Here is a 54449-nt window from a genome sequence, read left to right on the forward strand (position 1 = left end):
GATCATGATTAACATCATCCAAAGACGAATTCAGAAGACTCTTAGTAAATTAACACAAAAAGAACCTCAGGATAACGGAGACTTTGCTAAGAGGATTATATATAGACATAAAGTTTTCTGGAGTGATGCTGATGCAGAACTTGTTCGTAACTCACCCTTATATGAAGGTATAACTATTGAGCAGCTAAAATCAACAAAACACTGGCAGCGAAAACTCAGCAACAAGTATAATGCCCGGGTGTTTGCTCAAAAGTTCGGATGTCGGGTTCCTCAGCTTTATTGGAAAGGCAGAGACCTGAAAGAGTTAAGTTTTCGTAATCTTCCTGATCAGTATGTGATAAGGCCAACTATTGGGCATTCATGCAAAATGGTTTTTTTGATGGATAAGCACATGAACCACATGGATAGCTGCTTCTACTCTGACGAACAACTAAAAGATGTAATGCAGGAAACTTTAGATAAAAACTCACATCAAGAGTTTTTGATAGAGGAATTTTTAAGAAGTGAAAAAGGCGAATATAAAATACCTGTAGATTACAAGTTAAGTTTATTTAATGGAGAGTTAGCTGTAATTGATGTTATTAACAGAATGAGCCCAAAGACAGGTTTATCTAGCTGTTATGACGAAAATTGGAACATGATTGAATGTATTGGTAAACAATACCAACGGTCAGCTTACCAAGCCCCGCCTGCATGTCTTCCCGAGATTATCAACTGGGGAAAAAAATTAAGTAAAGCTTATGAAATTTTTGTAAGAATAGATTTTTACGCTACGGACAAAGGTGCTGTTTTTGGCGAATTTACTCCTACTCCTGGCAAAGGGAATGGCTTTACGCCAGAAGCAGATATAATGCTTCTAAATTATTGGGACAAGTTTTGCTGTGGGCAAATTTGAATTTGATCTAGCCATTATAGTAGTATGCACCCTCTGAAAGAAAACGCACAATACATAATAAAAAAAAGCTGTTCAGGCGTATCTTTCTTGCTGCCGCGATGCTTATGCTAGTATTGCTTTATTACCTTAGTTCGTAAACTTCCTCTGTTGTAGTTTGGCTCTAAATGCTTTATTGCAGTAATAGTTCACCTGTCGTTACTCAACCCAAATTTTTCCGTATAAAATTCAGTACATTCCGAAATTTTTCAAAAAGCTTAGTTCCTGAGAATAATAAATGGGGTAAATTTAAAGTGGTTCGTTATGAAAACTGTTCTAGCTTTATTGCTTTGCTGCATCGCTACTGTCCCCCTAAAGGCTCAGGCTACTTCGCCGGTAAAATCAGAGTATCTGCATTGGTTGTATCTGAAAGATAGTAGAAGAGCTCTAAAAGGAGTGATAATTGAAGCAAATGATTCCTCCATTCTCTTTTTGGATAACTTTACATTATCAAAAAACAAGAAAGCAACTTATACTCCCCAACTTATTCCTGTCTCATCTGTAGAAAAGATCAAGTACAGAAAAAGAAAGGACTTTAGAAAGGGACTGCTTTTAGGAGGTTTGGGTGGTGCTGCAACAGGTGCCGTTGCCGGATATGCCGACGGTGATGACGAATGTGGACCAGGCACCTGGTGCATTGTGTTCTTTACAGCTGAAGATAAAGCTGTTCTGGGAGCTGTACTTGGAGTTATACCCGGAATGGCCATAGGTGCCTTAGTTGGCAGCTCGAAAAAGACCATTTTCATAAACGGCAATCAGGATACATACAACCTAAGCAGGGAGGAGCTAAAACAATACACTCTAGCTAAAAATTAAGAAGATCACCTTCCCTCCAACACCCACCGCATCGCCTGTTCCTTTTCTGTTATACTAAAGTACCGCACACCTTTCTTTTTGACCGGACTGATAATTTTGGCAGCCAATTCCTGCCATAGTTTCTCTCCCACCATCGCCACCCGATCATACTCCCTCCCATGCACCAGGTCGAATAAAGCATTTTCCAATGCTACACCAGGCTTGACCCAACTCAGGTTTACCATCTCATAATATAATCTCGCAGAACCATACTTCTTCATTCTGTCCCGTATCAACTCACGATACAGGTCAAAATCCTGGTTTGTCAGTTCATCGCTTACCCGAACAGCCAGCATATCTTCCTGCGTCTCCGGTAGTACTTCTAACATGGCTTTATTATCTACATTCCTACTCTTTTATACTCATAAAACGTGAAGAGATTCATAGAATTAGCTTAAAAGTATTTTAAACCCACACCCTTGCTGCCAGAACTAAATTAGCTCCGACTTATCTACCCGTTCTCCTTTTAAATTTATACTTTGCAGTAGCTACACGTAATTTATACGTATACCTCGTGTTTATTCATCACCGGAACGCTACCTTAACTTGACTTAGACCTAACCTATGAAGGCATTCTTATTACTTTTTGGATTGCTTGCACTCCTAATCTTTAATAGCTGCACCTCCCCTGCCCAACAAAGCACCTACTCCATAGTAGGAAGTTGGAAACTGATAGATATGCAGTTCGATGGGAAAGGCGAGAAAAAGAATGTTAACACAACCCTTGGCCAAAGCGAGACACGCTTTGTTTATGAAGAATCCGGGCAGTTTAAGATGGTACTTAGCTCAGATGGCAGAGGCCTGCAAGGAGGATATTTTTATGATCCGGAAACAAGTATCCTGAGTATCATGTATGGCGCACACACCGATACTGCACTGGTAAGCTGGATAAACATCAATAAAATGATTCATACTACCAAAGACGGTAAAACAAAGACCACTTTGGAAAGAGTAAAGAAATAAACTACGGTACTACCAGGAAAGGAAATCAAAGGTTTAATCGAGCAACCTCTACTTTTCGTATAGATTTTTCTCTAAAGCCATTTAAACTGCTCAGAACTACGGCACTACTATTGTATATACAAGTTTAAAAAATTAATTTGCCACTTAGGATCATTATAAATTCACCCTGAGCTTTGTCTTCTGTCTTCTCAACGTATTTAAAGTTGGGCTTCCATCATATTTTTAATTTGGGAGCATATGACCACATGCTGTTTCTGCTGGCATTGTGTGCCATATATACCTTAAACGACTGGCGAAAGGTGGTAGCCCTTGTTACCTCTTTCACGATAGGCCACTCTATAACACTGGCGCTGTCTACGTTCAATGTTGTCCGCTTTGACACAGCCCTGATTGAATTCCTGATTCCTGTAACGATTCTGTTTACCTGCATCACAAATTTTTTTAAACTGAAGGGTGCAGCATCAAAGCAAGCAACCATTCTGTCGTTACACAATGCTATGGCTATTTTTTTCGGGTTGATTCATGGCATGGGCTTTTCCAACTACCTGAAATCTTTACTGGGCAAAAGCTCCGACACCTGGCTGCAACTGCTAGCCTTTAATGTTGGCATTGAACTTGGTCAACTACTGATTGTGTCTATTCTGTTAGCTGTTGCTTTCCTGGTGATGAACCTTTTAAATGCAAAGAAGCGGGACTGGATTATGGTGCTTTCAAGTGCAGCAGCAGGTGTGTCTTTGATCTTAATGATGGAAACAAGTATATTTTAACTCTTGACCAGATATAACTAAACTAAACTAACACTTTATTCAACCTATAATGAGAAACCTACTTACCGGCTTAGCTTTATTCGGTTTGTTTGCCGGGCCTGTGGTGGCACAGGCGCAGGACAACACCGATAAGTCTAAGTTTAAGCAGCTACAGCAGGAGCTGCCAACTCCTAATACCTACCGTACAGCCTCTGGTGCTCCGGGCCATGAATACTGGCAGCAACGTGCAGACTATAATATTAAAGTAGAGTTAGATGATAAGAACCAGTCAATCAAAGGTTCTGAAAACATCACCTATACCAACAATTCTCCTGATGTACTTTCGTACCTGTGGGTACAGCTGGATCAGAATATTTTTGAGCCAAACTCTGCCAGCAACCTGACTAAAACCGGGCAGTTAAACGATAAAATGTCTACACAGGCAGTGGAGTACATGACCCGCGAGAAATTCGACGGCGGTTTTAAAATCGATGCGGTAAAGGACCGTAGTGGCAAGCCATTAAAGCACACCATCAACAATACCATGATGCGTATTGACCTGCCAACGCCACTTAAGCCAAAGCAGAGCGTGTCTTTCAACATCGATTGGCACCACAACATCAATGATCAGAAAGCCCTTGGCGGCCGTTCTGGCTACGAGTATTTCCCGGAAGACGGGAATTACCTGTACGAGATGGCCCAGTGGTTCCCGCGTATGGCTGTTTACGATGATGTAAACGGATGGCAACACAAGCAATTCCTGGGAAGCGGTGAATTCGCACTGCCTTTCGGGGACTATAAAGTCAGCATCACTGTACCTGCCGACCATGTAGTTGGCGCAACAGGAGAGCTTCAGAATGCAAGTCAGGTGTTATCTTCTACTCACCAGAAACGCTGGGCTGACGCCGCAAAAAGCGACAAGCCTGTGGTAATCGTATCGCAGGAGGAAGCCACTAAAGCAGAGAAGAACCCAACATCTGCTAAAAAAACGTGGGTATTTGCAGCTAAGAATGTACGTGACTTTGCCTGGGCAAGCTCCCGCAAGTTTATCTGGGATGCTATGAACGTGAACGTTGGTGGCAAAAACGTGCTGGCTATGTCTTACTACCCGAAAGAGGCAAATCCGCTTTGGGGGCAGTATTCAACTGAGGCGGTTGCTCATACTTTAAAAGTTTACTCTAAGCATACTATCGACTACCCTTACCCTGTGGCTATCTCTGTGCATGGCCCTGTAGGTGGTATGGAATACCCGATGCTATCTTTTAACGGGTATCGCCCAGAGGCAGACGGCACTTACTCTGACCGCACCAAGTATGGTTTAATCTCGGTTATCATTCACGAGGTAGGGCACAACTTCTTCCCGATGATCATCAACTCTGATGAGCGCCAGTGGACGTGGATGGATGAGGGCCTGAACACCTTTATGCAGTACCTTGCTGAGCAGGAGTGGGAAAGAAATTACCCGTCGCGCCGTGGTGAGCCTGCTAACATTGTTGAGTACATGAAGAGCGCTAAGAACACACAGGTGCCGATCATGACCAACTCTGAGTCTGTGTTGCAATTCGGTAACAACGCCTATGGTAAGCCTGCCACTGCGCTTAATGTTTTACGTGAAACAGTAATGGGTCGCGAGCTTTTTGACTATGCCTTCAAGGAGTATTCCAATCGTTGGGCCTTTAAGCACCCGATGCCAGCCGACTTCTTCCGCACCATGGAAGATGCCTCTGGCGTAGACCTTGACTGGTTCTGGAGAGGCTGGTTCTATACCACAGACCATACCGATGTATCTATCGACGATGTGAAGTGGTATACGGTTGATTCTCAGAATCCGGAGTTCGTTAACGCACAGCTGCGTGAGCAGCAGAACAAGGCTCCAAAGACACTGTCAGAGCAGCGTAACCTGAAGGATATCCCTAAAACCAGATTAGACAACAGGCCAGAGCTAAAAGACTTCTATAACAGCTACGACCCGTTGGCTACTACAGCCGCCGATCAGCAGCGTTACCAGTCTTTCCTGAAGAGCCTAACACCGGCAGAGAAAAAAGCACTGGATTCCGGCTTAAATTTCTACGAAGTAAGCTTCAAGAATTTGGGTGGCTTAGTAATGCCATTGATCGTGCGCATGGAGTTTGAAGACGGTTCTGAAGAGGTAGTTAATATTCCGGCTGAGATCTGGCGCTACAACAACGAAGATATCACGAAGGTGTTTATCACAGAAAAGCCAGTTGCCAACTTCGAACTTGATCCATACCTGCAGACGGCGGATACAGAACTGTCTAACAACTTTTTCCCTCGTCGCCTGGCTCCATCCCGTTTCGATATTTACAAACAGCAACAGCGCGAGCAGCAAAATCCAATGCAGCGTGAGCGCTCTGCTAACCGCAACGGCAACAAAAATAACTCAGGGCAATAACAGCTTACACTCTCACCCAAAAAAAGCCCCTGCTTTCTCAGGGGCTTTTTTTTTACTATCTCTATAACTAATCTGTGTTATACTTATTGATGAAATCCTGTGAGACCCGGTCCCCTTTTCGAATAAAAGGCCGGATGATAAGACGCGTGCCATTCTCATAGGTAAAGAACTTATAAATCCAGTTGCTAAGTACAACCAATTTATTCCTGAATCCAATCAGGTACATGATGTGCACGAACAGCCATATCACCCAGGCAAAAAAGCCCCCGAGATGGATGTTGTTCGGCAGGTCTGCCACAGCACGGTTACGACCGATAATAGCCAAAGAACCTTTATCGAAATATTTAAACGGTTCCAGAGGCTGCTTTAAAACGAGTCTTTTTAGGTTTTTTGCTAACAGTTTACCCTGCTGTATAGCAGGCTGTGCTACACCCGGATGCCCTTTAGGAAACTCTGGTGTTTTCATCAGGGCCACATCCCCAATGGCAAAGATATTGTCATAGCCCTTCACCTGATTAAACTCATTTACCAGATACCGCCCACGCTCCACACATTCTTCCGGAAGCCCTCCAATAACGGCTCCGGATACACCCGCTGCCCAGATAAGGGTATTTGTTTTTATCTGCTCTCCACCCTTCAATATCACTATTTCTCCATCATAAGCTTCTACAAGGGTATTCAGCTTAATGATAATGCCTAATTCACTCAAATATTTATGAGTCTTCTCACTTGCCTCCACAGACATTGGGGGCAACACCCTGTCCATGCCCTCGATCAAGAAGATATTCATCTGAGTAAAGTCCATACCCGGATAATCTGTGGGCAGCACATGCTTTTTCATTTCAGCCAGTGCGCCGGCTAGTTCTACTCCTGTCGGGCCTCCTCCAACAATCACAAAGTTCATCAGGCTCTGCCTGATTTCAGGGTCACTTGTCATGTTTGCCTGTTCAAAAGCTTGCAGCATCTGGCTACGCAGGTTAAGTGCATGTGGTATCTGCTTCAACGGGAAGGCATACTTCTTTATCTGATCATTGCCGAAGTAGTTGATTTTAGTACCCGTAGCAACAACCAGGAAGTCATATGGCAGTTCTCCGATAAGGGTATCTACTGTTCTGGCATCAGGGTTAATGCCAGTTACTTTCACAAGCCGGAAGTAAAAATCACCATAGTCATCGCTGCCAAACATTTTACGGAGTGGCTCTGCGATGGAATCAGGCTCTAAGCCTGCAGTGGCCACCTGGTAAAGCAGAGGCCAGAAGCCATGGTAGTTCTGCCTGTCAAACATAACTACCTGGAAATGCTTTTCAGATAATTTCCGGGCAAGGTTGATTCCTCCGAATCCCCCTCCAATTATAACCACACGGGGCTTTGTAGTATCAGGTATATTAAGCGATAACTTATCAGGTTTAAGCATAGGAAGTTGCGTTTAGTAGCTTAGCATAGTAAATTAACCATACTCATAGTTGCACAAAAAAGAATGTATCTCTCTTTTGCAAAATAACGCAGAGGGCTGTGGTAAGTTACTTTGAAGCATTCGGAGCCTGCTAAATCAGCAAATCAGGCACAAACAAATGATATAAACCTACACTGGCTCAAAAACAGGTTTGCACAAAATCAGAAGGAAGGAGGAATTTATATTTGCAACTAATTACTTGCCGTCGCCTTTGAAAATAGAATTCAGGAGTGCCGGAATAGCAAAGGGGCTTATAGTAGGGTACATTATCCTGTTCTGCTGCTGCTGTATTTGTTGCTGATTCCAGAACCTGAAGTTAGCGCCACCATCCATGGGGGTGGTCTTAAAGAGTTCTTCCAAACGTTCAGGGTCCAGGTTACGGGTAGCCATGGCACGTCCTTCGTCAGGCAACTTCACATTGGCAACAGCTTCCTTAAAGTCCCGTTCAGTTGGCCACGGAAACACATCTACTATAGGAAGCTCGGTAGGATCTTCCTGCATTTGCATGATAATGGAATAGCTCTGGCTGCTGTACTTCTCCGGGATAATCAGGTACTGCTTTTTATAGCCCAGCGCATTAAAAATAACGCTGTCGCCTGTAAGCACCGGTACCGAAAAGAAACCATACTCATTTGTTTGTGTACCACGGCTCGTACCCGGCACATACACGCTTACTCCTGCCACCCCGTAGAGGCTATCTCCTGTGGCCACAAAGCCTGAAAGCTGCACTACACGTTGCTTTCCTTGTGCGGCAGCGTTGTTAGGAGCAGCCGTAAACAGAAGTAAAAGCAACAGAACAAGCGCCAGAGCTCCTTTCGAAGGCATGGAGAGAAGGGTATGTTTCTGTGAAATTAAATTCATTCAGTACAATTATAGGATTTATTATTTTATTATAGCAGCTTTTACCTAATTTTGTTTACGCTTTCGCGGCAACTATGAGGCTCAAACACTTTAGTATATCTTTCGGGGAGCAGATTCTGAAAGCACTCGCAGACGAATCCCGCATCCGTATCCTTAACCTGATCCTGCGCAACAAGGAAATGTGCACGTCAGACCTTGAGCAGGTGCTTGATTTTACACAAACAAAGACCTCACGGCACCTTGCATACCTCCGCAACGCAAGTCTGGTCACCTCCCGCAAGCTTGACCAGTGGGTATTCTACTCTATCAAAGATGAAGCCGCAGATTTCGTAAGCCAGATATTTAATTACCTGGAGCGTGACTCCCTGCTGCAAAAAGACCAGGAGACATACGATATACTCTTTTCAAACCGCGAATTGGCTATAAACAAACTTGAGGCACGCCGTTGGATAGCTCCGTAACTGTTATTCTCTTAGCTATTTACCAACAACTAAACCTTTCATCTATTGCTTTGTTCAGAAGGGGTTAGCTTATACTTTAATCTTGATCAGGAAACTTCCGATCCTTGCGCCCGTTTCACTTAAATCCAATACCTTCAGCCCACATGAAAACATACACGCACATCCTTTTTGACCTGGACCATACCCTTTGGGACTTCGAAAAGAATTCAGAAGAAACCCTTTACGCCTTATATGACCAATTTGAACTAGCCAGCTTCGGTAAGTTTGATAGTTCTACCTTCTATAAGAAGTACAAGTTTGTCAACATCCGTATGTGGGACCTGTACAATAAAGGGAAAATAAACCAGAAAGAGCTGCGTGAAAGGCGTTTTATAAAAACACTTTTAGGTTTAGGGCTGGAGGAGCATGAGGTACCTGCCGGATTATCTGAAGCATACACGACCCTGTGCCCTACAAAAAACGCTGTTTTCCCTTACACCCATGAAATATTGCAGTATTTGCAGCCAAAATACGGCCTGCACATCATTACGAATGGCTTTAAGGAAGTGCAACATGTTAAAATGAATTCTTCTCAATTGCATGGCTATTTCAGGGAAATCGTAACATCTGAGTGCTGTGGGTACAAAAAGCCAGACCGCCGTATGTTCGAACACCTCCTTGGCCGCATCAACATAAACCCTGAGGAATGCCTGATGATAGGGGATAATTATGAATGCGATATTCAAGGCGCTCGCGATGCAGGCATAGACCAGGTATACTTTAACCCAGAGGGGGTAAGAAGCAGCAAAAGGCCAAAACCTACCTTTGAAATCAGCTGCCTGAGTGAATTAAAGAGCTTCTTATAAATTCACTTTTTAGCTACACTCTTCTCGCGAAGCTTTTTAAACTCCGTCTGCACCACCTTTATGCGGGCTTTGTCGCTTACCCTTAGAATAGAGTAGATGGAAGTAAACCTGGCATTTAGTTGGTTCATGGTTTCTTGCGCCAACTCCCATTCACTGTTACCCCAACTGCTTTGCTTAGAGCGAACATTTTCCATGAATATCAAATAGGCGTGGCTAATATTATCAGTCGTCAGCAGGTTTGTTTCATGATATGACCCCAGCAGTTCTTTCTTCATGCGTCTTGCCTCCTGCTCCTCCTGCTTTGGAGCTGAGGTGCTAGCCCCATGATAACAAAAAGAGAAGCCTGTAGCCTCTGCTTCCAAAGCAGTACATTGAACTACAGCTACAATTAAAATCACAAAGCACCTGTACCTGTTCTTCATAACCTCCCTCCTCTTATTTAAGTACGATTAAGAACTGCTCTGGATGTACTATCCCTATCCTGGAAAGATCATGGGCTTTGTTTTCATACCAAAAAATCAAATAATAAGCCTTACCTTTGTTCAGGTGCCCCTGAAAAGGCGTATCTGACTATGAAAATTATTCTGAATCCTTAACTATAAAAAAATGGCAACCGGATTTTTTAGAGTACCTACTCCCGTTAATGAACCTGTAAAATCTTACGCTCCTGGCTCACCAGAGCGTGAAGAATTACTGCGCACCTATAAAGAACTTAAGTCAAAAGAGCTGGATGTACCGATGTACATTGGCGGCGACAGAGTTTTTACAGATAATAAGCAGCCAATGCTGCAGCCACACGACCACAAGCATATCCTTGGGCACTTCAGCGAAGGGGATGCAACCCACGTGGAACAGGCTATTAATGCAGCACTTGCTGCACGTGAAGAATGGGCGGCAATGAGTTGGGAACACCGCGCCAGCATTTTCATTAAAGCTGCTGAGTTGCTGGCTGGTCCCTGGAGAGCTCGTTTGAACGCTGCGACCATGCTGGGTCAGTCTAAAAACGCTTATCAAGCTGAGATAGACTCTGCCTGCGAGCTGATAGACTTCCTGCGCTTTAACGTACAGTTTGCAACTGACATTTACCGTATGCAGCCTGAGTCTGCACCAGGTGTTTGGAACCGCATGGAACACCGCCCGCTAGAGGGCTTTGTGTTTGCGCTTACGCCATTCAACTTTACCGCAATTGCCGGTAACCTGCCAACTGCTGTTGCCATGATGGGTAACGTAGTGGTATGGAAGCCTGCACATACGCAGATTTATGCAGCGCACATGATCATGGAGCTTCTGAAGGAAGCAGGTCTGCCAGATGGCGTTATTAACCTTGTTTATGTAGATGGTCCTACTACTGGTGACGTAGTATTCAATCACTCTGACTTTGCCGGTATTCACTTTACAGGTAGTACAGGCGTATTCCAGCACATCTGGAAAACTATCGGAACAAACATTCACAAGTACAAGTCATACCCACGCATTGTAGGCGAAACAGGAGGCAAAGACTTTATACTTGCTCATAAATCTGCTGATGCCAAAGCACTGGCTACGGCTATCTCACGTGGCGCCTTTGAGTTCCAGGGACAAAAATGTTCTGCTGCCTCCCGTGCTTACATTCCAAGCAACCTTTGGGAAGAGGTAAAAGGCTATGTAGTAGAAGACCTGAAGTCCTTCAAAATGGGCGCTCCGGAAGATTTTGGCAACTTCATTAATGCTGTTATTGATGAGAAATCGTTCGATAAGATTGCCCGTTACATTGATAATGCTAAGGACAGCAATGAAGTAGAGATCATTGCCGGTGGCAACTACGACAAATCTAAGGGTTACTTCATAGAGCCTACTGTGCTACTGTCGCACAACCCGACCTATATCACCATGTGTGAGGAGATCTTCGGACCGGTTATCACGATCTATGTTTACGACGAGAACAACTTCGAAGAAACTGTAGAACTGGTGAACGCTACCTCTCCGTACGCGTTAACAGGTGCTATTTTCAGCCAGGACCGTTACATTATAGAGTATGCAACGAAAAGACTGGATCAGGCAGCTGGAAACTTCTACATCAACGATAAGCCGACAGGTGCCGTGGTGGGTCAGCAGCCATTTGGTGGCTCCCGTGCCTCAGGTACTAACGATAAGGCTGGATCAATGCTAAACCTACTTCGCTGGGTTTCTGCACGATCTATCAAAGAAACGTTTGTGCCGCCGGTAGATTACCGTTACCCTTTCCTGGGCGAAAGCAAGTAAGCTGCCTCAGCGTTCAAACATTAACAAAGGCCGCTCCTGACCGGGGGCGGCCTTTGTATTTTTATACTTAAATATTGCGCTATCACCTTTTACGCTCTTCACTGCTACGCTCACACCTCTTTCAGAACAATTTACATTGGATTTATACTTTTGATTAATGCCTATTTATACCTAATTTTGCTCCCAAATTTGTAGAAACGATTACAGAGTTATGGAATCAACTGTAGAGCAGTATGTACCATCGGATTACCTACCGATAATTATTCAGTTTGCAGCGGCACTAGGCTTCGTAATTTTTGCGCTTGTGGCTACTCACCTGTTGGGTCCTAAACGCAAGAGTGAGGTAAAAGGCGCAGCCTGGGAAAGTGGAATTGAGTCTGTGGGCGATGCTCGTACTCCAATCTCATATAAATACTTCATGACCGCTATTCTGTTCGTTCTGTTCGATGTGGAAATCATCTTCATGTACCCTTGGGCAGTTAACTTCAGAGAATTTGGTGTAGATGGCTTCTTGCAGATGTTTGTATTCATGGGCATGCTTCTTGCAGGATTCTTTTATGTGATCAAAAAAGGAATTCTCAAATGGGAATAGCCGGATAAACTTTTCACAAGGCCTTTGTGTTCTTCTTATCGGTGTAATTGCACCAAAGTAATACACAAATAACCATATTGAAATGAGCGAAAATACAGATATAAAACTAGTAGATGCACCGGATGGTGTTTCAGGTGCAGGTTTCTTTGCCACCTCCTTCGAGAAAGTAATTGGATTGGCTCGTAAGCACTCGCTTTGGCCTTTGCCATTTGCTACCTCCTGCTGTGGTATTGAGTACATGGCTACCATGGGTTCAAATTATGATATTTCCCGCTTTGGTTCAGAGCGTCCAAGCTTCTCTCCCCGCCAGGCAGACATCCTGCTGGTGATGGGTACAATTGCCAAGAAAATGGGGCCGGTTGTGAAGCAGGTATATGAGCAGATGGCAGAGCCGCGCTGGGTAGTTGCTGTTGGAGCCTGCGCTACATCAGGTGGTATATTTGATTCTTACTCTGTATTACAAGGAATTGACCGGATAGTACCAGTAGATGTATATGTACCTGGTTGTCCTCCACGCCCTGAGCAGATCCTGGACGGGTTAATGCGTGTACAGGACCTGGCAGAAAATGAATCACTTCGCCGCCGTAATTCTCCGGAATACCAGGAGCTTTTAGCCTCTTATAACATTAAATAAGCAGATGGAGCTTACGAACGAAAACGTACTCGGCAAAATCATAAGTAAGTTTGGGGAAGATAACATCTGGGATGCTTTGAATCCGGATGGAATTATGACCATAACAACTAACCGCGAATCAATTCACGAACTGATAAAATACCTGCGCGACGATGAGGAGCTGCAGATCAGCTTCCTGACCACGATGTGCGGGATCCACTTCCCGGATCACAAAGACAAGGAGATGTGCATGATGTATCAGTTGCACAGCCTGCGTCACAATTACCGCATCCGCATCAAAGTATTTATGCCGGCTTCGGACCCGGTAATGCCAACTATGACAGATCTTTACGCTACCGCCAACTGGATGGAGCGTGAGGCATTTGACTTTTATGGCTTCATCTTTACCGGACATCCGAACCTGACACGCATCCTCAACATTGAAGAGATGGAATACCACCCGATGCTGAAGCAGTACCCGCTGGAAGACCAGACAAGGGAAGATAAAATTGATACATATTTTGGACGATAAGCCAAAAGATAAAATAATGGCTACTGAAAATAAGACAGCAGAGCTTACTGACCTGGAGCAGTTCCGTTTAGACAATGGACTTGCCCTGAAAGAAGAGCCGCAACTAACCACGCTGAACCTGGGTCCAACGCACCCGGCTACGCATGGCATTTTCCAGAACATCCTGCAAATGGATGGTGAGAAGATCGTGGACGCTGTACCAACGATTGGTTATATTCACCGTGCCTTTGAGAAAATAGCTGAACACAAACCATTTTATCAGATCACACCGCTGACTGATAGAATGAACTACTGTTCCTCCCCTATCAATAACATGGGGTACCACATGACAGTAGAGAAGCTGCTGGGAATAGAGGTGCCTAAGCGCGCGCAGTATATCCGTGTGATCATGATGGAGTTGGCTCGTATTTCAGACCACCTGATCTGTAACTCCATTCTGGGCGTGGACTCTGGTGCTTTTACAGGTTTCCTTTATGTGATGCAGGAGCGTGAGCACATCTACGATATATACGAAGAAGTATGCGGTGCCCGTCTGACGACAAATATGGGCCGTATTGGGGGTATGGAGCGTGATCTTACGCCTAAAGCGCTGCACCTTATAGATGAGTTCCTGAAGCGCTTCCCTAAAGTGTGGGCAGAGTTTGAGAAAATGCTTACCCGTAACCGTATCTTCATCGACAGAACCACAGATGTTGGTGCTATCTCTGCAGAGCGTGCACTTAGCTACGGCTTTACCGGCCCTAACTTACGTGCAGCCGGCGTTGATTATGACGTGCGCGTGATGAACCCATACTCTTCGTATGAGGATTTTGAGTTTGAGATTCCAGTAGGCTCTAAAGGCGACACGTATGACCGCTTTCTGGTGCGTAACGAGGAGGTTTGGCAAAGCTTGAAGATTATTGAGCAGGCTTACAAAAACCTGCCTGAAGGCTCGTATCATGCTGATGCGCCGCATTACTATTTGCCTCCGAAGCAGGAAGTATACCGCAACATGGAAGCCCTTATCTACCACTTTAAAATTGTGATGGGTGAGATTGATGCTCCGGTTGGTGAAGTATACCATAGCGTAGAGGGCGGTAATGGCGAGTTAGGTTTCTACCTAATCAGTGATGGTGGCCGCACACCTTACAGGCTGCACTTCCGCAGACCATGTTTTATTTACTATCAGGCTTATACAGAAATGATCAAAGGTGGTCAGTTAGCAGATGCTATCCTGACGCTTAGTAGCCTGAACGTAATTGCTGGCGAGCTTGACGCTTAACTAGAACAATCAATTACCATTTAACATTGATCCCTGATCAGTGCCACTAAAAAAATGGCAGAAACTATAAACGAAGTAAAGTTTTCTGATGCGGCCATGGCCGAAATTCAGCGCTACATAAGCCACTACCCGGAAGGACGGCAAAAATCAGCCCTGTTGCCTATCCTGCACATTGCGCAGGCGGAGTTCGGTGGTTGGGTTAGTCCTGAGGTAATGGACAAAGTTGCGGACATCCTGAACATCAAGCCGATCGAAGTATACGAGGTGGCCACTTTCTATACTATGTTCAACCTGAAGCCGGTTGGAAAGCACGTGTTGGAAGTATGCCGCACGGGGCCTTGCTGCCTGCGTGGAGCCGATCAGATGATCGACATGATCAAGCAAAAGCTTAACATAGAAGAAGGCGAGACAACAGCGGATGGTATGTTTACTTTGAAGCCGGTAGAGTGTCTTGCTTCATGTGGTTCAGGCCCGATGCTGCAGGTGCGCGAATTATACTACGAGAACATCGACAGCGAAGAAAAGCTTGACGCGTTTTTGGAGATGATGCGCAACAAGGAGCACGAAACACCAACCTGGAAAAAATAAACCTTATTTTAACGAAGTGGCCCTTTTGAGGCTGCTTTATTCTATATCCTGCTAAAATGGGACTAAAGATATTAACCGAACATATTAACGTACCAGGCATCGAAACCCTGGAGGTATACCGTAAGCATGGTGGCTACAAATCTGTAGAGAAAGCCCTGAAAACGATGTCTCCGGAAGAGGTGGTGGAAGAGGTAAAAACATCTGGCCTCCGTGGTCGTGGTGGTGCAGGCTTCCCTACGGGTATGAAATGGAGCTTCCTGGCTAAACCAGAGGGGGTTCCACGTTACCTGGTGTGCAATGCCGATGAGTCAGAGCCGGGTACTTTCAAGGACCGTTGGTTCATGGAGAAAAACCCGCACGCATTGGTAGAAGGTATGATAACTTCCAGCTATGCGCTAGGTGCCAACACTTCCTATATCTATATCCGTGGGGAGTTGTTATTTGTGCTTCGCATTCTGGAAAAAGCTATTGCTGAGGCGTATGCAGCCGGTTTGCTGGGTAAAAACATACTTGGGTCAGGTTACGACCTGGACCTGCACGTTGCTCCGGGTGGTGGTGCTTATATTTGTGGCGAAGAAACAGCCTTGTTGGAGTCGTTGGAAGGTAAGCGTGGTAATCCACGAAACAAGCCTCCATTCCCGGCTGTGAAAGGTCTTTTCCAATCACCTACCGTGGTAAACAATGTGGAAACAATCGCGTCAGTACCATGGATCGTGAATAATACCGGTGCGGAGTATGCTAAAATTGGTGTAGGCCGAAGTACAGGAACAAAATTGATCTCTGCCAGCGGCAACATAAACAACCCAGGCGTGTTCGAAATTGAGTTAGGAGTACCGGTAGAGGAATTTATTTACTCTGACCAGTACTGCGGCGGCATCTGGAAAGGAAAGCAACTGAAGGCAGTAGTGCCGGGAGGTTCTTCTGTTCCAATTCTGCCAGCCAACCTGATCCTGAAAACTGCAGCCGGCGAAGATCGCCTGATGTCTTACGAATCACTTTCTGATGGTGGTTTTGTGAGTGGATCGATGCTGGGATCAGGTGCTTTCATTGTCTTCGATGAGGATCAGTGCATTGTGCGTAATACGTGGAACTATGCCCGTTTCTACCACCACGAGTCATGCGGCCAGTGTAGCCCATGTCGTGAAGGTACAGGCTGGATGGAAAAAGTGTTGCACCGAATTGAGTACGGTCACGGACATCAGCAGGACATTGACCTACTGGTAAGTGTAGCTAAGCAGATAGAGGGTAATACAATTTGCCCGCTTGGTGATGCAGCTGCATGGCCAGTAGCAAGTGCTGTGCGCCATTTCCGTGATGAGTTTGAGTGGCACATCAGACATCCAAAGGAAGCAACTGCTCCGGGTGCTGTTTACAGAGGCCAGTTAGACGCAGTTACAGCTTAATAGTTAACCACCGCTAAAAGCGGATCAAAGACAGTACAGGCTTTGCCTGTGCGACAATAGGAGAAAGATTACAAATGGTTAAAATAACATTCGACGGCATCGAAGTAGAAGTAGAAGAAGGAACTACTATTCTGCAAGCCGCTAGAAAAATAGGTGGAGATGTAGTGCCACCAGCCATGTGTTATTACGGTCCACTAAAGGGCAGCGGCGGTAAGTGCCGTGTTTGCCTGGTTAAAGTAGCACAAGGTTCAGCCAAAGATCCACGTCCTATGCCTAAATTGGTTGCTTCGTGTATAACACAGGTACAGGAGGGCATGGTGGTAGAGAATACTACAAACGAAGATGTTCTAAATGCCCGCAAAGGCATTGTAGAGATGCTGTTGATCAACCATCCACTGGATTGCCCTGTGTGTGACCAGGCTGGAGAGTGCGACCTGCAGAATCTTTCCTACGAGCATGGCGTGAGTGCTACTCGTTATGAAGAAGAACGCCGTAGCTTTAACAAAGTAGACCTTGGACCATACATCCAGCTGCATATGACGCGCTGCATCCTGTGCTATCGTTGTGTGTATACAGCTGATCAGATAGCTGAAAACCGTGTACATGGTGTACTTGGTCGTGGCGACGCAGCTGAAATCGGCACTTATATTGAGAACGTTATTGATAATGAATTCTCTGGTAACGTGATTGATGTATGCCCTGTAGGTGCACTTACAGACAAAACATGGCGCTTTAAGAACCGTGTATGGTTTACAAAACCAATGGATGCACACCGTGATTGCCCAACCTGTTCCGGTAAAGTAACGCTGTGGACACGCGGTGAGGAAGTACTACGTGTAACAGCCCGCAAAGACCAGTATGCAGAAGTAGAGGAGTTTATCTGTAACACCTGTCGCTTTGACAAAAAAGAGGTGAAAGACTGGACAATTGAAGGGCCACGCCATATAGACAGTAGATCCGTGATTTCGGCCAACCATTATGAGTTGCCGGTAATAAATGTGCCCATTGTTCCAAATTTGCCAACATCTACTAAGAAAAACCTTCCACAGGAATAACCATGGAGTCTGTAGACCTAATATACAAAGCGATATACATCCTGGCGATCTTCGGGATTACATTACTTATAGCCACCTATTCAACTTATTTTGAGCGAAAAATTGCAGCTTTCATTCAAGACCGAGTAGGTCCGAACAGAGCCGGTCCGCTAGGTTTGTTACAGCCCTTGGCTGATGCTGGAAAGTTGTTCTTTAAAGAGGATTTTATTCCTTCAAAGTCGAACAAAGCATTGTTCATTATTGGCCCGGGTATAGCCATGTTGGTTGCGGCCATGTCAAGCGCAGTTATCCCCTTTGGAGATAATCTGATTATTGATGGGCACGTTGTTTTCTTACAGGCCATAGAAGTGAACATAGGTGTACTATATATTTTTGGTGTAGTATCGCTTGGTGTTTATGGTCTGATGATAGGTGGCTGGGCCTCAAATAACAAGTTCTCTCTGTTAGGGGCTATCCGGGCAGCATCGCAGAACATTAGCTACGAGTTGGCAATGGGTCTTTCATTGATTGCTGTTTTGATGCTTAGCGGCTCGTTGTCATTACGCGAAATTGCAGCACAGCAGGCAGGCTTTAACTGGAATATCTGGTATCAGCCTTTAGGCTTCCTGATCTTCCTGGTATGTGCGTTTGCAGAGACAAACCGTACACCGTTCGACTTACCAGAAAGTGAGGCGGAGCTAATTGGAGGTTATCATACAGAGTACGGCTCTATGAAGCTTGGCATGTACTTGTTTGCCGAATATATCAACATCTTTGTAGCATCAGCTGTTATGGCTACGCTTTATTTTGGTGCATACAACTTCCCGTTCATGGAAGATCTTCGTGCAGCAATAAGCGATCCAGTTTTAGCTAATAATGTAGTGACTTTAGTGGGAGTAGCAGTAATGTTCGCAAAAATATTCCTGTTTATCTTCTTCTTTATGTGGGTGCGCTGGACACTTCCGCGTTTCCGCTACGACCAATTGATGAAGTTAGGCTGGCAGATACTGATTCCGCTTGCAATCCTGAACATCCTGTTAACAGGAGGCGGTATCCTTCTGAAAGACTATTTATTTTAAACTATAGTACGAAGTTTGAATGATGCAGGCAGGTAACCTGTTAAGTAAAAGAACCTGCTAACGCAACAATCATAATCAAATTAGAGATGGAACCACTATCGAATAGAAGCAAGAAAGTGCAAAAGAGGGAAATGACCTTTGCTGAGAAGGCATATCTCCCTGCTATTGCACAAGGTCTTGGCATAACATTAAAACACTTTTTTAAGAAGAAAGCAACTGTACAGTACCCGGAGCAAACACGCGAGAGAAGTGAATTCTGGCGTGGCCTGCATGTGCTAAAGCGCGATGAAAAGGGTGCTGAGCGTTGCACCGCCTGTGGTTTGTGCGCAGTAGCATGCCCTGCTGAAGCAATTACCATGACAGCAGGTGAGCGAAAGGCTGGCGAAGAGCATCTGTACCGTGAAGAAAAATATGCAGTAACCTATGAGGTAAACATGCTGCGTTGTATCTTCTGCGGACTATGTGAAGAGGCCTGCCCTAAGGCTGCTATTTTCTTACAAGACGATAAAATTGCGCCGGCACGTTACGAGCGCGACGAGTTCATTTACGGCAAAGACCGTTTGGTTGAGCCTCTGAAAACTACAGAAACGAAATAACCCGATGACAGAGAACCTGTTTTATTTCCTGACCTCGCTTACGCTGCTTTGCGCCCTGATGGTAGTAATATCAAAAAACCCTGTACACAGCGTACTTTTCCTGATTATTACTTTTTTTACAATCTCCGGACATTACATCCTGCTGAATGCACAGTTCTTAGCAGCAGTTAATATAATTGTGTATGCCGGAGCCATTATGGTGCTCTTCCTCTTTGTGATCATGTTCCTGAACCTCGGGAAAAATTCTGATGCAAAGCTGAAAACATCGACACTAAGCAAAATATCTGGTACAGTTGCAGGGGGGCTGCTTTTTATAGTGATGATTGCAGCTTTGAAAGAAACAGAGCTGGAGGGTTACAACCCCGAAACATTCAACTCACAAATAGGCATGGTTGAGAACCTAGGCGCAGTACTATTTACGCAGTACCTACTACCATTTGAATTAGCCTCTGTGTTATTCCTGGTAGCGATGGTTGGAGCCGTGATGTTAGGTAAAAAAGAAACTGGAGAACAGCATTTCTAAGAGCTTGTTCTTCTGGTAAAACAAAAGAGCGTGCTGAAATACAGCACGCTCTTTTGTTTTACCAGATAAGCTAAGAGTTTATTCTTCAACATTCAACTCAACAGTAAGAAGTTCCGAATGTCCCTGGTCATCATCAGAAACAACGATAGCTTTGTATTTGCTGTCAGGTGTTACTTCTTTAATTACAAGCGACTCAGCCTTACCCTTATAAACAGAGCCGTCATCATTTTTTAATTGTACTGATGGTACTGCCAAAGGATTAGCAGGATCTGTAGCATAAGCCAAAGCTCGTAAGTCAACAACTCCTAAAAAACTACCCAGAACTTCTCCATCATCAATAGCATTAGAGGTATCTTCTACTGAAGCGGTTAAAAAGAGCTTGTTACCCAAAACGTAAGCACCGGAGAAACCAGCTTCCCGTTCTCCAATACCGGCAAGCTTGAAATGATAAACAGCAGCAGCTGGAATATCTCCCTGCCTTAAAATGAAATCCTTAAATTCACCTGTATCGAACCTAAAAATCACATTTATACCTGTTGCTAAAGGGCGTTGCAATAGGTATGTATAATTGTCATCCATAGCTAGTCCTTCAATATTCAACAGTCCTTCTGTTTCAATTTTCAGAATACGCTTTAAAAAAACATAAAATCTACTAAAGTCGATCTCCTGCACTTTATTCTTCTCCGAAAGATTAACTAAGTACCCCTTGTTTCGTGCTTCACTTGCACCAGAGCCCAGTAACAATAACATATCATCGCGGCCATAAGTCAAGTGAGCAATACTTTCCAGATCGGGTTTTAAGGCTTTCGGAATACGGCCGTTATTAAAATCAGAGGTATCAAACAGAGGATGCTTCTGAACAATCTGAAACTGCTCATCAAGCTCATACAGGTATGGAGAATCATCTCCTACTATAAAAAATCTGCCATCTATAAGTTCTAGACCAGATGCGGAAGGAAGATCTTCATAAAAGACCCTTTGTTGAATAGAGGCATTTAAGTTCATATTCTTCAAACGTGAAACTACAGGAGAAATAGTGTTAGAACTGGAAGGCTTATCAGATTTGCAGGAAGCTATGAAACTGAGGGAAACCGATAAGAACAAGAGGTATAAAGCACGCATAAATTAACAGTTACAATGTTTAACATAGCTACGGAAACATAAAGTAAAAGTATAAATCTACATAGAATACATTACTGAAAGAGGGAAAGTACAAAACAGCAGTAAGAATTGTTTGTAGCACAGCAATTGTGCTACAAACTAAGCTTGTTCTGCCCAAAGAAGATTGGAAATATGTTATGGATTTTACAAAAATGGGGATAACTTTGCGACTTGATTTTTGGACAGTAAATTTTCAGTAATACGTTCAGTCCCACAGAACATGAACCAAATACCTGAGGTAATCAGAACCATCCCATTAGAATATTATTTGTTCTTCAGCACCGCACTTTTTGCAATTGGTGTGATTGGTGTACTAACCCGTCGAAACGCGATTGTAATCTTTATGTGCGTGGAACTTATGCTTAATGCTGTAAACATTTTACTTACAGCCTTGTCTGCCTATCGTGCAGATGCAAGTGCGCAGGTGTTTGTGTTTTTCATTATGGCCGTAGCAGCTGCAGAAGTATGCGTTGGCCTCGCCATTATTGTAATGACATACCGCAACATCCGTTCCACAGATGTGCAACTGTTGAGTTACCTAAAGTGGTAACAGCACCAATAAAATCTGAATTAGCTTAAATACATACACAGATGCAAGAAATTGTAATGCCGCTTAACAACCAGGGAATGGCACTACTTTGTCTGCTTGTTCCGATACTGCCCCTTCTGGGCTTTATACTGAATGGCTTAGGCAACCGCAAACTGGCAAAAGGTTTGGTAAGTATAATAGGATGTGGCACCGTATTAGCGTCCTTTCTAATATCCATATACCTTTTCTTAGACTTTACAGCGAATGGCAGCCGCGCCTACACCGTTGACTTCTATAACTGGATATCAGTAGGCAACCTCCAGATTGGCTTTTCCTTCCTCATCGACCAGCTGACGCTGTTGATGATGCTGATGGTAACAGGTATAGGTTTCTTTATTCACCTATACTCTGCTGGCTATATGAGCCATGATGAGAACTTTGGAAAATTCTTCGCTTTCATCAACCTGTTCATGTTCTCGATGTTACTGCTTGTAATGGGCTCTAACTACGTGATGATGTTCGTAGGCTGGGAAGGTGTGGGCCTTTGTTCCTATCTGCTGATCGGTTTCTGGAACAAAAACACCAACTATAACAATGCAGCGAAAAAAGCCTTTGTAATGAACCGAATCGGTGACTTAGGCTTCCTGTTAGGTATCTTCCTGATATTCATTACATTCGGCTCAGTAAGTTACCCGCAGGTATTTGCTGAAGCTGCCCGTTACACAGGAGGAATAGACTCTAACATAATGATTGCCATTACCCTGCTACTATTTGTTGGTGCAATGGGTAAGAGTGCACAGCTTCCATTGTTTACCTGGTTACCGGATGCGATGGCGGGTCCAACACCCGTTTCAGCGCTGATTCACGCAGCAACCATGGTGACCGCTGGTATTTACATGGTGCTTCGCTCAAATGTGCTATATGTTCTTGCACCAACCACTCTTGAAATTATTGCCATCGTTGGTGTTGCTACTGCAGTGTTGGCAGCCACTATTGGCTTGGCGCAGAATGATATAAAAAAGGTACTGGCTTACTCAACTGTTTCGCAATTGGGTTACATGTTCCTGGCACTTGGAGTGATGGCGTTTTCATCGTCTATCTTCCACGTACTAACACATGCCTTCTTTAAGGCGCTTCTGTTCCTTGGTGCTGGCTCTGTAATCCACGCTGTGAGCAATGAGCAGGATATCCGAAACATGGGTGGCCTGCGCAAATATCTGCCGATCACCTTTGTCACCTTCCTGATCGGCACGCTTGCAATTGCCGGTATACCTCCGTTCGCTGGTTTCTTCTCTAAAGATGAGTTGCTGGCGCATGTGTGGGAACATAGCAAGGTGCTATGGGGCTTAGGCCTGCTGGCTTCTTTCATGACATCATTCTACATGTTCCGTCTGGTATTCCTTACTTTCTTCGGAACATTCCGCGGAACAGAGTCTCAGAAGAGTCACCTGCACGAGTCACCAATGTCTATGACGTTACCGCTGATCGTGCTGGCTATACTTTCTACAGTGGGTGGTTTCCTCGGTATTCCGGCTGTGTTTGGTGAAAACATGCATGTGTTGCAGAATTATCTTGCCCCTATTTACAATTATGCACAGGTAGCAAACGCTGCTGCCGTTGCGCCCCTTCACATTGATCATGCTACAGAATGGATGCTGATGGGTATCTCAGTAGCTGTGGCAGTAATTGCTGCCATCATTGCCTATGTAATGTACGTGAGCAAAAAATCTGTACCGGCTGCAGAAGGAGAGCGCCTGTCTCCTATCCATAACCTGATCTACAACAAGTATTATATCGACGAACTGTACGACACCATTATTGTTCGTCCGCTTATGTGGATGTCAACCGCTTTCCACCGCTTCCTGGATGTAATTGTGGTGGATGGTATCGTAAATGGCTTCGGCAAATTTGTGATGCAGAGTGGCCGTACACTGCGCTTTGCACAAAGTGGAGTTATCGGCTTCTACATTCTGGTGATGGTGTTCAGCATCGTACTGATTCTATTTTTAAACTTCTTTATCGGATAAGGTTCTAAGAAGATGATAATTACAGCTCTTTTACTTTTCTGGCCTGCCTTAGCTGCACTTCTGGTGCTATTCATAAAAGGTACAGGTGCCAAGAAAGTGGCTTTTGTAGCAGCGTTAGTTGAGTTTGCGCTGTCTCTTTTCGCTCTCTCTGGATTTGATGCTCAGAATGGCAACACTCAAATGGCTCTCAGCTTTCCATGGATTGAGAGTGCAGGCATAAACTTTTCTATTGGCATGGACGGCATCAGTGTTCTGATGGTGCTCCTGACAACATTCCTGATACCGCTTATAATCCTGTCTTCGTTCAAGCATGAATATAAGAACCCGAATGTCTTCTACGCCCTTATCCTGTTCATGCAGACTGGTCTTATTGGTGTTTTCGTTGCCATGGATGCCTTTTTGTTCTACTTCTTCTGGGAAGTCGCTCTGATTCCGGTTTATTTTATCGCAGCTATCTGGGGTGGTACAGACCGAATTAAGGTAACCTTCAAATTCTTTTTGTATACAATTTTCGGTTCGCTTTTCATGCTTGCCGCTTTTGTGTACCTCTATCTTCAGACGCCAGGCACACATACTTCCGATGTAAACGCCTTCTACCAGTTAACCCTTTCTGCAGAATCGCAAAGCTGGATTTTCTGGTTTCTGTTTATAGCATTTGCCATTAAAATGCCTGTTTTCCCTTTCCATACCTGGCAGCCGGATACTTATACAGAAGCACCAACGCAGGCAACTATGTTACTTTCAGGAATCATGCTGAAGATGGGTATTTACGGAGTGATCCGCTGGTTATTGCCTGTTGTGCCAATGGGTGTGAGCCAGTGGGATGAGGTTGTACTGGTGCTTTCTATCATTGGTATTGTATATGCCTCTATTATTGCCATCCGTCAGCGTGACCTGAAGCGCCTGATTGCCTATTCTTCTATCGCTCACGTTGGTCTGATTGCGGCAGGTATCTTTACCCTAAACGAACAAGGTTTACAAGGAGGTGTAATACAGATGCTGAGCCATGGTATCAATGTAGTAGGTCTGTTCTTCATCATTGATATCATCTTCAGCAGAACAAACACAAGAGAAATTACCAGCTTGGGTGGTATTACACAGAATGCTAAAGCACTTTCCATCTTCTTCATGATCCTGCTGTTAGGATCTGTGGCTTTGCCGCTGACGAATGGTTTTGTGGGGGAATTTCTGCTCTTGTCTGGAGTATTCCAATACAATGCCTGGTTTGGTGCTGTAGCTGGCTTAACTATCATACTTGGTGCAGTTTATATGCTACGCATGTTCCAGGGTGTAATGTTCGGAACTAAGTCGGAACAAACAGAGGCTTTTACAGACTTAACTCTAAATGAAATGGCAGTTCTGATACCCCTTGTGATCATGGTATTCTGGATTGGTCTGTTCCCTAACACGTTCCTGAGCATTTCAGAGCCTGCAGTGATGAACCTGCTGACGATTATTAATCGCTAACAGCAGCATAATTAAGAATAAAGAGTTTATCAGAAATACGACAAAATGACTTCGATAATACTTCTATCCATATTTGGCATCGCTAACCTGTTCATAGGTTTCCTGAAGTCTAAGAGGATACTGTTACCTCTGGCGCTATTTTTCCTGATCATAGTGTTTGGAGTTAATCTGTTTAGCTGGAATGATCCTCAGAGCTACTTTAACAATATGCTCACCATTGACAATTATGCGGTGGCATTTACAGGAATCATGACTCTTACTACGCTGTTACTAATACCTTTCTCTCAGCGTTATGTGGAAGAGAGAGACTCAAATCTTGCTGAATATTACAGCCTATTGCTGTTCTCGCTGGTAGGTGCCATTATGATGGTTAGCTACGAAAATATGATCATGCTTTTCGTTGGTATCGAAATCCTTTCTATAGCAATGTATGTTCTGGCAGGTAGTAACAAGAAGAGCCTTCGTTCTAACGAGGCTGCCCTTAAGTACTTCCTGATGGGTGCTTTCTTTACCGGAATCCTGCTTTTTGGAATGGTGCTGATTTACGGAGCAACCGGATCTTTCAACATTACAGAGATTGGTGCTGCGCAAATTGCAACAGATGGTGTAATGAGCACCATGTTTGTTCTTGGCTTACTGATGCTCATAATCGGCATTTCCTTTAAGATATCCGCAGCACCTTTTCACTTCTGGACACCTGATGTTTATGACGGTACTCCTACTTTCTTCACAGCTTTTATGTCTACAGTTGTGAAAACTGCTGGTGTGGCCGCTTTTTATAAACTGATGGCTGCAGCCTTTGCCGCTTCATATGTTACCTGGTTCCCTACAATGATCGCAATTACCGTTTTAACCTTAGTGGTAGGTAATATCGGGGCCGTTATACAATCAAGCGCTAAACGTATGTTAGCCTACTCGAGTATTTCACATGCAGGTTATTTGTTGATGTCGCTTATTGCCTTCAACGAGAGATCAGACTCATCTATCCTGTTTTACTCTTTGGCTTACTCTACTGCTACAGTAGCTGCATTCGGAGTTTTAAAGATGGTAGCTGCACAAAGAGGAGGTGAAAAGTATGAATCATTTAATGGGTTAGGCAGAACGAACCCTCTTCTGGCTTTTGCCATGACTGTTTCCATGCTTTCGCTGGCAGGTATTCCACTTACAGCAGGCTTCTTTGCTAAGTTCTTTGTATTCACAACCGTGTTACAGGATAACAATCTCATGTGGTTAGTAATCATTGCTGTCATACTTGCCGCAGTGGGTATCTACTATTACTTCAGAGTAGTGATAGCCATGTACATGCAACCTGCTGGTGATTATGAAAAGATCAATGTTGGTAGCTTTGCTTCTTTTGTACTCATCTTTATTACAGTGCTGACCATACTTCTGGGTATAGCCCCTGCACTTGTAAGCGATATTCTTTAAGTAAAAAATTAAAGCAGAAGAGGCTGCCTTGCAAAAGGCAGCCTCTTCTGCTTTCTACAGGTTCGAAAGTAAAGACTGTAGATTAATAAATACGTAATGATAATTAGTCATCCATTATCTGCAATTATGACTACTTATCATATAGTGAATATAACGGCAACGGCTATCCTATTTTTGTTTACGTGCTGTAACAGCCACTCAGCCACAGAACAACAGATAGAGAGCGGCCTAGCTACAAGCAACCAAGTATCTGGCAGGGTTGGTGGCAGATGTGAAACTTGTGAATTAATCAATGTTGATATGCCTGCCAATGTTAGTGCCACCGATACAAGTGCCGCTTGGGACGCTGCAAAGCAGAAGCTGGTAGTATCGGGTACTATTTATGAGCCAGATGGAAAGACGCCTGCCCCTAATATCGTTCTGTACTACTGGCAAACAAATGAAAATGGGGCTTATGCTAATAGTAAAGAACTTGCCCCTGCTGCGAGAAGGCATGGCTACATTCGGGGGTGGGTAAAAACAGATCAGAATGGACAATACACTGTCTATACCACACGTCCCGGTTCATATCCTAATGGCAGAAACCCTGCTCATATTCATCTTTTGATAAAAGAACCTGACATTCCAAATGAATACTATATTGATGATGTTTTGTTTGAAGATGATCCTTTATTAACAGAAGAAGTAAAAAACCAGTTAGAAAATAAAGGAGGTAATGGTGTATCAAAGGTGTGGCAAGAGAAGGATGTGCAAAAGGTAAAGCGGGATGTAATACTGGGAAAGAACATTGAAAATTACCCCAGCAAAAAATAGTGTTATAACAATCCACCTTCCGGCATAGGTCGTGCTCGTTATGAAGCTTGCCAGTATATGTATAGATACTGTAACACAAACAGCTTGGCTTACACACACAGCTTATCAACCTGACTTATCCACTTTTCCACAATTACAGGCAGAACTCAGCTCATAAAGCTAAGAATAACTAGGTGAAGGATGTTGGTAAAACTGGTTTATCCACAAATGCAAGGTGGATAACCCTAGATATGTGGAAAAGCAAAGAGGCTGCCCCCAATTAAGAAGGCAGCCTCTTTGCTTTTAAGTGGAAAAATTAGCCTACGAATGCGGTACATTCTTCATACGAATGTGTAATTCATCCAGCTGTTCTCCCGAAATTGTAGAAGGGGCGTCAATCATTACATCGCGACCAGAGTTATTTTTAGGGAACGCGATAAAATCACGAATAGAGTCAGAGCCACCGAATAGGGAACACAGCCTATCGAAACCAAAAGCAATGCCACCATGGGGAGGTGCGCCATATTCAAAGGCACTCATCAGGAAGCCAAATTGTTTTTCAGCTTCAGCATGAGAGAAACCTAATAACCTGAACATTTGCTCCTGAAGCCTGCGGTCATGGATACGAATAGAGCCGCCACCTACTTCAACTCCGTTGATGACCATATCATAAGCATTTGCTCGTATATCGCCTGGCCTGTCGTCAATCAACTCGATATCTTCCGGCTTAGGAGAAGTGAAAGGGTGATGCATGGCATGAAAACGCTTCGAATCCTCATCCCATTCTAGCAGAGGGAAATCAATTACCCATAATGGAGAGAAGACATTCTTATCGCGCAGTCCTAGCCGCTCTCCCATCTCGAGGCGCAGTTCGTTCAGAGCTTTGCGTGTTTTATCTTTCTGACCTGCTAAGATTAGTAAAAGATCTCCAGGCTGAGCTCCAAAAGCACTTGCCCACTCCTGAAGGTCCTCAGCGGTATAAAACTTATCGACAGATGATTTTATTGTCCCATCCTCATTTACACGAGCATAAACTAAACCAGTGGCACCAATTTGAGGGCGCTTAACAAAGTCTGTCAGTTCATCCAGCTGCTTACGTGTATAATAAGCGGCTCCCCTGGCATTGATACCAACAACTAACTCAGCATCATCAAAAACCTTGAATCCTTTATCCTTTACCAGCGGGTTCAGCTCAACGAAACGCATATCAAAACGGGTATCTGGCTTATCAGAGCCATAATACCTCATGGCGTCTGCATAAGTTAGCCTTGGAAGCTTGCCCAGATGAATCCCCTTTATCTTCTCAAACAGATGTGCTATGAATGCTTCAAAAGCATTAAGAATATCTTCCTGCTTCACAAAAGACATTTCGCAGTCAATCTGTGTAAACTCTGGTTGCCTGTCAGCACGCAAATCTTCATCACGGAAGCACTTTACGATCTGGTAATAACGGTCGAACCCGGAAACCATAAGCAGCTGCTTAAACGTCTGTGGTGATTGTGGCAATGCATAGAATTCACCCGGATTCATACGGCTAGGTACCACAAAATCCCGGGCTCCTTCCGGGGTAGACTTGATAAGGACCGGCGTTTCAACTTCTATGAAATAATGACTATCAAGGAAGCTGCGGGTTTCCCGCATCATCCGGTGACGAAGCTCCAGGTTATGGCGAACTGTATTACGGCGCAGATCAAGGTAACGATACTTCATGCGCAGGTCATCGCCACCATCTGTCTCATCTTCTATCAGGAAAGGAGGCAGTTTGGAAGCATTCAGAACTTCAATCTTATGTGGGAATATCTCGATATCCCCTGTCGGTATCTTTTCATTTCGGGAGTATCTCTCAACAACCTTACCTATTACCCTTACCACATACTCACGACCCAGGTTACGTGCCTGATCAAGCAGAGCAGGGGCTGTGATCCCCTCTTCCAAAGTTAATTGAGTGATGCCATAACGGTCACGAAGATCGATCCAGAGCATACCGCCTTTATCACGCAGGCGCTGTACCCAGCCTGTCAGGATAACTTCATCGCCAACGTTATCAAGACGCAATTCGCCACAAGTATGAGTTCGGAGCATAGTTTTAATCTGTGTATAGTTTATTGAAATGTACTAATTGTATTATCGTTTACTTTAAGAAAGGTCAAGATGTTATTCCAGCAACTTACGCATTGCCTTTACATTATTCACCTGAATAGCGTCTGGCTCCAGCGCAATCATTCTGGCTATACTGGAACTAGATTTACCTCCAAACAATACAACTTGCAGTCCCTTTTCTTTTGCACGCTGCACCTGCTCGGGAGTAACACTTTTTCCGTTGGCACATATTCCGTCAAAGTTATGAGCCAGAGCGGTGTCTAAAGTGTTTTCAAAATCACCAGCGGTATCAGGTATCAATATTGCCTCAGGCTCAGTCTGTCGGAATGCTTCCAGGAAATCAGCATTGGGTGATATGAAAGCTAGCTTCTCAAGCGGATAATTATATTTATTTAACAAGGCAATCAGTTTCTGCGCATATGACAGATGACGCTCAGGATTATGATTTCTTAAGTCTATGTGCAGGTAAGGTAGCTCAGGGTAGGCAACAAAGCGCTGCAGCATCTCCTCAAGGGTTATAATCTCTTCGTCATGAAACAAGTCATAGAAAAAGCCTCCTTTATACTTCAGCCCAACTACATCAGACGCTTTGTGCTCTTCTATCGAGCCGGTCTCATCAGTCATTGACTCCAGCGTTACGTCATGATAAAGGATAAAAACTCCATCTTGGCTTAACTGAACATCTACTTCTACTCCATCTGCTCCATGCTCCTCAACAGCTTTGAGGATGGAGGCCATACTATTTGCAGGAAGCGGATTGAAAGGATTCAGGGGTGAAAGGAAACCAGAACCGGCATGACCAAGCACTAATACGTCTGTGTTGATGTTACGAGCCTGCCCGAAAGGCACCAAAAAGCTGATCAACAGTAAAAGCACCAACAATGCTCCGACAATAAAAAACCAAGTTTTTTTGGCTCTTCCCGAGAAGCTCCGCCTTTTCGTTTTAATTTTATTACTCAATTTTACCTAATCTGACAATAATAAAGCGAAGGTAACACCAATTCTTTTTAAATACCCTTAAATTTGCAGCCGCACTATTTAAGTATTATGCCAGGCACTACAAAATCATCTGTTGCTAAAGCTTTTACAGCCGATGCGGCCACTCTTGGTCAGCCGCAGGAGCGTTATTTGATACCCTTATCTGCTATACTTTTCGTTGCTTTTGCGATTCGCATGCTGGCAGCCTTTTTCTCTAAGGGCTACGCTTTCAGTGATGACCATTTCGATGTAATCACCATCGCCCAAGGTTGGCTTGATGGCTTTCCGCTTTGGCTAAACGAGCCAATGCCGCCGCGCCACAGCATGCTGTATGTATTAATTCACTACGCTGTGTTTTATGCAATGGAAGCAATGGCACTTTTTAGTCCGGAGCTAAAGATGCTGGTTGTTCGGGTTATACACGGACTGTATTCACTGCTGATAGTGTATTTTGGCTATAGAATAACAGAGCGCCTATCAAATAAAGCAAACGCCAGATTGGTAGGCCTTATGTTGGCACTGGTGTGGTTCATGCCTTTTATGAGTGTCCGTAACCTGGTAGAAATGGTGTGCATACCACCTTACCTGGCTGCTTTTTACCTGATGCTAAGGGAGGAGCAGGACACCAGAAAGCGCCTGATGCCATACTTCTGGGCAGGAGCTTTATTTGCACTCGCATTCACTTTTCGATACCACACCATGTTGTTTGGCGCAGGCACTGGTTTAGTGCTGCTTTACCGCCGCCAGTGGCATGAAGCTTTCACCTTACTGGCCGGCTTTGCTGTAGCAGCCACCGCTATACAAGGCACCATCGACATTGTATTCTTTGACTATCCGTTTCATTCTATCGTAGCCTATTTCCTGTACAATACAGAGAATGCTTACAACTATAGCACCGGGCCGGTTTACAGATTTGCCTTAACGATTCTGGGATTTCTGGTGCCGCCAGTAAGTGCTTTTCTAATGGTAGGGTATTTCCGTACCGCTAAGCTAGCTCCTAAAATGTTCTGGGGCGGCTTAATTTTCTTTGTTGCACACTCGCTGTTCCCTAACAAGCAAGAGCGTTTTATACTACCCCTGCTACCCCTGATTATGATGCTGGGCGTTATAGGGTGGCAACAATTTGTACGCGGCTCCCGCTTCTGGCACAACCGCCGCAAGCTGTTAGCTGCCAGTTGGATATTCTTTTGGGTACTTAACCTGATAGCTGCCCTTGGTCTTGCCTTTACCTATACTAAAAAGAGTAGGGTGGCTCCTTTGGTTTACCTGTCAGAGAAACAGGATATGGATGCTGTAGTGCTGGAATTCGGCAACCACAGCGTGAAAACCCCACCCCTATTTTACCTTAACCGGGTCAGTGCTGATTACGATTTTTACACGATCGATGGAGACATGGTTTGGGAAGAGTACTTATCTGGAAAGAAGGCACTACCGGAAGAATTCGCAATGATTTATACCTTGAATGGTGATAAATCAACCACTACTCTTGATTCAGCCATTCAATCAACACCTTATAAGCCCGACTATGTAGTAGTGGTCGGCACTGATGAGATGCCGGAACGAATGGAGCGACTGCACAGCCTTTTTCCTGTTTTGAAGTTAGAACACACTATTACGCCCTCCATATACGATAGAGTCCTGCACTTCCTGAATCCACGCGTGCATAAAGATGAGCACGTAAAGATTTACAAAGTAATAAAGTAAAAACAGGCCTCCGCATTATTATCCGGAGGCCTGTTTTTATCTGGTGAAAGTATAAAGGTAGTTTACAGAGAAGTTCCAGAGAAACACGATCACGATAGCACAGAACTTGGCTATGTAGAAGTTAAGCCTCAGGAAACGTTCTGTCAGCAAATAAATGATCAGGTTATTGAGTAGCAAACCAATCAGTGCTACCACAAGAAACTTAGAGTACTGCCAGCCAATTTCAGGATCATGGCTGTTGAAGGTCCAGATACGGTTAAGGTAATAGTTACTGCCACTGGCAAGCGTAAAGCCTAAACTGTTAGCCACATACTTATTCCAGCGTAATTTCTCCTTAGCCAGGTATGTAACGCCAAAGTCTAGAAGCAGACCTGAGAAGCCTACAATTCCAAACTTAAGAAACTTAAAGACAACGCTTTGTAGCTGTTCCGGCATCAATTAAAGTTTTGCATCTGCTTTGTTTCAGCCCAGAAAGGCCCGCAGCAAAGGTGCAAAAATAACAGACTAAATACAGGCAAGCAAACGCTACTTCCCTCTTCTCCCCATCTATTAATTTTTGCTATACATAGAGAAGTACCTGATGCTTAAGTTGCTTTGTCGAGAAAACAATCCTGTTAGTATAGTTTATTTTGAATGATTAATTAGAATCATTTATTTGATTATTAGAAAGATCCACCTTAACCTATCAGAATCATGGAACTAGTGATACAAAATCTCTCCAAAACTTATCCTAATGGCACCAAAGCCTTAAAGAATATAAGCCTCACCATCCCGAAAGGTATGTTTGGTCTACTGGGGCCAAATGGTGCTGGTAAATCGTCGTTGATGCGTACTATTGCAACTTTGCAGGAAGCAGACCAAGGCAGCATTATGTTGGGTGATCTGGATGTATTACGCCAGAAAGAGGAAATGCGCAAGGTGTTAGGCTATTTACCACAGGAGTTTGGTGTTTATCCTAAAGTATCTGCCGAAGAGATGCTGGATCACTTTGCCGTGCTGAAAGGCATCAGTAATTCCAAAGAGCGTAATGAAATTGTAAAAGCGCTGTTACAGCAAACTAACCTGTATGATGTGCGCAAAAAGAATTTGGGTGGCTACTCTGGAGGAATGAAGCAGCGCTTTGGCATTGCACAGGCACTGCTGGGTAATCCGAAAATTATTATTGTAGATGAGCCAACCGCTGGCCTGGATCCTGCTGAGCGTAACCGCTTCCATAACCTGCTGAGCGAGATCGGAGAGAACATCATTGTTATACTTTCCACGCATATTGTGGAAGACGTAACTGACCTCTGCCGCAACTTTGCCATCATCAACAAAGGCGAAGTATTACTGGAAGGCGACCCGCTGCAGGTAATAGACAACCTGAACGGCCGCATCTGGCGCAAGTTTATTCATAAGGATGAGTTGGTACAGCATCAGCTTCAGTACCAGGTTATCTCATCACGCTTATTTGCCGGCAAAACAATCATTCACGTACTTTCTGAAGTACAACCCGGTCCTGAATTCGAGGCCGTTGCCCCAGACCTGGAGGATGTGTACTTCAGCAAAATACATGAGGCTACTTTGCGGGAGCAGGCAGAGCCTAAGGAAGTAATTATGAATTAGGAGCAGTTATAACCTCTCAATTCTTAAATTCTATTTCATAATTCTGAAAAGCTATGTTTAAAGAGATATTTTTATTCGAGTTAAAGTACAGGCTGAAGCGGCCTGCTACTTATATATACTTTGGGTTGCTGTTCCTGATGGCATTCTTCGCCATGCTGGCCTTAGGCGGCGCCTTCGGAGGCGGTGTTATTATTGGCGATGCCAGCGGAGGTAAAGTGAACGCCAATTCTCCTTACCAGATAAACTGGATCGTAACGCTGCTGAGCTGGTTTGGTGTATTGATAACCTCTGCCATGATGGGCACGCCCATCTTCAGGGATTTTGAGCATAAAACGCACTCCCTGTACTACACCACCCCTATTACCAAAGCAGGTTACTTGTTTGGCCGCTTTCTCGGCTCATTCCTGATCACGCTGTTCGTGTTTATGGGTGTGGCTGTTGGTGCCTGGGCAGCAACCATTATGCCATGGGTGGAGCCAGATAAGATTGGTCCGTTTAACCTGATGTGGTACCTGCAGCCTTACCTGACCATCATCATACCAAACCTTATACTTACCGGGGCTATTTTCTTTACCCTTGCCACCCTTACCCGCAGTGCCCTTTCTATTTATGTAGGTGGTGTGGTTTTCCTGGTGCTATACGGCATCTCCAGCAGCCTTACCGGCGACCTGGACAACGAGACCCTTGCTAACCTGCTGGACCCTATGGGGGCATCGGCTATTTACTATACCCAGCGCTACTGGACAACTGCCGAGCGTAACACACTCATGCTGCCCTTCAGTGAACATATTTTAATGAACCGTGCGCTCTGGACGGGCATCGGGCTTGCACTGCTGGCTTTCTGCTATTTCCGCTTCAGCTTCTCGTTTGCCAACAAAGGCATTAAACTCTTCCGCAGGCGCAGCAGCGCGGAGGCAGCCGGTGCCTTTGTGCCATCAGAGCGTTTAGCATTGCCTAAGGTGAACCAGTACTTCTCATTCAAGCTTAGCTGGCAGCAGTTCCTGAAGCTCACAAAACTCGAGTTCAAAGGCATTGCTAAGAGTGTTTACTTTATTGCTATTGTTACAGCAGGTATACTTTTCCTGTTCGTTACCGGCACCCAGATCGGTAAGATGTATGGCACCACCGTGTTCCCGACCACTTCTTCTGTTATACTGGTGCTTAACGGCACGTTTGCGCTATTCATCCTGATCATTATCACTTTTTATGCCGGTGAGCTAGTTTGGCGGGAGCGGGACAACAAAATTAACCAGATGTATGATGCCCTTCCAATCCCGAACTGGGTGCCTTTTGCTTCTAAGCTATCGGCCCTGATGCTGGTGCAGGTAGTGCTGCTCTTTGTCATCATGTTCTGCGGCATTATTATTCAAACGTTCAAAGGGTACTACAACTATGAACTGGACATTTACTTTAAGGGGCTGTTCGGACTTCAATTAGTAGACTACATGATGCTTTGTGTGCTGGCCATGCTGGTACAGGTGATCGTGAACAACAAGTACTTAGGCCATTTTGTAATGGTGGTATACTTCCTGCTGAATATTTTTAAAGGCCAGTTAGGCTGGGAGCATAACCTTTACAGCTTCAACTCTGATCCAGGCATTACCTACTCAGCCATGAACGGCTACGGGCATTTTGTGTGGCCCTTTACTATTTTTAAAATTTATTGGGCAGCCTTTGCCATCATACTTGCCGTGCTGGCTAACATGCTGTGGGTGCGTGGTTCCGAGTCGATGATCAAGTGGCGGTTTAAATTGGCCGCTCTTCAGCTTAGCAGGCCAACTATGGCTGTAACAGGTGCAGCGATGGCTATATTTATGGTAACAGGCGGATACATCTACTATAATACCAATGTTTTAAATGATTACCGCAACTCAGATGCGCAGGAAAAAGCCCAGGCTGAATTCGAGAAGACGTACAAGAAGTATGATGGCATTCCGCAGCCCCGCATTACCGATGTAAAGCTGAATGTGGACATCTATCCAGATGAGCGTGCCTTCACTTTCAAGGGCTACTTTTGGCTGAAGAACAAGCACAACCAGCCAATCGACTCCATTCATATGATGCTGGATGACGATATTGAAATCAAGCAGCTTGAATTTACGAAGCAGAGCAAACTGGTGCTTGATGACCAGAAGAATGGCTACCACATTTACCAGCTGGCGCAGCCACTACAGCCCGGCGACTCCTTACAATTAAACATGGACCTGTTGTACGAGACCAAAGGCTTTAGAAACAGCGGCTCCAACACCAATATTGTATATAACGGAACATTCATCAACAGCCAGTATTTACCTAAAATTGGCTATCAAGAGGCTGTTGAACTAAGCGATGACGATGTTCGCAAGGAGCATGGCCTGGCCCCTAAACCACGCATGGCTGATGTAAACAATGCGGAGGCCAGGAAGAACACTTATATCAGCAACGAAGCCGACTGGATCAACTTCGAAGCTACTGTGAGTACTGTCCCAGATCAAATCGCAATTGCTCCTGGATATTTGCAGAAGGAATGGACAAAGGACGGCCGCCGTTACTTCCATTATAAAATGGATGCTCCTATTCTTAACTTCTACTCTTTCCTGTCGGCGGAGTATGAGGTATTAAAAGATAAATGGGTTGGCAAGGATGGTAAAGAGGTTGCTATCGAAGTTTACTATCACAAAGGCCATGAGTATAACCTGGACCGTATGGTGAAGAGTGTGAAGAAATCATTGGATTACTTTACAGAAAACTTCAGCCCTTACCAGCACCGCCAGGTTCGCATTCTTGAATTCCCTGGATACGCAACATTTGCACAAGCCTTCCCAAACACTATTCCGTTTTCTGAGGCCATTGGTTTTATCGCTGATGTAGATGACAGTGACCCTGAAGACATAGACTATCCGTTTTATATAACGGCCCATGAGGTGGCACACCAGTGGTGGGCACACCAGGTGATAGGCGGCGATGTGCAGGGCTCTGTGTTAATGTCGGAAACCATGAGCCAATACAGTGCCTTGATGGTGATGAAGAAAGAATATGGTGAAGAGCGCATGAACAAATTCCTCAAATACGAGTTAAACTCATACCTGACGGGACGCACCGCGGAAAGCAAGAAAGAGTTGCCACTTTACCGCGTTGAGAACCAAGGATATATACATTACAGAAAAGGAAGTTTGGTGATGTATGCACTTGCCAATTATATAGGTGAGGAAAAGCTGAACAATGCACTGCAGCAATACATAAAAAAAGTTGCATTTCAGGAGGCTCCCTATACTAATTCTGTAGAGTTTATGCAGTATATTCGCGCCGCCACTCCAGACTCGCTTCAGTATCTGGTAACAGATATGTTTGAGAACATAACGCTTTACGAGAATAAAGCAACTGAAGGAAAGTATGAGAAGCTTAAGAACGGGAAGTATAAAGTTACATTTACAGTAGATGCAAAGAAACTTTATGCTGACAGTTTAGGTTCTGAAAGCGAGGCTGTTATGAATGACTGGATTGATGTTGGCGTATTAGCCAGAGAAAAAGTAGATGGTCAGTGGCAAGACTCTCCTCTATACCTGAAAAAGCACAGGTTGAAGGCCGGTGAAAATAAATTTGAATTCGTAGTGGACAAAAAACCTGCTAAAGCAGGCATAGATCCATATAACATTCTGATAGACCGGAATCCGTCAGATAATACAAAGACATTGTCGGAAGGCTGAACCCAGCACCGATAATAGGCAAACTTGTTTAAGGTGAGATGTAAGTAAGTAATTGCCTTTACGCTCCAAAAACCTAAGTGACGTTAAGAAGAAGCCATACCTGTTAGGTATGGCTTCTTTATTTTTTATGTTTCTAGGTGGTCTATATTTATTTAAACATTCCTCCAAGTTTATCGCCGAGGCCTTTACCTAAGGTATCTTTTAGTTTTCCCCCTGCCAGACCACTCAATATATCCGACTGGCCAAGATTTTCAGTAGCCATTTTACCAGATACTTTCTGCATGATAAAGTTAATAGCAAAAGGCGCTACCTGCTTTGCAACGTTCTCCGGAATACCCACTTTATTCGTAAGGTCTGAAACGTATTTCTGAATTACGTTACTTACTGCAGAGCTCTCTGCAGCACCTTTGTTGCCTTTCAGGACGTCCATCAAGCCTCCCATGTCACCGCTGCTGGCTCTTTGTTTTACCTCATCTGTAAGATTTTCTTTGGCAAGGTCTACAGAACGGTTCGCGGCATCTGGCTGCAACTGAAACTTGTTCTGCAACTCTCCTGTCAATTGTCCTTTCACCTGGTTAATAATGTTCTCAAGCATATCTGTTTGATCTAACGTTCAAGATAATTAAACTACTATTCTATAACGGCTACATTCAGAAACAGGATACGGACAGCAATTTTAACTAATGATTCCCGTTAAGAACTTTGGCAAAATAATTGCATCATCAAGAGGCATAAACGCCTTTTTCCTGTTAATTTTATAGCTTTGCCCCCGATAAATATGAATATGCGATACTTAGCCTTTTTAGTGATCATCCTTTTAGCTGGCGCAACACTAGCCCAGCCTAAACTTAAGAAGTTTCAAATCAGCAAAGAGATTTCAGTCATGCTGCCTAAAGACTTCGCTCCTTTGTCTGATGACGAAATTGCTCGTGAATATCCTGCAACTACAAAGCCCCTGGCTGTATACACAAGCCCTGACGGTCAGATTGATTTCAGTGTAACGCAAAAATTTACCCAATTCAGGTCACGTGACCTGGAAATGCTGCAGGAGTTTTATAAAGCAAACCTGATGGAGAAGTTTACTGATATAGACTTTATAAGAAGTGAGGTAGTGGAGATCAAAGGAGAAGATTACATCGTGTTTGAGTTCGTTTCCAAGCTAGCTGATGAGCGTGGTGTTACAAACCTGAAGCCTGTTCAGAAGTACAGTATAATTCAGTACCTTATAAAAGGTAACCAGATAATGATCTTTACAATGCATGCTCCGTTCATGTTAAAAAACGACTGGCAACCAACTATGCGGGAAATCATGAGCTCGATTAAGTTTAAAGCGTAAAAGTAACAGGGCAAAACATAAAAAAACCCTTCCTCTACAGGAAGGGTTTTTTTATGAACACAGCGCAAAGGCTTTCCATCATCCACAGAACTTGTAACTTTGTACTTATGGCTACAGACCTTCTATCGATTTTCAGCGACGAACATTACATGCAGCAGGCATACCGGCAGGCACAGCAAGCGTTTGAAGAAGGCGAAATACCGATAGGCGCTATCGTGGTGAGCAATAACCGCATAATTGCCAAGGCTTATAACCAGACGGAGAAATTAAATGATGTAACGGCACATGCTGAGATGCTGGCCCTTACCTCTGCGGCAGAGTATCTGGGCAACAAGTACCTGAACGATTGCACCCTTTACGTTACGGTAGAACCGTGTATCATGTGCGCCGGCGCCAGCTATTGGGCACAACTAAAAAGAGTTGTTTTCGGAACATCCGAACCTAAGCGCGGTTATAGGCGTGTAGGTAATTTACTGCACCCGAAAACAGAGATGGTGAGCGGCATTATGGCGCAGGAGTGTGCTGAGCTTATGACGGCCTTCTTTGCGGCTAAAAGAAATTAACTATATTTGAAAACGTGACGTACATTTAAGTCACTTTATATTATTATAATTTTTCACACCTAAAAATATACAAAACTATGGCTTTCGAACTTCCGAAGTTACCTTATGCTTATGATGCCCTGGAGCCGCATATTGATGCACGCACCATGGAAATCCACCATACAAAACACCACCAGGCTTACACTGACAACCTGAACAAAGCTATTGCCGGCACAGATATGGAAGGTAAGTCTATCGAAGAAATTATGGGTAGCGTAAAAGAGGACAATAAGGCTGTTCGTAATAACGGTGGCGGTTACTATAACCATAACCTGTTCTGGACTGTGCTTTCTCCAAATGGAGGCGGTAAGCCTTCCGGCGAACTGGCTGATGCCATTGACTCTGCTTTTGGCTCATTTGATCAGATGAAAGAAAAGTTCAATAATGCTGCGGCTACACGTTTTGGCTCAGGCTGGGCTTGGCTGTGCGTAAAAGGTGGCAAGCTTGAGATTTGCTCTACACCTAACCAGGATAACACGCTGATGTCTTTCGCAGAAGGATGCGGCGGTCAGCCAATTCTTGGTTTAGATGTATGGGAGCATGCTTATTACCTGAACTACCAGAACCGTCGTCCGGACTACATTAATGCCTTTTGGAACGTAGTTAACTGGGATGAAGTAACTCGCCGTTACAACGAAGCGAAGTAATTATACTTGATCATAAACAAAAAGCCCCACCGGAAATAGTGGGGCTTTTTGTTTACATATCTGTTATGTTCTTACTTTGCGCTACCTGATTATGCCTGGCTTTATAAGAAGCTATTCCTGCATCTAGGAAATCTACAAAGTTATTTACATTCAGATCATAGGCTATTGGCTTCACCAGTACGTTTTCCTGTGCATCCATCAATACATAATACGGCTGAGCATTCACATTGAATTTGGTGATTTGATAATCAGCGTACTTTTTGCCTATAGTGGTTTTCTCTTTGCCGTCGTATGTGCTGGTATACCATTCGCTCTCAGGAAGTTTAGTTCTGTCATCCACATATAAAGCAACAACAACATAATCTTCGCGAAGGCGCTTAAGTACCTCCGGATCCGACCACACGTTTTGTTCCATTTCACGGCAGTTAACACAGCCGTGCCCTGTAAAATCAATAAAAATAGGCTTTCCTAACTCTGCAGCACACTTTTTGGCCTGTTCCAGATCGAAGTAGCCTCGCAGGCCATGCGGCAAGTGCAGGAATTCACTGTATTTAGGCTTTTCACAAATTTCATTTGTCACACTTACAGTAGTAGTTCCTCCTCCACTTCCGCGAACAATATTACCTATATCGAAATCCTGAGTAGATTGTGGTGGCAGATATCCGGCAAGTGCTTTAAGCGGAGCCCCAAACAAACCAGGAATAAGATACACTACAAAACCAAATGTGGCGATAGCAAAGAAAAGACGTGGAACACTAAGATATTTGACATCTGAGTCGTGAGAGAACTTTATTTTGCCCAAAAGGTAAAACCCCATCAGTGTGAAAATCACGATCCATAAAGCTAGATACACCTCCCGGTCTAATATGCCCCAGTGGTATACCTGGTCTGCCACACTCAGGAATTTTAAAGCAAGAGCAAGTTCTATAAATCCCAGCACTACTTTAACAGAGTTTAGCCACCCACCTGACTTTGGCAGTCCGCTTAACCACGACGGGAAAATAGCGAACACAGTAAAAGGTAAAGCAAAGGCAAGAGAGAAACCAAACATACCTACCACCGGTCGTATTGTTTCGCCTCCGGCAGAAGCTACAAGTATACTTCCCACAATTGGTCCGGTGCAGGAAAAGGAGACCAGTGCCAGTGTAAAGGCCATGAAAAACACGCCAATCCAACCACCTTTGTCAGCCTGCGCATCCACTTTGTTAAGCCATGAACTTGGTAGCGTTATTTCAAACATACCAAAAAACGACATAGCGAAAATCAGGAAGATCAGGAAAAAGAGGATGTTTGGCAACCAGTGTGTACTAATAAAGTTGGCTCCATCAGCTCCAAAGAGCTTGGCAACGATAGTACCTATAAGTGTATAAATCGCAATAATAGAAAGTCCGTAGACGAAAGCTTTTACAATACCCTGCGCTCTATTGCCACTGCTGTTTGTAAAGAAGCTCACAGTCATGGGCACCATCGGGAAAACACAAGGCGTAAGAAGTGCCACCAGCCCAGACCCAAATGCTATCAGCATAAAGGCCCAAAGGCCCTCTGCTTCTGCTCCAGGTGCTGGTTCAGACACATCTCCTAAAATAAGCTCTTCACCTTGTTCATTGTCTTCGGAATTCAGTTCAGTTGCACCGCTAAAAGCACCTTCGCCTTCATTTATTTCAGTAATGGTGGCAAGAGTATCGTTAAATTCCTCCTCTCCTGTTTCACTTGTAGTATTTTGCTGCGCCATTTGGGTTCCGGTAGCTTCTGCATCTACTCCTGGCGCTGCGGGAGTATCATTGGCTGGCTTAGCTTCAGGAGTAGAAGCGGCTGTTACTTTTATCTGCTTGTTAGTAAAAGTGAAGGTATCATCAAAAGGAATACAGCGGCCGTCTACATCTGTACATACCTGATACTCATAGCTGCCCTTAACCAGCAGATCCGGCTTAAGCACCCGAATCTTCTGTCGGAACTGTGCAGTACCAGTAAAGTAGGTGTACTCTCCGCCCCACAGATCATCGTACTTTTTCTTAGGCTTTACAGGCACAAGCTTTCCCACAAGCTCATAAGAAGGATGCTTCTGAAATTTAAATTCAGTTACCATCGGACCCAGATCAGGATCGAAATCAGAGGAATAAAGGTACCAGTCTTTATCTATCTTAGCATTAAAGATCAGTTCAACTTCCTCTCCGACTGCTACCTGCTTTTTTGATACATCATAGCTCCAGGTGGCAGGTTTGAGAACCTGTGCTTGAGCAATAAAGGTGAACAGCAGAAACAACAAGGTTGCAGCTAGCTGCTTTATGATAGGTTTTCTATTCATTTTAATTAATACAAGCTTCTTTGCAGAGACCTGTTCAGGTTCTGGCACTACAAAAGTAGGCAATTTTGTGCTTATGCTCTCCCTCCCCATAATCGGGTAATGTGGCTTTTGGATAGACAACAAGTCAGACTACCCTAACGTTACAAGTGCCGCCCTATAAAACGGCGCCAAAAGTTATTATTACTAAAAGTTTATAATTTGTTTTTAACGAGGCTACGAAATTATCTCATCAAGTTTAGTGCAAAACAACCTTCTTCACACATGCCTTTCTTGCTTCTTGGTTAACATAACAGCTATTTCTATCACAACTCCAGCATCTAGACACGACATTTTGTTCAATTTATAATAAATATATTCAAATTATTTTATTTAATAATATCCATTATTATATATATTCCGTAATAAATACAAATTAAAACACATTCACTTATAAAAGCAGGAGGCTGACATTAGAATTCAGAACCTTCACAAACAAAACTAACCAGGCGGAAAATGTACTGGAATTATAAGAGCAGATAAAGTGTATAACTACTACAGGATTAAATAACACTCAACCCACTATGGAAAAAAAGTTAAACACACAAGAAGTACAGAAGTTGCGCACAGCATGTGGAAAAGAATACAGCAATGTTTTCAGAGCCATCAAACTTGTACGCGATGAGAAGCACAACTTTCATGTGGTGTATAAAACTTTTTCTGATGAGTATATTTATTCCTTTTGCAATCCCTTCCTGGACACAAATGCAGCCGACTCTTACAGATTGATATCTGAGGCAGAAGCAAAACAGATTTTCCTGCACCGGCTGTCTCAGGATAACGCTCTTGAATTGTTCAATTCTGTTGATGTGCCAAAAGAGCGTGTACACTCCTGAGGTCCTGCTTCGTGTCCTAAAACAAAAAGGTGCCAGACGGCACCTTTTTGTTTTATACTTTATTCAAAATAATCTATATTGGTAAGTAAAGCGTACATTTGGTAGTGTGTAACTTAACCTGTTAAACAGCTGCGATCATCACCCAAATAGTTAATACTCGTAATTTAACTTAATTTTACAGCATTACTGAAGCAACGCAGCTATTCATTATGATATTAGACGTACTCATTACCATTTTTCTTGTTCTTTTAAATGGCTTCTTCGTAGCTGCAGAATTTGCCATTGTTAAAGTTCGCGCATCCCAGATTGAACTGCGGGCACAAGCTGGAAACAACATGGCAAAGATGGCGCAGCGCATGCTCACCCACCTTGATGCCTATCTATCTGCTACCCAATTAGGTATAACGCTGGCATCTCTGGGGCTTGGTTGGATAGGGGAAAGTGTTGTATCGCAGATTGTAATTGATATCATGCGCTTCTTTGGCTTCTCAGGAAACGAAGCGCTTGCTCATACGATTGCACTTCCCATTTCCTTTGCCATCATCACAGTGCTTCATATTGTGTTTGGTGAACTGGCCCCAAAATCGTTGGCTATTCAACGCTCAGAGTCTACCTCATTAGCCGTAGCTTACCCGCTACGCTTTTTCTATGTCCTCTTCAGCCCTTTCATCTGGATGCTTAACGGCTTGGCTAATATGGTCCTTCGCTCAATGGGCATACATCCTGTACACGGGGCTGAGGTACATTCTGCAGAAGAGCTCCGTCTGTTGTTCGAGCAAAGTGCTGAAGGAGGCGCTATACATGAAGGCCACCACCAACTGATCGAGAATGTATTTCAGTTTAACGAGCGCATGGTGAAGCAGATCCTCGTGCCTCGCACTAAAATGGTAGCCATTGATGTAAACATTCCTGAGCAGGAATTAATGGAGGTGATCTTTAATGAAGGTTACTCACGCCTGCCTGTTTACAACGGCAATGTAGACAACATAGTAGGGATACTGTATGTAAAGGATATTCTGAGCATCATGCGCCTGAACAAACAGATTAACATTGAGCAACTGATGCGGCCTGCATATTTTGTACCTGAAACGAAAAAGATAAACCTCCTGCTAAAACAGTTCCAGCGCCGCCACATGCATATGGCTATCGCTACAGATGAATTTGGTGGTGTTTCGGGTATCGTAACCATAGAAGACATTATCGAGGAGCTTGTAGGTGAGATACAGGATGAGTACGATGAAGAGGCTCCGCTTGTAGAGCGAGTCAACGATTTTGAGTATAAAGTAAACGGCGCAGCAACCATATCTGATGCGAACGATTATCTGCCTTTCCCTTTACCAGAGGGTGAGGACTATGAGACCGTAGGGGGATTGATGAATGTGATCTACGGGCAAATACCGGAAAGTCTGCACGAGATAACTACCTTTCATCAGTATGATGTGCGGATACTGGAAAAGTCTGAGCGCCGTGTAGATTGGGTACTGCTAGTTGTAAGAGAGGAAGCAAGGGAAGAGATAAGTTAACTTATTCTTTCCCTGTAAACCAGCCGCTGTACATTACATAGTTGTTGGCAACTTTATCCAGTCCCTCCACCTGTTCCTGGCTTAGTTGCTTAACCTTCCGGGCAGGAATTCCGGCATAAATCCAACCTGACTCACAAACTGTATTCTCCAGAACAATGGCTCCTGCAGCTACAATACAATTTTTCTGAATCAGTGCGTTATCCATCACAATCGACCCCATCCCAATAAGTACATTGTCTTCCACAGTGCAACCATGTACAATTGCGTTGTGGCCAATAGAAACATTACTGCCAATAGTTGTTGCCGCTTTTTCATAAGTACAATGAATCACGGCTCCATCCTGAATATTTGACTTATCTCCGATCCGGATACTGTTCACATCACCTCGAATTACAGCATTAAACCATACCGAGCACTCATTGCCCATTATCACATCACCTACAATAGTAGCGTTTTCTGCAATAAAACAGCCGTTTCCCATCTGCGGCTTTACACCTTTAACCGGAAGTATTACTGGCATAAATTTAATATTAACAGTTTAAATCAAGAACAGAAAGCCTTTAGGGCTTGGGATTCAAAAAGGCATCAGCCGTTTCCAGGTACCTTTCAAGTAATTGTACTTAAGGGTACTTGGTAACGCCTTCCAAAAGTATTTGTTCATTTCTACAGCAAAGCTTGGTTGCATATAGCAATTGATTGTGCAGCCTTCACATTCCGGAAGTCTTCCTTCCTGCCCCTTCAGTTCCTCCACTTCCTGACTCTTGTACAGGTCGTACAGGTTACCATTAACAGGAAAGCTCTTTGCACCCAAATGATAACACGGCAACACAAGTTCGTTTTCTGGAGATATCACCAAGGTAGTGCTAGCAGCTTTGCAAACCGGATCATCAACGTGGTTTCCCCCATCCCGGCGCAGCTGTACAAAGCCATCATTCAGGTACACCCGCTTTCGGCGCCCGAAGTCAGACAGGTACTTTAGCTCCTCCTCCGTTAGCTGCTCTCCGGCATCTATATCATTATAATCAAAAGCCGGGTTTATGATAAGCAGCAACTTATTGGGCAGTACGATATCCTCATATACCTCCTCCAGTTGATGCAGGTTCTTCTTGAAAACCGTGAACAGGATGTCCGGGTGCTCGCCTAATTGCTTTGCCACTTTAATAGACTCCATCACAAAGTCAAAGCATGCTACACCACGCCCGGTATCGTGCTCTGTTTTATCAGAAGAATCGAGCGAGAAATGCAGCATATCTACTTTACCTTTCAGGCGCTCCGCCATTTTCGGATACAGCAGGCCATTGGTGGTAAGCGTGGTAACAAAACCCATATCATGCGCCATACCCAGCATTTCATCTATCTGCCGGTGCAGGAGAGGTTCTCCTCCTGTAAAATCTATCACCTGCACCCCCAGTCTTCTCAGGTCAGTCAGGTTTTGTTTTACGTCTTCTAGCGTAATGTAAGGTGATGGCTTTTCCCAGATATCACAGAACGAGCACTTTGCGTTACATCGATAGGTAACGTAGTAGTTGCAAAGTACAGGTTTAGAAGTTAGGCGCATAAGCAATGTTTGTGCTTCCAAAGATAAGCATAATGCCGGAAGTATACGATAGTAACTGACAGGTAAGCTGCCTCCGGTTTAGGATTGGCAGACAGAAATACTATATTTGATCTGAACTGAGCATGTAAAGCTATGAAAAGAAGAAATATTTCCTCAGGTGCAGTTTGGGAGGATATCATAGGATACAGCCGTGCTGTACGTGTAGGGAACACGATTGAAGTGGCAGGCACCACAGCCACAAATGGAGATGAAACTGTTGGTAAAGGCGATGCATATGAGCAGACAAAATATGCCCTTCAGAAAATAGAGAAGGCGCTTGTCCGTGCCGGGGCATCGATGAAGGATGTTGTCCGAACGCGCATCTTTGTAACAGACATAGAGCAGTGGCAGGAAATTGGCCGCGCCCACGGAGAAATATTCAGGGAAATAAAGCCTGTCTCTTCTATGTTAGAAGTGAAAGGGCTTATTAAGCCTGAGCTGCTAGTGGAGATTGAGGCCACTGCCATACTGGATAGGGATGAAAATTTCCTGACGCACTCCACTGATCCGTATTATGAAGTATAATGTTTAATAAGGTGAGCTTTACAGAAAATAATTGAGTGTTCGTCTAGTAATTTCTACTAATAAAGCCTTAAAGTGACTGCTTCGTCTAAAAAAATTTTAACATCAAATTAAACCTTTACTTTTGTACTGCATCTAAGTATGCAAAGGGCAACTTGTTTAAGGTGAGATGTAAGTAAGAGCCCACCATCTTCTACTACCTAGGAGAAATAAAAGAGGCCATACCTTACGGTATGGCCTCTGCTTTTTATACTATTTAAGTTCCTACTGCGCCATATACATCTCTGCACCTGGGCCAACAGGCAAGCCAGCCAAAATCCAAATAACCAAAAGAATTACCCACCCTATAAAGAAGGCAACAGTATAAGGAAGCATGGTAGAAATCACCGTTCCTATACCGGCTTTCTTGTCATAGCGTTGGATGAAAGCTACAATCAGAGCGAAATAAGACATCATGGGTGAAATAATGTTTGTCACACTATCTCCAATACGGTACGCCACCTGCGTAAACTCGGGAGTATAACCCAGCAGCATAAACATGGGAATAAACACCGGAGCCATAATGGCCCATTTCGCAGAGGCAGATCCCATTACCAAATTGATCAAAGCAGCCACAATTATGAACATGATCATCAGCGGAATATCACTAAGCCCCATGGTTTGCAATACATCAGCCCCGTTAATGGCAAGAATAAGCCCTAGGTTGGTCCAGTTAAAATAGGCTACAAATTGCGCCGCAAAGAAAACCAGTACGATATAGGATCCCAGCGTTTCCATGGACTTGGCCATGCCGCGCATTACGTCACTGTCATTCTTAATGGTTTTGGCACCTATGCCGTACGCTATACCAGCAACACCTGCCAGCAGGAAAATAAACGCTACTATACCGGACATGAATGGTGAGTGCAGGATTTCGTTTGTTTCCGGATCACGGAGGTAACCGTTATCTGGCAACAATCCTCCCAAAATGAATGCTACCATTAGTAATATGGCAATGGTAGCGTAAAGTAGTCCGCGCTTCTCCTGAGAATTTAACCTGTCAATACTTTGCGGCTTCTCATCACCCTCATATTCACCCAGGCGTGGAATAACCACTTTTTCCGTTACCCATGTACCTAATGCGGCAATCAGGAACGTGGACACGAACATGAAATAGTAGTTTGCAGCAGGGTTAACAATATACCCAGGATCAATGATCTTCGCAGCCTCGGTAGACAGACCAGCCAAAAGTGGGTCTACAGTACCTAAAAGTAAATTCGCACTATAACCACCGGACACCCCGGCAAACGCTGCTGCAAGGCCTGCCAACGGATGGCGACCGGCAGCCAGGAAAATAACAGCCGCTAAAGGCACAAGCAGTACATAACCTACTTCAGAAGCTGTGTTGGAAATAACACCTGCAAAAACGATCACAAACGTTAACAGGCGCTTTGGCGACGACAATACCACCAGACGCAGCACTGCTCCAATTAAACCAGTACCCTCAGCTATTCCAATACCCAGTAAAGACACCAGTACAGTACCCAACGGCGCAAAGCCAGTAAAATTTGTCACCATGCGGGTCAGAATCATATGCAACCCTTCTGTAGAAAGCAGGTTTACCGGTGTAACAGTTTCGCCGGTACCAGGGTGTGTCACCGCAAGGTCAAACTGGCTGGCCACCCAGGATAAGATGATAACCAACAGGGCAAAGCCTGCAAAAAGGGTGGCAGGGTGCGGCAGGGCATTACCAATGCGCTCCACTACCGACAGGAATTTATCTATTCCTGATTTCTTGGTCTTTACGTTAGTCATAAAAAGGTAGAGTTTAGCTTCACAATGCCGCCCAAGGTTGGAAACTGGTGCTACATTGTTCTCTTAAAGAAAGAGATTCCGAAGTTGGCCAAAAAAAGCCATCCTCGCAAATTTTATATAAAAGCCATATCTTAGCTTTTATCTTGTAACTCATTACCTATGATCCCAGAATTAAAGCCCGGCGATAAAATAGCCATAACAGCCACTGCCCGAAAAATAACCTACCCAGAGATTGAAATGGCTATAAGCATTTTCGAAAGCTGGGGCTTGGAAGTGGTGCTGGGGCAAAGTATAGGTGCCAGCTACAATTATTTTTCCGGAGATGATGCATTAAGACTACAGGACCTGCAGCAGTTCCTGGATGATGACAGTATAAAAGCCATTATCTGTGCCCGGGGCGGATACGGTACCACCCGTATCATTGATCAGATAGACTTTACACACTTCAGAAAATATCCAAAATGGGTAGTAGGATTCAGTGACGTAACGGCCTTGCACAGCCACATCCACAACTTTGGAATTGAGAGCATACATGGTGTTATGCCACTGCTCTTCCCAAAGGCAGGAGCTGAGGACGCCATTGAGACATTGCGCCGTGGATTATTCGGGAAGGAACTAAGATATTCTGCCGCTCCACATGCTTTTAACCGGACTGGCATAGCAACCGGCCAGTTAGTTGGCGGAAACTTATCGATGCTGCATACCCTGACAGGTACTAGTTCTGATATCAGTACAGAAGGTAAGATCCTTTTCCTGGAGGATCTCTGTGAGTACCTTTATCATATAGATCGCATGATGGTGCATCTTGACCGAAGCGGGAAACTGGCAAAACTAGCTGGGCTAATCGTCGGTGACATGAGCGACATGAACGATACCCCTGTTCCGTTTGGTAAAACTGCTTATGAAATTATTTTGGAGCACAGCGGCAAGTATAACTATCCTGTCTGCTACGGCTTTCCGGTAGGGCACGAGCCTCTAAACCTAGCGCTTATTTGTGGAAGAGAAGCGAATTTAGAGGTAAAGGAGGATAGTGTAAATCTAGTATATTGTTAGCCTACTACTTGTTTTATTGATTTCAGCTTCACCCTTTCTTGAATAATACTCATCGTTTGCTAGCGCTGCCGGCAGCAACATCTACTTGCTAAGCTAATAATATATTTATTAGATTAAGTAAATAATTACTACATTTATTCCCAAAAAACACTACCTGCCGATTACCTAATGATGTGTATTTTGGCACTATTACTTCTATTTATCCACGCACAAACCTATTCTACTATGAAAAAGATAATTATTGCTGCCTCCATTTTCCTGGCTTCTTTGTCTACAGCTCTTGCCAGTTCCGATACTACCGTTCTCAATATCATGAAAGAGTTTAATATTCCTGGCCTGAGCTATGCAGTGGTCAAGAACGGCAAGGTAGTTCAAAAAGGATACTATGGGAAAGCCAACGTAGAACTAAATGTGCCGCTAACGGAACAAAATGTTTTCCCTATCTTCAGCACAACGAAGGCTATTACCGGAATTGCAGCCATGAAGCTTATAGAAGAAGGTAAATTAAAGCTGGACGATAAAATTGGCAAGTACCTGGAAGGTCTGCCTGCACAATGGGAAAATATAACCGTCTACCAGTTACTGACTTTAACCTCCGGTTTACCTGACGTAGTAGTAGAACAAAAGCCTGGCTACACCATGGCTTGGGTAACGGAAAATGAACAGGACCTGATAAAGTCCCTTTCTGCACTTCCTATGCAGTTTGTACCGGGAGAGAGTTGGCACTATAACCAGACAAGTCTGAGCCTGCTGGGCCTAATTATCAGAAAAGTAACAGGTAATGAATACAGCAACTATGTCCAAAATGCAGTCCTTAACCCCCTAAACATGAAGAGCGCCAGGTTTGGTGATGTATGGAAGGTAGTTGATAACAGGGTAACAAACTATGGCATAAAAAAGAATGGTGAGTTGATGACTTGGAATACCTACCATTACCCTGATTTTGCTTTACCCAACGCAGGACTAAACCTGGGACTAGAAGATATGGTTAAATTTTGTAATGGTATTACGAGCAACAAAATATTAAAAGAGGAGAATCAGAGAAAAGTATACACTGTAGCAAAGCTTAACAACAACAAAGACAATCTATTAGGAGAAGGTGTAGGGTTTGGTATGGGATGGATGGTAATGGACATGAATGGCGTAAAGGCCTATGGGATGTCGGGTGGTGCTGCTACGGGTTTTTTAATCTTCCCTGAGCAAAAGCTATCTGTTATTCTACTTACAAATGCCTCCGGGATAGATGTAGAAGGATTGATCATGAGAATAGCCTCTCCACACCTCATCGTTAAATAAACTATTAAGAAAATACCTAAAGCTCTCAGCTACAGGCGGTGAACAGGCAGCCGCTATTAACCGCCTGCAGGAGCTTACGCTGCCTTATCTATACCTTTCTTTCGTACATCCTGATAGTAATTACAGATACTATTAAGTACACACCTTTCACATTTAGGGCTGTAGAATGTACAGATGCGCTGCCCGTGGCGCAGCATATGGATATGGAAGTTATACAACTCCACTGGGTCCGAAGGCAGTATATCCAGTAACAGATCATGTGCTTTGTTAGCTGTCACCTTTGCTCCAATAATACCTACTCTTTGACTTATCCTGAATACATGTGTATCAACAGGCATAACCGGCTTCTTAAAATTGAACAGCAATAGTAAGGTAGCGGTTTTGGGTCCGACACCTGGTAGCTTTGTCAGCCATTTCATAGCCTCTTCTACAGGTAAATGCTCCAGAAAATCAATATTTATTTCTCCCCTTTCTTCTTTTATTATCCGCAGGGTTTCCTGTATCTGCGGGACTTTTTGCCCCGGATAACGTGTGGTAGCTATTGCATCAGCCAGTTCCTCAAAAGGAGCATTCATTACCCCCTCCCAATCTTTGAACCGCTCCAGCATTGTATTATAAGCCTTCTCTTCATCAGCGTGGTTCGTCCGGTGCGAAAGCATAGTAGAGATAAGCTCGTGCATTGGCTCACGTCTATTCTCCAGCCTTAGCCTTTTGTAGGCACTATTCAGCAGGTCATGAGTCATCAATGCCTTCTCTTCAGCAGGCAGTTTATGTGCATCCATAGTTACAGCGGCTTGTGGATAATTTCTTTACGAGCCACGGCCCCTTCTGTTAAAAATACAGCTTTTATCATAGTAACACTTTGAGCCTGTTGCCATAACACCCCAAACTATTCTTCCCTATTATTGCACTTTTAGAAACACAAACAACTTGATCGGCACAACTATTTAACATGTTTCAACGCTATATGCAGAGTTACTGTGAGAACTTGTTGATAATACCACTCAAACATATGTACATTAAATTCCTGGGAACAGGCGGCGCCTTTGATACGGATTATTTAAACTCTGCTGCCTTGCTGGAGTTTCGCCATATAAACCTGTTGATAGATTGTGGCTTTACTGTTTTCCCAACGCTTGTAAAAAAAAGTCTGATTAATAAAGTAGATCATATTCTTCTTACTCACCTGCATAACGATCATTGCGGGAGTCTCGCTAATTTACTGTTATATAAGCATGTGGTAGAAAAAGTTAAACCTCCGGTAATCTTTTATCCATCTGAGCAGTTTAGGCAACAGCTTTATGAGTTTTTGAAAATACAGGTAAAGGACCCGGATAAATATGCTGAGTTTGTAGCTTTAGAGCATTTTGATGGCATTACAGCCATAGATACCTATGGCCAGCACTCGGAGGGGATGCAAACCTATGCCTATATTTTTGAGGAAGAGGGCAATCGTATTGTATACTCCGGCGATTTGGCTAAACCAGAGACGCTTTTTGAAAAGCTTGAGAAAATGCCATCAATGGATACCTGTGTATTTCACGACATTACTTTCAATCCCGCCAACACCGGTCATACCTACTATAAAAAGCTTCTTCCCTATTTAAATGGGCTCGACATGTTTGGTTACCACTGCGATCCTACCCAAAACCCATCTGATAACCCCATACGCCTCGTATTTTATCAGAAGGAGTTGATGGCATAACGAAAGCAGTGCCGCCAGTACGCCCAAAGTGTATTTATGACCACAAAGACAGCCGAAAAGAAAAGTGTCCTGCATAACCCGCTTCACATAGCTTACTGTGTGCTGTTCCTGATATTCTGGGTGTACACAGGAGTTACTACACCCGACCTGGAGAACTGGTTACTGGAGAATACCCTTACATTGTCCCTGATTATCTTCCTGATTGCGTTTTATAACATTTTCCGCTTCTCTGACCTTAGCTACTCTCTCATTTTCCTCTTTCTGCTTCTGCACGTGTATGGCAGCCAGTACCAATATTCAGACAATCCATTTGGTGAGTGGCTTAGGGAGCAGTATCAACTACAACGAAATCCCTATGACCGCCTGGTGCACCTGGGGTTTGGTTTACTGCTGTCTTATCCCTTGCATGAGATTCTATACCGGAACTTTAGCATAAAGCGGTTCTTCAGTTATCTTATGCCGGTTGAGATCGTGCTGTCGCTAAGTGCCCTGTATGAAATAGTAGAGTGGATAGTGGCAGACATTTTTTACAAAGGAGATCAGCAGGGTATGGAATTCCTAGGTATGCAGGGAGATATGTGGGACGCTCAGAAAGACATTGCCTTGGCTATGGCTGGCGCCACAGTTGCTATGGTTACAGCCGCATTATTAAAAGCGAAGAAAAAGGCATAAAAAAAACCAGCCACATCAAAAGATGTGGCTGGAAAATCACCAATTATTCACTACCTATTATCTATTCTAATCTTACAGATCACCACGCTCAGCGGCTTTCCTCATTTTCTCATTTGCAAAGATTGCGATCTCCACACGACGGTTCTGCTGACGACCAGCCACTGTAGTATTATCAGCAACAGGCTGCGTATCTGCGTATCCCTGGGTTGTCATGCGGCTACGGTCAACACCCATTGATGAAAGATATGTAGCAACAGACTGGGCGCGGCGCTCAGAAAGCGGTTGGTTGATTTCACGCGTACCGGTATTATCTGTATGCCCTTCTATCACGATGTTCGTGTCAGGGTACTTTTTGAGCGTTTCCGCTAACTGCGCAATCTCTGTTCTAGCACCAGGCTGTAGTTCGGCAGAGTTAACCGGATATAAGATGCCAGAATCGAACGTAATTTTGATACCTTCACCTACACGCTCTACCTGAGCGCCTTCCAGATCTCGCTGTAACTCTTCAGCCTGCTTGTCCATCCGACGGCCGATCAGAGCACCAGCAGTACCACCCACGGCAGCGCCAATAATTGCGCCTGTTGCAGTACTACCGGTAGCTTTACCAATGGCACCACCTACTACGGCACCAGAGCCGGCACCAATTATACCACCTTTAGCGGTTCTGCTCATTCCTCCTTCGCCTGAGGCGCAAGAAGACAGCAACACAGCTATAATGGCTATTATTGAAAGATTGATTCTAAAGTTTTTCATAATTGTTTATTTTATCTTCTTGATGAACTGTTAGTTCTGTGCTTAATACTTATATATAAACTAAAATGTTTGGTTCTGCTTATGTAAGTAATAGCTCTAATAAGGGGATCAGGCATTCAAAAACTTCTTTACCTACTGTATTACAAACGGTTGCATCCTTGTTCACTTATACTTAAACGACTTTAATAATATTCAGGTTTTTGTATCATTAGTAAGTAATCTACTGCTATACTGCTAACTTTTTAAAGCAAAAAAGCCGCGGCAGCCAGTTGTCTGGCGGCCGCGGCTTTTACTCTTAAATTTAT

General features: G+C 44.0%; 51 protein-coding genes. 36 read left to right on the forward strand and 15 right to left on the reverse strand.

From position 1 onward, the window contains the following. Together ACFSRY_RS12275 and ACFSRY_RS12280 are read left to right on the forward strand one after the other, a co-directional pair. A partial coding sequence (locus ACFSRY_RS12275; RefSeq protein WP_377507669.1) for an ATP-grasp fold amidoligase family protein occupies positions 1-895 on the forward strand: 895 nt, incomplete at its 5' end. Between the two features lie 300 nt (positions 896-1195). Next, positions 1196-1747 (forward strand): hypothetical protein, encoded by a 552-nt coding sequence (locus ACFSRY_RS12280; RefSeq protein ID WP_377507673.1) that lies wholly within the window; start codon positions 1196-1198, stop codon positions 1745-1747. 5 nt (positions 1748-1752) lie between these two features. On the opposite strand, the gene ACFSRY_RS12285 is transcribed toward ACFSRY_RS12280, so the two are convergent. Further along, positions 1753-2115, reverse strand: a complete 363-nt coding sequence (locus ACFSRY_RS12285) for a SpoIIAA family protein (protein ID WP_377507677.1) — start codon at positions 2113-2115, stop codon at positions 1753-1755. A gap of 235 nt (positions 2116-2350) precedes the next feature. Here ACFSRY_RS12285 and ACFSRY_RS12290 point away from each other — a divergent pair, with 235 nt between their 5' ends. From ACFSRY_RS12290 to ACFSRY_RS12300, 3 genes are all read left to right on the forward strand, one after another. Further along, positions 2351-2749 (forward strand): hypothetical protein, encoded by a 399-nt coding sequence (locus ACFSRY_RS12290; protein WP_377507681.1) that lies wholly within the window; start codon positions 2351-2353, stop codon positions 2747-2749. A 173-nt stretch (positions 2750-2922) separates the two neighbouring features. Then, the gene (locus tag ACFSRY_RS12295; RefSeq protein ID WP_377507684.1) at positions 2923-3516 is read left to right on the forward strand and encodes a HupE/UreJ family protein; all 594 of its coding nucleotides are present in this window, start codon (positions 2923-2925) and stop codon (positions 3514-3516) included. A gap of 49 nt (positions 3517-3565) precedes the next feature. Beyond that, the gene (locus ACFSRY_RS12300; RefSeq protein WP_377507688.1) at positions 3566-5908 is read left to right on the forward strand and encodes a M1 family metallopeptidase; all 2343 of its coding nucleotides are present in this window, start codon (positions 3566-3568) and stop codon (positions 5906-5908) included. 67 nt (positions 5909-5975) lie between these two features. On the opposite strand, the gene ACFSRY_RS12305 is transcribed toward ACFSRY_RS12300, so the two are convergent. Together ACFSRY_RS12305 and ACFSRY_RS12310 are read right to left on the reverse strand one after the other, a co-directional pair. Next, positions 5976-7322, reverse strand: coding sequence for an NAD(P)/FAD-dependent oxidoreductase (locus ACFSRY_RS12305; RefSeq protein WP_377507691.1), 1347 nt, complete (start codon positions 7320-7322; stop codon positions 5976-5978). 234 nt (positions 7323-7556) lie between these two features. Then, complete coding sequence (locus ACFSRY_RS12310) at positions 7557-8222, reverse strand: carboxypeptidase-like regulatory domain-containing protein (RefSeq protein ID WP_377507694.1); 666 nt, start codon at positions 8220-8222, stop codon at positions 7557-7559. Between the two features lie 74 nt (positions 8223-8296). Here ACFSRY_RS12310 and ACFSRY_RS12315 point away from each other — a divergent pair, with 74 nt between their 5' ends. Further along, positions 8297-8683, forward strand: coding sequence for an ArsR/SmtB family transcription factor (locus ACFSRY_RS12315; RefSeq protein ID WP_377507697.1), 387 nt, complete (start codon positions 8297-8299; stop codon positions 8681-8683). Positions 8684-8826: 143 nt separating this feature from the next. Beyond that, complete coding sequence (locus tag ACFSRY_RS12320; RefSeq protein WP_377507701.1) at positions 8827-9528, forward strand: YjjG family noncanonical pyrimidine nucleotidase; 702 nt, start codon at positions 8827-8829, stop codon at positions 9526-9528. Positions 9529-9530: 2 nt separating this feature from the next. On the opposite strand, the gene ACFSRY_RS12325 is transcribed toward ACFSRY_RS12320, so the two are convergent. Then, entirely contained in the window at positions 9531-9950 is a 420-nt protein-coding gene (locus ACFSRY_RS12325) for a hypothetical protein (RefSeq protein ID WP_377507704.1), read from the reverse strand. 184 nt (positions 9951-10134) lie between these two features. Here ACFSRY_RS12325 and pruA point away from each other — a divergent pair, with 184 nt between their 5' ends. From pruA to ACFSRY_RS12380, 11 genes are all read left to right on the forward strand, one after another. Continuing rightward, positions 10135-11769, forward strand: coding sequence for an L-glutamate gamma-semialdehyde dehydrogenase (gene pruA / locus ACFSRY_RS12330; RefSeq protein ID WP_377507707.1), 1635 nt, complete (start codon positions 10135-10137; stop codon positions 11767-11769). Positions 11770-11980: 211 nt separating this feature from the next. Further along, positions 11981-12361 carry an NADH-quinone oxidoreductase subunit A gene (locus ACFSRY_RS12335; RefSeq protein ID WP_377507710.1) on the forward strand — a complete coding sequence of 127 codons (381 nt, stop codon included), beginning with the start codon at positions 11981-11983 and terminating at the stop codon, positions 12359-12361. A gap of 82 nt (positions 12362-12443) precedes the next feature. After that, positions 12444-12995 carry an NADH-quinone oxidoreductase subunit B gene (locus ACFSRY_RS12340; protein ID WP_377507713.1) on the forward strand — a complete coding sequence of 184 codons (552 nt, stop codon included), beginning with the start codon at positions 12444-12446 and terminating at the stop codon, positions 12993-12995. Between the two features lie 4 nt (positions 12996-12999). After that, positions 13000-13506: an NADH-quinone oxidoreductase subunit C gene (locus ACFSRY_RS12345; RefSeq protein ID WP_377507716.1), complete on the forward strand. Its 507-nt coding sequence runs from the start codon at positions 13000-13002 to the stop codon at positions 13504-13506. Between the two features lie 16 nt (positions 13507-13522). Beyond that, positions 13523-14767, forward strand: coding sequence for an NADH dehydrogenase (quinone) subunit D (gene nuoD / locus ACFSRY_RS12350; RefSeq protein ID WP_377507719.1), 1245 nt, complete (start codon positions 13523-13525; stop codon positions 14765-14767). Positions 14768-14821: 54 nt separating this feature from the next. Then, positions 14822-15355, forward strand: coding sequence for an NADH-quinone oxidoreductase subunit NuoE family protein (locus tag ACFSRY_RS12355; protein WP_377507722.1), 534 nt, complete (start codon positions 14822-14824; stop codon positions 15353-15355). A gap of 56 nt (positions 15356-15411) precedes the next feature. Continuing rightward, positions 15412-16758, forward strand: coding sequence for an NADH-quinone oxidoreductase subunit NuoF (gene nuoF / locus ACFSRY_RS12360; protein ID WP_377507726.1), 1347 nt, complete (start codon positions 15412-15414; stop codon positions 16756-16758). A gap of 74 nt (positions 16759-16832) precedes the next feature. Next, positions 16833-17813 carry a 2Fe-2S iron-sulfur cluster-binding protein gene (locus ACFSRY_RS12365; protein WP_377507730.1) on the forward strand — a complete coding sequence of 327 codons (981 nt, stop codon included), beginning with the start codon at positions 16833-16835 and terminating at the stop codon, positions 17811-17813. Between the two features lie 2 nt (positions 17814-17815). Further along, positions 17816-18871, forward strand: a complete 1056-nt coding sequence (gene nuoH, locus ACFSRY_RS12370) for an NADH-quinone oxidoreductase subunit NuoH (protein WP_377507733.1) — start codon at positions 17816-17818, stop codon at positions 18869-18871. 86 nt (positions 18872-18957) lie between these two features. Further along, the gene (locus tag ACFSRY_RS12375) at positions 18958-19467 is read left to right on the forward strand and encodes a NuoI/complex I 23 kDa subunit family protein (protein WP_377507736.1); all 510 of its coding nucleotides are present in this window, start codon (positions 18958-18960) and stop codon (positions 19465-19467) included. A gap of 4 nt (positions 19468-19471) precedes the next feature. Next, the gene (locus ACFSRY_RS12380) at positions 19472-19990 is read left to right on the forward strand and encodes an NADH-quinone oxidoreductase subunit J family protein (RefSeq protein WP_377507739.1); all 519 of its coding nucleotides are present in this window, start codon (positions 19472-19474) and stop codon (positions 19988-19990) included. 78 nt (positions 19991-20068) lie between these two features. Here the strand turns inward: ACFSRY_RS12380 and ACFSRY_RS12385 are convergent, their stop codons facing one another. After that, positions 20069-20995: a DUF6929 family protein gene (locus ACFSRY_RS12385; protein ID WP_377507743.1), complete on the reverse strand. Its 927-nt coding sequence runs from the start codon at positions 20993-20995 to the stop codon at positions 20069-20071. 376 nt (positions 20996-21371) lie between these two features. Between ACFSRY_RS12385 and nuoK the strand changes: the two genes are divergently transcribed. From nuoK to ACFSRY_RS12410, 5 genes are all read left to right on the forward strand, one after another. Beyond that, entirely contained in the window at positions 21372-21701 is a 330-nt protein-coding gene (gene nuoK, locus ACFSRY_RS12390) for an NADH-quinone oxidoreductase subunit NuoK (protein ID WP_377507746.1), read from the forward strand. A 41-nt stretch (positions 21702-21742) separates the two neighbouring features. Further along, the gene (gene nuoL, locus ACFSRY_RS12395; RefSeq protein WP_377507749.1) at positions 21743-23707 is read left to right on the forward strand and encodes an NADH-quinone oxidoreductase subunit L; all 1965 of its coding nucleotides are present in this window, start codon (positions 21743-21745) and stop codon (positions 23705-23707) included. Between the two features lie 15 nt (positions 23708-23722). Then, positions 23723-25174, forward strand: a complete 1452-nt coding sequence (locus ACFSRY_RS12400) for a complex I subunit 4 family protein (RefSeq protein ID WP_377507981.1) — start codon at positions 23723-23725, stop codon at positions 25172-25174. Positions 25175-25219: 45 nt separating this feature from the next. Continuing rightward, positions 25220-26602 carry an NADH-quinone oxidoreductase subunit N gene (locus ACFSRY_RS12405; RefSeq protein ID WP_377507752.1) on the forward strand — a complete coding sequence of 461 codons (1383 nt, stop codon included), beginning with the start codon at positions 25220-25222 and terminating at the stop codon, positions 26600-26602. Between the two features lie 300 nt (positions 26603-26902). Beyond that, positions 26903-27415 (forward strand): dioxygenase family protein, encoded by a 513-nt coding sequence (locus ACFSRY_RS12410; protein ID WP_377507755.1) that lies wholly within the window; start codon positions 26903-26905, stop codon positions 27413-27415. 300 nt (positions 27416-27715) lie between these two features. Here ACFSRY_RS12410 and aspS read toward each other — a convergent pair whose 3' ends face one another. Both aspS and ACFSRY_RS12420 read right to left on the reverse strand, forming a co-directional pair. Continuing rightward, positions 27716-29476, reverse strand: a complete 1761-nt coding sequence (gene aspS / locus ACFSRY_RS12415) for an aspartate--tRNA ligase (protein WP_377507758.1) — start codon at positions 29474-29476, stop codon at positions 27716-27718. A 72-nt stretch (positions 29477-29548) separates the two neighbouring features. Beyond that, positions 29549-30358: a glycerophosphodiester phosphodiesterase gene (locus tag ACFSRY_RS12420; protein WP_377507762.1), complete on the reverse strand. Its 810-nt coding sequence runs from the start codon at positions 30356-30358 to the stop codon at positions 29549-29551. A 183-nt stretch (positions 30359-30541) separates the two neighbouring features. On the opposite strand from ACFSRY_RS12420, the gene ACFSRY_RS12425 reads away from it, so the two are divergent. After that, positions 30542-32176 carry a glycosyltransferase family 39 protein gene (locus ACFSRY_RS12425; RefSeq protein ID WP_377507765.1) on the forward strand — a complete coding sequence of 545 codons (1635 nt, stop codon included), beginning with the start codon at positions 30542-30544 and terminating at the stop codon, positions 32174-32176. Between the two features lie 36 nt (positions 32177-32212). Here the strand turns inward: ACFSRY_RS12425 and ACFSRY_RS12430 are convergent, their stop codons facing one another. After that, positions 32213-32611, reverse strand: a complete 399-nt coding sequence (locus tag ACFSRY_RS12430; RefSeq protein WP_377507768.1) for a GtrA family protein — start codon at positions 32609-32611, stop codon at positions 32213-32215. A 258-nt stretch (positions 32612-32869) separates the two neighbouring features. Between ACFSRY_RS12430 and ACFSRY_RS12435 the strand changes: the two genes are divergently transcribed. Both ACFSRY_RS12435 and ACFSRY_RS12440 read left to right on the forward strand, forming a co-directional pair. Then, the gene (locus ACFSRY_RS12435; RefSeq protein WP_377507771.1) at positions 32870-33781 is read left to right on the forward strand and encodes an ABC transporter ATP-binding protein; all 912 of its coding nucleotides are present in this window, start codon (positions 32870-32872) and stop codon (positions 33779-33781) included. A 53-nt stretch (positions 33782-33834) separates the two neighbouring features. Further along, positions 33835-37467 (forward strand): ABC transporter permease/M1 family aminopeptidase, encoded by a 3633-nt coding sequence (locus tag ACFSRY_RS12440; RefSeq protein ID WP_377507774.1) that lies wholly within the window; start codon positions 33835-33837, stop codon positions 37465-37467. Between the two features lie 148 nt (positions 37468-37615). Here ACFSRY_RS12440 and ACFSRY_RS12445 read toward each other — a convergent pair whose 3' ends face one another. Beyond that, positions 37616-38062: a hypothetical protein gene (locus ACFSRY_RS12445; protein WP_377507777.1), complete on the reverse strand. Its 447-nt coding sequence runs from the start codon at positions 38060-38062 to the stop codon at positions 37616-37618. Between the two features lie 183 nt (positions 38063-38245). Here ACFSRY_RS12445 and ACFSRY_RS12450 point away from each other — a divergent pair, with 183 nt between their 5' ends. The 3 genes from ACFSRY_RS12450 (at position 38246) to ACFSRY_RS12460 (ending at position 40052) form a co-directional block, all read left to right on the forward strand. Beyond that, complete coding sequence (locus ACFSRY_RS12450; RefSeq protein ID WP_377507780.1) at positions 38246-38803, forward strand: hypothetical protein; 558 nt, start codon at positions 38246-38248, stop codon at positions 38801-38803. A 107-nt stretch (positions 38804-38910) separates the two neighbouring features. Then, positions 38911-39366, forward strand: coding sequence for a nucleoside deaminase (locus ACFSRY_RS12455; RefSeq protein WP_377507783.1), 456 nt, complete (start codon positions 38911-38913; stop codon positions 39364-39366). 77 nt (positions 39367-39443) lie between these two features. Then, complete coding sequence (locus ACFSRY_RS12460; protein WP_377507786.1) at positions 39444-40052, forward strand: superoxide dismutase; 609 nt, start codon at positions 39444-39446, stop codon at positions 40050-40052. Positions 40053-40104: 52 nt separating this feature from the next. On the opposite strand, the gene ACFSRY_RS12465 is transcribed toward ACFSRY_RS12460, so the two are convergent. Beyond that, positions 40105-42357 (reverse strand): protein-disulfide reductase DsbD family protein, encoded by a 2253-nt coding sequence (locus tag ACFSRY_RS12465; protein ID WP_377507789.1) that lies wholly within the window; start codon positions 42355-42357, stop codon positions 40105-40107. Positions 42358-42917: 560 nt separating this feature from the next. Between ACFSRY_RS12465 and ACFSRY_RS12470 the strand changes: the two genes are divergently transcribed. Both ACFSRY_RS12470 and ACFSRY_RS12475 read left to right on the forward strand, forming a co-directional pair. Continuing rightward, entirely contained in the window at positions 42918-43229 is a 312-nt protein-coding gene (locus tag ACFSRY_RS12470; protein WP_377507792.1) for a hypothetical protein, read from the forward strand. 209 nt (positions 43230-43438) lie between these two features. After that, positions 43439-44752 carry a hemolysin family protein gene (locus tag ACFSRY_RS12475; protein ID WP_377507795.1) on the forward strand — a complete coding sequence of 438 codons (1314 nt, stop codon included), beginning with the start codon at positions 43439-43441 and terminating at the stop codon, positions 44750-44752. A gap of 1 nt (position 44753) precedes the next feature. On the opposite strand, the gene ACFSRY_RS12480 is transcribed toward ACFSRY_RS12475, so the two are convergent. Both ACFSRY_RS12480 and ACFSRY_RS12485 read right to left on the reverse strand, forming a co-directional pair. Then, complete coding sequence (locus ACFSRY_RS12480) at positions 44754-45272, reverse strand: gamma carbonic anhydrase family protein (protein WP_377507798.1); 519 nt, start codon at positions 45270-45272, stop codon at positions 44754-44756. A 54-nt stretch (positions 45273-45326) separates the two neighbouring features. Then, positions 45327-46310 carry a radical SAM protein gene (locus ACFSRY_RS12485; RefSeq protein WP_377507802.1) on the reverse strand — a complete coding sequence of 328 codons (984 nt, stop codon included), beginning with the start codon at positions 46308-46310 and terminating at the stop codon, positions 45327-45329. A 132-nt stretch (positions 46311-46442) separates the two neighbouring features. Between ACFSRY_RS12485 and ACFSRY_RS12490 the strand changes: the two genes are divergently transcribed. Beyond that, positions 46443-46874 (forward strand): RidA family protein, encoded by a 432-nt coding sequence (locus ACFSRY_RS12490; protein ID WP_377507805.1) that lies wholly within the window; start codon positions 46443-46445, stop codon positions 46872-46874. A gap of 261 nt (positions 46875-47135) precedes the next feature. On the opposite strand, the gene ACFSRY_RS12495 is transcribed toward ACFSRY_RS12490, so the two are convergent. Beyond that, the gene (locus ACFSRY_RS12495; protein WP_377507808.1) at positions 47136-48665 is read right to left on the reverse strand and encodes an AbgT family transporter; all 1530 of its coding nucleotides are present in this window, start codon (positions 48663-48665) and stop codon (positions 47136-47138) included. A 159-nt stretch (positions 48666-48824) separates the two neighbouring features. Between ACFSRY_RS12495 and ACFSRY_RS12500 the strand changes: the two genes are divergently transcribed. Together ACFSRY_RS12500 and ACFSRY_RS12505 are read left to right on the forward strand one after the other, a co-directional pair. Then, the gene (locus ACFSRY_RS12500) at positions 48825-49718 is read left to right on the forward strand and encodes a S66 peptidase family protein (protein ID WP_377507811.1); all 894 of its coding nucleotides are present in this window, start codon (positions 48825-48827) and stop codon (positions 49716-49718) included. A 225-nt stretch (positions 49719-49943) separates the two neighbouring features. Next, positions 49944-51014, forward strand: a complete 1071-nt coding sequence (locus ACFSRY_RS12505; RefSeq protein ID WP_377507814.1) for a serine hydrolase domain-containing protein — start codon at positions 49944-49946, stop codon at positions 51012-51014. Positions 51015-51088: 74 nt separating this feature from the next. Here the strand turns inward: ACFSRY_RS12505 and ACFSRY_RS12510 are convergent, their stop codons facing one another. Continuing rightward, entirely contained in the window at positions 51089-51796 is a 708-nt protein-coding gene (locus ACFSRY_RS12510) for an endonuclease III domain-containing protein (RefSeq protein ID WP_377507817.1), read from the reverse strand. A 230-nt stretch (positions 51797-52026) separates the two neighbouring features. On the opposite strand from ACFSRY_RS12510, the gene ACFSRY_RS12515 reads away from it, so the two are divergent. Continuing rightward, positions 52027-52719, forward strand: coding sequence for an MBL fold metallo-hydrolase (locus tag ACFSRY_RS12515; protein ID WP_377507820.1), 693 nt, complete (start codon positions 52027-52029; stop codon positions 52717-52719). Positions 52720-52755: 36 nt separating this feature from the next. Beyond that, positions 52756-53391 (forward strand): DUF2238 domain-containing protein, encoded by a 636-nt coding sequence (locus ACFSRY_RS12520; protein WP_377507825.1) that lies wholly within the window; start codon positions 52756-52758, stop codon positions 53389-53391. A 72-nt stretch (positions 53392-53463) separates the two neighbouring features. On the opposite strand, the gene ACFSRY_RS12525 is transcribed toward ACFSRY_RS12520, so the two are convergent. After that, complete coding sequence (locus ACFSRY_RS12525; protein WP_377507828.1) at positions 53464-54144, reverse strand: OmpA family protein; 681 nt, start codon at positions 54142-54144, stop codon at positions 53464-53466. Positions 54145-54449: the final 305 nt, after the last annotated feature.

It is taken from the genome of Pontibacter locisalis, from assembly GCF_042684605.1.
In the GTDB taxonomy this organism is placed as follows: Bacteria; Bacteroidota; Bacteroidia; order Cytophagales; family Hymenobacteraceae; genus Pontibacter; species Pontibacter locisalis.

Bases quoted from the DNA above. Each gene is read 5' to 3' on its own strand.
- ACFSRY_RS12495 (WP_377507808.1), bottom strand. From the start codon at position 48,665: ATGACTAACGTAAAGACCAAGAAATCAGGAATAGATAAATTCCTGTCG.
- ACFSRY_RS12450 (WP_377507780.1), top strand. From the start codon at position 38,246: ATGAATATGCGATACTTAGCCTTTTTAGTGATCATCCTTTTAGCTGGC.
- ACFSRY_RS12445 (WP_377507777.1), bottom strand. From the start codon at position 38,062: ATGCTTGAGAACATTATTAACCAGGTGAAAGGACAATTGACAGGAGAG.
- ACFSRY_RS12435 (WP_377507771.1), top strand. From the start codon at position 32,870: ATGGAACTAGTGATACAAAATCTCTCCAAAACTTATCCTAATGGCACC.
- ACFSRY_RS12525 (WP_377507828.1), bottom strand. From the start codon at position 54,144: ATGAAAAACTTTAGAATCAATCTTTCAATAATAGCCATTATAGCTGTG.
- ACFSRY_RS12465 (WP_377507789.1), bottom strand. From the start codon at position 42,357: ATGAATAGAAAACCTATCATAAAGCAGCTAGCTGCAACCTTGTTGTTT.
- ACFSRY_RS12315 (WP_377507697.1), top strand. From the start codon at position 8,297: ATGAGGCTCAAACACTTTAGTATATCTTTCGGGGAGCAGATTCTGAAA.
- ACFSRY_RS12375 (WP_377507736.1), top strand. From the start codon at position 18,958: ATGGAACCACTATCGAATAGAAGCAAGAAAGTGCAAAAGAGGGAAATG.
- ACFSRY_RS12505 (WP_377507814.1), top strand. From the start codon at position 49,944: ATGAAAAAGATAATTATTGCTGCCTCCATTTTCCTGGCTTCTTTGTCT.
- ACFSRY_RS12510 (WP_377507817.1), bottom strand. From the start codon at position 51,796: ATGGATGCACATAAACTGCCTGCTGAAGAGAAGGCATTGATGACTCAT.
- ACFSRY_RS12480 (WP_377507798.1), bottom strand. From the start codon at position 45,272: ATGCCAGTAATACTTCCGGTTAAAGGTGTAAAGCCGCAGATGGGAAAC.
- nuoD (WP_377507719.1), top strand. From the start codon at position 13,523: ATGGCTACTGAAAATAAGACAGCAGAGCTTACTGACCTGGAGCAGTTC.
- nuoK (WP_377507746.1), top strand. From the start codon at position 21,372: ATGAACCAAATACCTGAGGTAATCAGAACCATCCCATTAGAATATTAT.
- ACFSRY_RS12325 (WP_377507704.1), bottom strand. From the start codon at position 9,950: ATGAAGAACAGGTACAGGTGCTTTGTGATTTTAATTGTAGCTGTAGTT.
- ACFSRY_RS12430 (WP_377507768.1), bottom strand. From the start codon at position 32,611: ATGCCGGAACAGCTACAAAGCGTTGTCTTTAAGTTTCTTAAGTTTGGA.
- ACFSRY_RS12340 (WP_377507713.1), top strand. From the start codon at position 12,444: ATGAGCGAAAATACAGATATAAAACTAGTAGATGCACCGGATGGTGTT.
- aspS (WP_377507758.1), bottom strand. From the start codon at position 29,476: ATGCTCCGAACTCATACTTGTGGCGAATTGCGTCTTGATAACGTTGGC.
- ACFSRY_RS12310 (WP_377507694.1), bottom strand. From the start codon at position 8,222: ATGAATTTAATTTCACAGAAACATACCCTTCTCTCCATGCCTTCGAAA.
- ACFSRY_RS12470 (WP_377507792.1), top strand. From the start codon at position 42,918: ATGGAAAAAAAGTTAAACACACAAGAAGTACAGAAGTTGCGCACAGCA.
- nuoL (WP_377507749.1), top strand. From the start codon at position 21,743: ATGCAAGAAATTGTAATGCCGCTTAACAACCAGGGAATGGCACTACTT.
- ACFSRY_RS12440 (WP_377507774.1), top strand. From the start codon at position 33,835: ATGTTTAAAGAGATATTTTTATTCGAGTTAAAGTACAGGCTGAAGCGG.
- ACFSRY_RS12305 (WP_377507691.1), bottom strand. From the start codon at position 7,322: ATGCTTAAACCTGATAAGTTATCGCTTAATATACCTGATACTACAAAG.
- nuoH (WP_377507733.1), top strand. From the start codon at position 17,816: ATGGAGTCTGTAGACCTAATATACAAAGCGATATACATCCTGGCGATC.
- ACFSRY_RS12455 (WP_377507783.1), top strand. From the start codon at position 38,911: ATGGCTACAGACCTTCTATCGATTTTCAGCGACGAACATTACATGCAG.
- ACFSRY_RS12425 (WP_377507765.1), top strand. From the start codon at position 30,542: ATGCCAGGCACTACAAAATCATCTGTTGCTAAAGCTTTTACAGCCGAT.
- ACFSRY_RS12335 (WP_377507710.1), top strand. From the start codon at position 11,981: ATGGAATCAACTGTAGAGCAGTATGTACCATCGGATTACCTACCGATA.
- pruA (WP_377507707.1), top strand. From the start codon at position 10,135: ATGGCAACCGGATTTTTTAGAGTACCTACTCCCGTTAATGAACCTGTA.
- ACFSRY_RS12475 (WP_377507795.1), top strand. From the start codon at position 43,439: ATGATATTAGACGTACTCATTACCATTTTTCTTGTTCTTTTAAATGGC.
- ACFSRY_RS12405 (WP_377507752.1), top strand. From the start codon at position 25,220: ATGACTTCGATAATACTTCTATCCATATTTGGCATCGCTAACCTGTTC.
- ACFSRY_RS12515 (WP_377507820.1), top strand. From the start codon at position 52,027: ATGTACATTAAATTCCTGGGAACAGGCGGCGCCTTTGATACGGATTAT.
- ACFSRY_RS12490 (WP_377507805.1), top strand. From the start codon at position 46,443: ATGAAAAGAAGAAATATTTCCTCAGGTGCAGTTTGGGAGGATATCATA.
- ACFSRY_RS12285 (WP_377507677.1), bottom strand. From the start codon at position 2,115: ATGTTAGAAGTACTACCGGAGACGCAGGAAGATATGCTGGCTGTTCGG.
- ACFSRY_RS12385 (WP_377507743.1), bottom strand. From the start codon at position 20,995: ATGAACTTAAATGCCTCTATTCAACAAAGGGTCTTTTATGAAGATCTT.
- ACFSRY_RS12460 (WP_377507786.1), top strand. From the start codon at position 39,444: ATGGCTTTCGAACTTCCGAAGTTACCTTATGCTTATGATGCCCTGGAG.
- nuoF (WP_377507726.1), top strand. From the start codon at position 15,412: ATGGGACTAAAGATATTAACCGAACATATTAACGTACCAGGCATCGAA.
- ACFSRY_RS12485 (WP_377507802.1), bottom strand. From the start codon at position 46,310: ATGCGCCTAACTTCTAAACCTGTACTTTGCAACTACTACGTTACCTAT.
- ACFSRY_RS12365 (WP_377507730.1), top strand. From the start codon at position 16,833: ATGGTTAAAATAACATTCGACGGCATCGAAGTAGAAGTAGAAGAAGGA.
- ACFSRY_RS12410 (WP_377507755.1), top strand. From the start codon at position 26,903: ATGCCTGCCAATGTTAGTGCCACCGATACAAGTGCCGCTTGGGACGCT.
- ACFSRY_RS12500 (WP_377507811.1), top strand. From the start codon at position 48,825: ATGATCCCAGAATTAAAGCCCGGCGATAAAATAGCCATAACAGCCACT.
- ACFSRY_RS12355 (WP_377507722.1), top strand. From the start codon at position 14,822: ATGGCAGAAACTATAAACGAAGTAAAGTTTTCTGATGCGGCCATGGCC.
- ACFSRY_RS12320 (WP_377507701.1), top strand. From the start codon at position 8,827: ATGAAAACATACACGCACATCCTTTTTGACCTGGACCATACCCTTTGG.
- ACFSRY_RS12345 (WP_377507716.1), top strand. From the start codon at position 13,000: ATGGAGCTTACGAACGAAAACGTACTCGGCAAAATCATAAGTAAGTTT.
- ACFSRY_RS12290 (WP_377507681.1), top strand. From the start codon at position 2,351: ATGAAGGCATTCTTATTACTTTTTGGATTGCTTGCACTCCTAATCTTT.
- ACFSRY_RS12380 (WP_377507739.1), top strand. From the start codon at position 19,472: ATGACAGAGAACCTGTTTTATTTCCTGACCTCGCTTACGCTGCTTTGC.
- ACFSRY_RS12300 (WP_377507688.1), top strand. From the start codon at position 3,566: ATGAGAAACCTACTTACCGGCTTAGCTTTATTCGGTTTGTTTGCCGGG.
- ACFSRY_RS12520 (WP_377507825.1), top strand. From the start codon at position 52,756: ATGACCACAAAGACAGCCGAAAAGAAAAGTGTCCTGCATAACCCGCTT.
- ACFSRY_RS12280 (WP_377507673.1), top strand. From the start codon at position 1,196: ATGAAAACTGTTCTAGCTTTATTGCTTTGCTGCATCGCTACTGTCCCC.